Genomic DNA, 54,807 nt, shown 5'->3' on the forward strand with positions numbered 1-54,807 from the left:
ACCGGCGGCCGGGTGTTTCTGTTCCTCGAAACGGACGACTTTGCGCGCGACCACCAGGCGATGCTTGGCCGCGGCGTCGAGTTCCGCGAAGCGCCGCGCTTTGAGCCCTACGGAACGGTGGCGGTGTTTGCCGATCTCTACGGCAATCTCTGGGACCTGATTGAGCCGAAACGCCAGGGTTAACCAAAGGCATTCCGCAAAGTCTGCGGACAGTCCGAAACCCCAGTTGCTTTTTCGCGGCCTTCATCCTATGTAGCCGGTTCTTGAGCGCGCCCATCGTCTAGCGGTCAGGACACCGCCCTCTCACGGCGGTAACAGGGGTTCGATTCCCCTTGGGCGTACCATCCCTTTACAGGATCCGTAGGCTGCCGGCGCTAAACCTAAGCGTCCAAGCTTATGTGCCGGCTTCGGTCCTTTCACGGGACGCTTGCTCCAACAACCGGGATAGGTGTTGGAGGTGCATCGATTGGGCGTCTTCGAGCAATTGCAGAAAGTTGGCCGCCTTCCCTCGCGGCAACCGACAGCGTTTTAGCGCGGCGATGCGCGCGCGCTGGCGCTTGATGTGCCGCTCGGCTTGCAGAACGTGCCGTTCCGCCATTTGGATGTCGTCGGCCAGTGCCATGAGCCGTAAACGGTCGGACGGGCAGGGGTTCCGTTGGGGAAGGCGCCATCTGAAAAACGCGGTCCCATGACTGGAGCCGATCGAGGCTAAAGCTGCCGGCGGCGGATCGTTTCGGCGAGCTCAGCGAACGCGTCGACAATTCCCGTGCCGCTCTTGGCGCTCACGAATTTGACGCTCGACCGCGCGATCTGACCGATCTGTTCGGCGCTTCCGGGGGCTTCGGCGAGATCGATCTTGTTGACGAGGGCCCGATATGGCCTGCCCGGAAACCTCGTCTCGAAATTGCGGGCCAGTTCGACCATGCGCGTCACGGTTTGCGGGCGCGTCACGTCCGACACGACAATCGCAGCCGAGGCGCCGGTAACGTAGACGGTGTCGAAAATACGCATGCCGAAATCGCCGTCCGTGTCCCAGAGCACGAGGCGCGTCGCTTCGTCCCCGCGAACCGGATCGGCGGGAACGTCGTAGCTTAGAACCTCGACGCCGAGCGTGGATTTGTATTCACCGTCGAAGCGGTCGTGCACGAGGCGGTACATGATCGACGTCTTGCCCACCCCCATGTCGCCAAGCAGCATGACCTTCGCGCTAAACATCACTGGAGGCGCTCGGCTCGAAAGACGGTTTCGAAGGTGACCCGGCGGTTTCCTTCGCTCGGCACGTCGGAGATGGGCAACGAGGACGATCGCGAAACCACAAACAGTCGCGAAGGCTCGATGCCGAGCGAAACCAGCTTCCGCACCACCTGGTCGGCCCTTTTGCGACCAACAACCCGATTGAAGGAATCCGTTCCTGTATCGTCGGCGTGGCCGACGACACGGATTCTCAGATCGTTGCCCGCAAGAAGCGCGGCCAGATCGCGGATCTGTCGGTCTGCTTCTTTGTCGTCGGCAAAAGCGTCCGCATCGCCAAAGAAGACTGCCGTCGAGGCCATGAAGCGGCCGAGCCGCTCGGCGGGGCTGTCGGCTATCGATTGCAGGGCGTCGTATTGCTGGTTCCTGGACTTGGCTTCCTCGGCGATCGCTGCGCGGATATCGTCGACGCGCGCTTGCAGCCCGGCAAGGGATTGCAGCTCTTGCGCGCTCGGCCCGCGCGTCTCATCGATGCGAGCCTGCAGGTCGGCGAGAGACTGTTGCTGCCCGGTGATCGCCTTGCCCGTTTCGCCGGCGGACTTCTGCAAGCCGGCAAGGGATTGCTGCAACTCAGCGACTGCCTTCCGGTTCTCATCGATGCTCGCCTGGACGCCAGCCAGGGATTGCCGCACGGCGTCGATATCGGCGCGCAATGCGGCCGACTGTTCCATTCCCGGCACGACGCCGATCCGTTCGACGACCCGGTATGGGGCGGCGGCCTTGGTCAAGGCGTCGACCAGCGGCGCCACCTGCACCTGACTTGGCTCTATGCCGGAGACCGACACGCTGCGATTGCCATGGTCGAAGTCCAGCCGCAGCGGGAAAGATTTGAGCAGCGGTTCTTGGCCGACAAGTTCCTGCAGCGCATCATTCGTCCGCCGCTCCAGCATCGTGCGGGTCAGGTAGACGCTCGCCAGCCATGCCAGCCCGGCGGCGGCGAGAGCCGCGAGCACGAGCAGGACGACCTTTCCGCCTCGGCGCGGCTTCCTGTCTGAGGCAGGATCGGCTTCGATGGAGGAGGCCAGCGACGCCAGCATGGCAGCGTCGCAGTCGCCATCCATGCTGTCGATCGTGTCGAAGAAAAGCGAATTGATCCTGGCGTCGTCGGCCGGGCGCAGGGGACCGATGCACTCCGCCGCCAGGATGAACCGGGGCGAGGCGCGAAGCACGATCTCCCGTCCGCCGAAATCGAGCTTCTCAAGGTTGCCCTCGCCCGCGAGCGCCTGAACGGAAAATTCCAGGATCGCCGCGACCATGGCGCTCAGCAGGTCGGCCCGCTCGTCGGAAATCTCTTCGCGCTTCCAGTCCGCGACGAGGCGTCCGTTGCCGCGCTCGATCATCAGCAGCCGGTTGACGCGCGGCGGGCTGGCGTTCGCCAGAACGAACTCGCTGATCGGGCGGCCGGTCGCCAGCGACTTGATGCGCCCGATCCACAGCTCCGTCGATGTCAGGGCGTTGAGGCGCTGCTCCAGCCGCGCGACAAGTTCCTTGAAGGCGTTTGCCACGGCCGCGCTGACCAGCCGGCCGGTGATCGGGTAGAGCGCATCGACCATGAGGTCGCGTGAATTCTTGATCTCGCTCCGGATCGCGGAGACCACCGATGGCGCGATGACGTTCGCCAGTTCGCGCGGCCGGCTGACTTCCGCGCGTTCGAGCGCGGCGACCAGTATGTCGGCGGTTGCCGCTTCGAGCCGATCCGGTGCGCCTATATATTGCTGGAGGAGAGCGACATCCGCTCCCAGCGCCTCGAGACGCGCCGCCTCCGGTTGAAAGAGCAAGGTCTTGAGCTGCTCGATCTCGCGGTTCTGGCCGCCGGCGGACGTCATCTTCCCGTGGCGGATCCCAGCCTGGTTATGGTTGCGCCAAGCTCCGAAATCGCGGCGCCGATATCCCTGTGCGATGCCAGCCGTTTCTGCTCGGTGTCCTGCTCAAGCTCCTGCAGCCGGGTTTGCAGCGCTGCGACCTCCTTGGCGAAGTCCGCTTGCAGCTCCTTGAGCGAGGCCTGCATCTCCTCCCGCAGACCGGCAAGGTTGCTCTCGATCGATCGCTGCGCGCCCCCGAACAGGAGGTTGCGGACCTGATCGATGGTCGCCTCGGGATGGATTGTCGCTTCCGATCCGTTGGCGGAAGCGGCTCCGCCCGTGGCTTTTCCAGCTTGCTCGGCGCCTTTCATGGTCATTCCCCGGTTAGTCTTGCACTACTGACACTGTCACGACCGTTATATCAAATCCTAATTCACATGACAGACAATTGACTTGGTGCTGATCGCAGGGCTGTCACAGATCGAGTGTGGCATTCGCGTCGAGCCATATCCATCGTCACGTACCGCAATGACGGGACTCATGCCAGCCGCATCTCCATTCCAGACCGATCAGGCTGGCTGCCTGCTCCGCAGCGGCTGGAAAGGCGTGCCAAGAACGATGCCTCGTTAAGTAGGTGCGATCCGGCCGGCAGCGAACATGACTTTCGTCATCTTCGGTCCTGACCTTCGTCAGATGTCGCAACCTCACGAAACCTCCTAGACCGGCACTGGCTGAAACGTTGCGCAACGGCGAGCGTGATTTTCGACGGGAGGTTTTCTCGATGGGATTTCTGGACAGTCTGCAAAGCGCATTGCAGGGCGGGCAGCAGAGCGGCGGCTCGAACCTCCTGGCCGATGCGCTGGCCAGCGTCGGCGGATACCAGGGCGTGCTCGCCATGCTGCAGAAGTCAGGTCTCGGCGACCGCGTCGAATCCTGGCTGAGCACCAACTCCGCAAACCTCCCGATCGCACCCGACGAGATCAAGGCGGCGCTTGGCGATCCGCATCTTCAGCAACTGGCGACCCAGTTCGGGATTCCGCTCGATCAGGTGGCCAGCGTGCTGGCGCAGCACCTTCCGGCGGCCGTCGATCAGGCCAGCCCAGATGGCGTGCTTGCGACGCGCGCTAGCTGACGCCTGAGGGCAGCGAGACAGATCGAGACGAAACTTCGCGGCAACCGTGCCGCGCGGCTCGACAGCAACGTCGCCGTCGAGCCGGGAGCGAGAAAGGCAAGAGCGTGAGCAAGCAAGACGAACTGATCAGCAAATATGCGGCGGACCTGAGAGTGAAGTGCGGCCTTACGGCGGATATGGATCTTCTGACGAAGGTCACGAAGGGCTGCGGTCCGGCGATCTACGACAAGGATGCGTCCACCGTTTCGGCCTCGGACAAGGAGGAGATGGAACGGGTCAAGAAGAACTTTCTCATCCATAGGCTGGGACTGACGGCCGACGCCGGTCTGGACGCGGGACTCGCCAAGGTCATCGACCAGTACGGCCGGGCCAATCGCAACAAACATCGCGCGGTCTTCTACTATCTGCTGGTCAAGCATTTCAGGCGTGAGAGCGCATTTGCCTGACTGCGGAAACGGGCGAATGGGTTAAAGGACACGGGGATGCTGAAAGAGCTCTGCCCGCGGCTTCCCCCACCCCGAAGCCGCGGGCTCATTTTTGGTTTGGATGTCGATTCGCATCGCGCCGACGCGGGACGAGCTGCGAAGACGCGCAACACGCGCCCATTCTGGAAAGTTTGTTCAAGTTATCGTTTTTATGGCCAGCTCGGTCCGATTCCTGGCGCCGCACTTCTCCAGGATCGTGCTCACGTAATTCTTGATCGTACCCTCGGCCAAATGCAGTTGCGCGCCGATTTCGCCGTTGCTCTTGCCTTCGATGATCAGCTTGAGAATTTCATTTTCACGCGCGGTCAGATCGTCGCGAACCGACGCGCTCATCGGCGCGTGCCGCGGACGCAACCGCTTGAACTCTTCGAGAATTCGCGCGGCAACGCCCGGTGAGAGCGCGGATTGGCCTTTCGCCACCGTGCGGATCGTCGTTGCGATCTCATCGATCCTGGCGTCCTTCAAAAGATATGCCCTGGCGCCCGCGCTGACGGCTTCGAAAATCAGGTCGTTGGTTTCGAAAGTGGTCAGGACGACGATCGAGGTCGCTGGAAACTCGCGCAGGATCCGCTGGGTTGCCGTGACACCGTCAACACGCGGCATTTGCAGATCCATCAAAATGACGTCCGGCCGATAGCGGCGCGCAAACTCGATCGCCTGCTCGCCGTCGGCGGCACCGCCGACGATTTCGAAGTCATCATTCTGCTGGCCAAGAAGCGTGGCAAGACCTTCCCGGATCAAGGTCTGATCCTCGGCGATCAGCACGCGTATCCTTTCGGGTTGACGGTGCGGATCGGTCATCTTTTCGAGGTCCCTACGGCTCCATGCCCGGTCTCCATCGCCTGCGCGGTCAAGGGAAGCGATACCCGAACCAGCGTGCCCGCACCGGGCGAGCTCTCCACCGTGCATTCTCCTGCCGCGAGCTCGGCAAATTCGGCCATGCCGATCAGCCCGAAATGCCCCGGCCTGGAAGTCGCCCGGTCAAAGCCGCGTCCGTCGTCCCGGATATCGACGAGGAGCCTCTCACCGGCTTCAGTTCCCTCCACTGTCGCATCAAACCGGACCTGCCGCGCCTTCGCGTGCGCCTCGATGTTGCGCAGGGCCTCGCCGACGATGCGCTGAAGCGTCGTGGCGTGGTCCTGCAACGCGATGCGGGCTTCATCGTCGATGCGCACGGAGAGTTCGGCGCCGGTCTGCCGCGCGAAGTCCGAAAGCATCCCCTCGACATCCGAACCCAGCTCCAGCTCGTCGGGCATCCTCAGCCGGGCGATGGCGTCGCGTGCCCGTGCCAGGCCGTTGATCGCCGCTTCCTCGGCAATCGCGAGCCCGTCCGAAACGCGGGCAGGGTCGGTCGCCAGAAAATGCCGCGTCAACCGGATCTGCGTCAGCAGCGCGATGATCGAATGCACGAGCGTGTCGTGGAGGTCGCGCGCCAGGCGAAGCCGCGTCCGGGCAAGCGAGGCGAAGCGCACTTCGGAGCTGGCCGCCTCGAGCTGCTGCTCCATCAGGCGGCGGGCGCGCCGCTCGCTTTCGAACATGATCTCGGCCTGGCGCGCCGTGAAGTCGGGCATCGCGATCACGACGTAGCGCGATTGATCGCTGTTCCACAGGACAACCGCCGTCACCGGACGATCGAGCCCGGGCAGTTCCGCCCGCACGCCCGACAAGGCGATGAGATCGCGGCGTCCCTCGGACAGCGCGGCCATTTCGGCCTCCATCCCCACCAGCAGCGGGCACAGACAGCAGTCCGCTCCGACGGCCGGAAGCCAATCGACCAGGTGTCCTACCTTCTGCTGAACCGTCCTGTCGGCCCGCAAAACGGCAAGCCCTATGACATCGGCTTGCGCGGCCGGCAATAATTCTGTGCCGAGATCGATCATTCGCTACCACAGCCAGCCACGGGACACGGCCCTTCCACTTTGACGTAAGCCCGAACCGGCCGCAAACGAATATGACTTTCGTCATCATCGCCGGTGACTTTCGCCAGATGTCTTTCCCCAACCAACGGAACTAGATCGGAAGCCATCAACATCGGCAACCTGTTGGTGCGCTTTCGAAATGACTCATCCGGCCCGCTGCCGCAACGAGTCTGATCGAGGGAAGGTCGGTTGCCGCGATTTGAGCATTGGGAAAAGGAACCGTGGACGTGGAAACGGTTTCGGCGGCTGCCGGTCAGCTTTCAGATATTAGCGGTTCTGGCCGTATCGGCACTGTTGTCGATACTGCTTCTGATCTTGGTGCTTTTGGCTTTCAAGCATTCCGAATTCGCACCCTGAACCGCGGCGCCGACCAAGCTGGTGGTCGACAGGCATGAAACTCAACGTGCAATTCATCAGGCATCCAGGCTCCCGGGAGCGCATGGTCGTTTTGCCGGAATCCCAGTTCCGCATGCTGAAGCGAACGGCGCTGGCGAGCTTGACCGACCTCGGCGACCTGGCCCACAACGGCACTTTGCCAAGGCGCGTCCTGGACAAGATCGCCGATGGCGAGAATCCGGTTCGCGCCATCAGGATTCTGCGCGGCCTGAGCGGAAGGCAACTCGCGGCCCAGGCGGGGATAACGCCCAGCATGCTGTCGCAGATAGAGCGCAGCGGAAAGACAGCCTCCACCAAGACCCTCAAGGTCATCGCACGCATTCTGGATGTGCCTCTGGACGTCATTTCGCCGGATCTGTCCGCCGGAGCCCGGGACATGCTGGGAGATACCAGCAGGCCGGTAGCCTGGATCTTGACCTGAAAAGACCCCTGCGCGGAGCCCTCGAAGCACCAAAGCGCGTCGCGTTGAAACGGATTCAGGCGACGCGCTTTAAAGTCTTTGTTTTGATGCATGTCGTTGCCCCGGAACCGCTGCACACTTCTTGGCGACATGCATTAGCGCTTCTGGCGCAACGCCTCGGATTGAATTAGCATCCGTGCATCGAAGCTCCGGCCGCATTCCTGCAGGATGCGGAATGCGGAGCGCAGGGGAGCGAAGCCGGGGCGGCGATCACGTGCCGAGCGCTGATCAAAATGCGACTGGGCATCTGAAACGCCTCCGGCGGCACGGCGCGGCGTGTCCGGGAGGAGCCAGATGCAAAAACTACAATCGCAAGGCGTCCATCACATCACGCTGGTTGGCGCCGATCGCCAGACCTCGATCGATTTCTGGGAAGGCGTGCTTGGCATGCCCTTCATCTTCGAGCAGCCCAATCTCGACAAGGCGAGCGAAAGCCACCTCTATTTCGACCCCGGCGACGGCCGGCTGATCACGGTCTTCACCGATGAGAGCCGCGAGGCGGTCAAGCGGCGCACGCCGACCGATATTGGCTGCGTCCATCACATCGCGTTCTCGGTGTCGCGGGTGACCTTCCTGCAGGCGGTCGCCCGGCTCGACGAGCGCGCCATCAAGCACAGCGGCGTCAAGGATCGCGGCTTCATGGATTCGATCTATTTCGAGGATCCGCTCGGCCTTTTGATCGAGCTCGCCTCCTACCGCTTCGAGCCGCCGGCCGGTTTCACCCATGCCGACGTGCTGATGGCGGCGCACAAGATCCGCGTCGCGCGCGGCGACTACAACATCGCCGAGGTGCACCTTGCCGACGCCATCCAGGCGCTGGTCGAGCGATCGCGCGAAACATTGTCCGAGGACCGGGCGGCGAAGAATCCATACTGAACAGGTCAGAGGGAGGACCAAGATGGCAAAGGCAGCCACAAAAGGAACCAAGAAGGTAACGGCCAAACCAGCAGCGAGGCCGGCGGCGAAAGCCGCGGCAAAGGCCATGCCCAAAGCGACGGCGAGGGCCGCGCCTAAAGCGACGGCAAAAGCCAAGGCGAAGCCGGCCAAGAAACCTGGCGTGAAACTCAGCATGCTGAGGCCGAGCGTCAACAACATGACGGTCAGGGTGTTCACGCGCGCGGCCGGGCTCGACCATTCCGAGACCGACGCCTGGGGCCTGACGCGCACGCCCGAGTTTTTGGCGCGCAACCCGGCGCATCTGACGCCGATGATCGAGGACAAAGGTCTTCCCAGGGGCGTGCTTTGGGAAAGCTGCGCCATCATGCAGTATCTCGCCAACAAGCACGGACTCGACAAGTTCTATCCGAAGGCGCCGGCCAAGCGGGCAATGGTCGACAGCGCCATGTTCTACCTGGTCGGCACGCTCTATCCCTATGTGGCTAGAGCCACCTATCCGGCGCTCGGCTTTCCGCAATATGCCGGCGAGGTCGGCCACAGCGACGCCCATCCCGACAAGAAATCGGAGGCACAGAAGGCGGCTGCCGCAGCAATCGCCGAGCCGCTGGAGGTGTTTCACTCCTTCTTCAGGGACGGCAAGCCCTTCATCGGCGGGGCCAACCCGTCGATCGCCGATATCCGCCTGGCGGCGACGCTCGAGTTCCTGGCCGTCATCGACTACACGCTGCCCAAATGGGCGAAGGACTACATGGCCGCGATCGAGAAGAAGCTCGGCAAGGCCTATGCGGAGCCGGCCGGCGACGTGCGCGGCTACATCGCTCACGTGAAGGCGCAGGCCGCGGCTTAGACCATATGGGATTAGGGATTCGTTAACCAAAGCCCTGTCTAGTATACAGGTCCTCGCTGCGACCACGGATGTACTGGCGCGATGCAGAGGCTAGGGAAAGGTCGGCTCAATGCCGGCCTTTTGCTTTTACGGCGACGGCCGTGCCGGCATCACGACAACCCGGGTTGAAATCCTATTGTCATCCTCCTCGTTGATCGTACCATGCCGTCAGGCGGACGGGCGAAAGCGAGGAGGACCAGCGATGAGAGGCACGGCAAGATATCCGGCGATTGTCGGCGCGCTGCTGGCGCTGCCCCTTCCGGCGAATGCCGCGTCGCTCAACACCATGAATGAGGTCGGCACCGCCCTGCAGGCCTGCTGGACTCCGCCTGCCGATTCCGGAACTGCCTCGGTCACTTTGAGCTTCAGCTTCAAGCGCGACGGCACGCTGATCGGCCCGCCGAAGCCGACAGCCATCAAGGTCAGCGGCGATGACAAGGCGCGTCAGGCCTATGTCGACGCGGCGACCGCCGCCCTGCGAAACTGCCTGCCGCTCAGCTTTTCGCCGGCACTCGCCAAGGGAATTCCGGGAACGGTCTTTACGCTTCAGTTCAATTCGCCGAGGCAATAGCAAGCGCCGAAGCTTATCTCGACGCACAAGCTTCGTGGCGGAGCGGAACGTTGTGTAAGGATTTAGAGCAATTCCAGGAAAAGTGTGAAACGGTTTTCCGCCCGGAATTGCGTCAAAACAAGGAGATAGAGCGGTTCGCCGTTTCCGTGAAACGGTGAAACGCTCTAGGACACAGGACCGGACGACGAAGTGCCTGCCATCGCCGACAGCCGTCCCCGCTTTTCAAGCGTCGGTCTTTCGTAAATCTTCTTCATGAGACTTCCCTGCAAGTCGTGGGCGGACAAAAAGCTACCGCTCACAAGACTAGAATCGAATGCTAGGGGAAGAGTTACCCCAGGCAAATCAACAATCCGTGCATATGCGGCAAGATTCAGCGTGCGCCCCGCCTTGCGGTGGCGTGCTTTCCCAACTCCGGCATCTCGAAGACATAGTCGTTCCAGGCCGATTCCGGGATCTGACCGGCCAGATAACATTCCAGCAGCAGATTTTGCTCCGGTGTCAGATGCTTCGGCGCCCGCTCGTGATCCAGTCCAAGCGAATGGATCAGGTTCCTGGTCAGGTCGGTGAAGTGAATGGACATCTTCGGTTTCCCTCGTGCTGCAGAGATAACGTCAGCTGCCGGCCAAAGGTTTCATCGGCAGTGCGTGATCAGGGGCGCCGGACGTCGATTGCCAGGCGTCGGCCGGTGCGGATGGTTTTTTCGGCTGCCTGTCTCAATCTTGAAATGAAAGTGTAATATTCATTTTACAAGATTGAGCATAACGATCAAAATGTAAGGATGTGCGAGACGGTTTACCTTACGAATATGACAATAATCTCATTTAGTTGAAGCTTGTATTCGTTTAGAGCTTCGACGTGGTTTGAGCAAGGCGATGGTCAAATGACGTGCTTGCGGTTTCTCACGGTCCCTCTCCTGGTTGTTGCCGCGTTGCTGGTATTCGCAAAGGTCTCCTATGCTGACCCTTGCGGCGCGCTAAGAAACCAGATGCTTGCCGGACGTGGCGCGGCCAGCCCTGAGCTTGCCCAGCTGCGGCGCCAGCTCGCCGCGATCCAGGGCGTCGAAAGGCAGCGCCGCTGCACCGCCAGCAGCGCGACGGGCGGCTTCTTCAACGCCTGCGCCGACCTTGCTAGGAGCAGGGCCGAGGTGCAGCGCCGGATCGCTGGCATCGGCAATCCAGGCCGCGGCGACCTGCAGGCGAGATATGTCGCGCTGGGCTGCCAATCCGCACCGAAGCGGCAGCAGGGGTCGGCGTCGGAGCCCAAGCCGCAATCCTCCGGCACGACGTTCGGCGGCAATGCGATGCTGTTCTGCGTGCGCCTTTCGGACGGCTATTTCTTCCCGGCGCCGAATTCGCAATTCGCACGAGAAAACGACCTCAAGGACACGGCCGATCAGTGCCGCTATATTTGCGACGATCCAGGCGTCGACCTCTATACGCTGAGCGATCCGAACCTGGAGACCGATCAGATGGTCGCGGTCGAGACGCGCAGGCCGTACACCGAGCTTCCGACCGCTTTCCGGTATCGCGACGACGCAAGCTTCAAGGGCTGCGATCTCAAGCGCTACTATCAACGCGTCGCCGAGCTCAGGGCGCGCACCGTGACGCCGGGCAACATGCAAAACGCCATCATCCCGTTGCCGACGGCAAAGCCCGATCTCGGCACGGTTTCGGATATTCCATCGCCCGCGGACGCTGATGCCGAGGCCCATGCGGCCGCAGCCGATGCAGGCGCGGCGGAGGGCCAGACGCCGACCAGGTCGGTCGGATCGCGGCCGGTGCGGGTGGTCGGCTCCGCCTTTTTCCCGGCGGACTGATCCCGGCCGGCAGCTTCGACCGCAATTGCCAGGAACTAAAGCGTCGCCTGAATCCGTTTTAGTCGCACACGACGCGAAAGCGCTTGCCGGGTTCGCTGATATTGCGGCAGGCCAGCGCCTTCTCCGGGCCGGCAGACGCATCCGGCGGCTGCGCATCCGCCGGCGGCTTTGCGGGCGGCTTCCGATATCTGCGCGGCGCCGATCTTGCCGCCTCGGGCGGCGCTGGAAAGACGCCGACGGCGACAGGCGGCGGGCTTGCTTGCGCCTGCTGCGGCGGCTTGTCCCAGACACGCCTGACATCGAGCTGCCGTGGAATGATCACCGTGCCGTCGTCGCTGCGCGCGCAGCCGCTTGCCGCAAGCAGCGCCGGGCACAGAATAAAAGTCAGCATTCGACCAAGCATCAGCAATCTACCCCCACGGACTTTATAGCCCGGTAGCGCCGGGTCCGCCAACGGACGGATTACCGCAGCAGGCATCGGACCAGCGTCTGATTTGATGCGCGTGGCTCCGAAACGGATTCATACGATGCGCTTCAAGTCTTTTGTTTTGATGCATGTCGCCAAAACCGCTACGCACTTTTGGGCGACATGCATTAACGGCATCGGCCGCGTTCGGTTGCGAATCGTTAAGGTTAGCGGATCGTTAATGCTTGTCGGGCACATTCCGCCGACGAACCGGCGAGGGTTCGGCCTGGGGGTAGGAATGGCGGACACGGACGGGACTTTCGGGACGGACTACGCGCGCGATTCCCAAAGGATGGTTGCGGGCGGCGGCGAAACATTCGCCGGAGCACAGCAGGCGGCAGGGACTTCGGAAGCGCTCGCCAACCTTCGCTTGGTGGTCGATTCGATGCCGATCGGCGTCATCGTCCTCGATGCCGATCTCAGGGCGGAGATCATCAACCGCGCCTTCTACGACTTCTGGAAGATCGATCCGCGTCGCGCCACGGTCGGCTGCGGTTTTCGCGAACTGATGGAGGCGAGCCGCGACGCCGACCCCTATGGCGACGACGAGGCGGAATGGCAGCGCCACATTGCCGGGCGCGAGGCGGAAATCCGGGCAGGCGTTGCCGGCTCCAGGCAGTTGCCGCGCAATGACGGCCGCACGCTGATCGCCTCGCTGGCGCCGCTTGCCGGCGGCAAAAGGCTGATCTCCTATGTCGACATCACCGACATGAAGCATCGCGAGACCGAGGCCGAGGACGCGCGCAAGAATCTCGCCACCGTGCTGGAGTCGCTGCCGGCCGGCGTCATCATCTATGACCGCGACGACAAGTTCGTCTTCGCCAACCGCAAGCTGCAGGATACGCTGCCGGCACTGAAGCCGGCCTGGCAGCCAGGCCGCAGCTTCCGCGAGGCATTGGAGCTCGGCCATTCCGTCGGCTATTTCCGGTCGAGCGGCGACAGTGAGATTGACAGCCTCTACGGCGTCGATACCGAGCGCTGGCTCGACGCCGTGCTCAAGCGTTACCGGCTGCCCAATTCTTCCTACGAGCGCCTCAACCCCGACGGGCGCTGGTACCAGGTCTATGATATGCGCACCGATGACGGCACGTTCATCGGCGTTCGTGTCGACATTACCGACCTCAAGGCTCGCGAGAAGGCGCTGCGCGACTCGATGCGCCAGATCGACCTTTACCGCCATGTCATGGACGAATTGCCGGTGGCGGCCTTCATCAAGGCCGAGGATCTCAGCATCGAGTTCGTCAACAAGGCCTGGTGCGCGCTGACGGGCATCGCCAAGGAAGACGTCATCGGCAAGACGGACCGCCAGCTTTTCGGTTCCGAGGACGCCGAGAGCTATAGCCATGACGACTCCGAGGTCGTGGCCACCGGCAATGGGCGCGAGGTCGAGGAACCCGTCACTCATCGCGACGGCACGGTGCGGCAGCTGATGACACGCAAGAGCCGCCTCGTCGCTGTCGACGGATCGGTGCATCTGGTCGGCTCCAGCACCGACATCACCGACGTCAAGGCGCGCGAGCGGGCGCTCAAGGACAGCATGAGCGAGAACGAGGTGTTCCGCAGCCTGATCGACAATGTGCCGGTGTCGATCTACGCCAAGCGCTCGGATCTGAGGCAATTCTACGTCAACAAGGGCTGGTGCGACCTCACGGGCTTCAGCAAGGAAGAGGCGATCGGCAAGACCGATGTCGAGATCTTCGGCGCGGACGGCGAAGCCTTCATCGCGGGCGACCTCGCGGTGCTGCGCACCGGCGAGACGCAGGAGATCGAGGAAAAGGTGACGATGCCCGACGGCAGCGTGCGTCACCAGTTCGCGCGCAAGGGCGCGATGATCGCGTCCGACGGCTCGCTCTATCTGATCGGATCGACCACGGACATAACGGAGCTGAAACAGCGCGAGGCCGAGCTCAGCGAGGCGCGCCAGCGCGCCGTGCTCGCCGACCGCGCCAAGTCGGAGTTCCTCGCCAATATGAGCCATGAAATCCGCACGCCGATGAACGGCGTGCTCGGCATGGCCGAGCTGCTAGCCAAGTCGGACCTCGACCCGAAGCAGAAGACGTTCACCGACATCATCGTCAAATCGGGCAACGCGCTGCTCACCATCATCAACGACATCCTCGACTTCTCCAAGATCGACGCCGGCCAGCTGGTGCTCGACCCGGCGCCCTTCAACCTCGCCGAGGCGATCGAGGATGTGGCGACGCTGGTTTCGACGCGCGCCAAGGAGAAGGACCTCGAGCTCATCGTCCGCGTCCAGCCAGGGCTCGACGGGCAGTTCGTCGGCGATGTCGGCCGCCTCAGGCAGATCGTCACCAATCTGCTCGGCAACGCGGTGAAATTCACCGACGAAGGTCACGTGCTGGTCGATGTGACGGGCGAGCGGGTCCCGGCGGGCACCAGGCTCACCATCTCGATCACCGATACGGGCATCGGCATTCCCGAGGACAAGCTGAAGCTGGTGTTCGAGAAGTTCAGCCAGGTCGACACCTCCTCGACAAGGCGGCACGAAGGCACCGGGCTCGGCCTTGCCATCACCTCGCGGCTGGTCGAGATGATGGGCGGCGAGATCGGCGTCGACAGCGCCGAGGGCAAGGGCTCGACCTTCTGGTTCACCGTCACGCTGCCGCGGGCCGAACAGGGCGGGCAGCGGATCATGCCGGTCGACGTCACCGGCGCGCGCGTGCTGATCGTCGACGACAATGCCGTCAACCGCTCGATCCTCAGCGAGCAGATGGCCTCGTGGACCTTCGATTCCTGCGCGGCGGAAAGCGGCGCCGAGGGACTGAAGGTGCTGATCGCGGCCGCCGCCTACGGCGTGCCTGTCGACTGCGTCGTGCTCGACTACCAGATGCCGGGCATGACCGGCGCCGAAATGGCGCGTATCCTGCGCAACACCGCCGGCCTCGCGCACACGCCGATCATCATGCTGACCTCGGTCGACCAGTCGCTCGCCAGCGCCGCCTATCGCGATCTCGGCATCGATGCGCAGCTGATCAAGCCGGCGCGCTCCTCCATCCTTTTGGAGACGCTGGTCGCGACCATCCAGCGCCATCGCCACAGCACGGCGGCCATCCATCCGCCTTTGGCCGGCAGCATAGGGACAGGGGCCGGCGCGTCGCGGGCGCCGACGGCGCAGGCGACGGCATCGGACCGCGTCCTGCTGCAGCCGCCGCCGGCGCGTGCCCGTCCGCGCCCGGCCGGCGTGGAGCGTGGACTCGATATCCTCGTCGCCGAGGACAATGAGGTGAACCAGCTGGTGTTCACGCAAATCCTCGGCGAGACCGGCTATCATTTCGAGATCGTCGGCAATGGCCGCAAGGCGCTCGACGCCTTCGGCAAGCTCAATCCGCGCATGATCCTGATGGACGTATCGATGCCGGAGATGAGCGGGCTGGAGGCGACCGCGGCCATCCGCCAGCTCGAAGCCGAGATGGGGACGCGTGTGCCGATCGTCGGCGTCACGGCGCACGCGCTGAAAGGGGACCGCGAACGCTGCCTGGAAGCCGGCATGGACGACTACCTGCCGAAGCCGATCAGCCCGAAGGCGCTGCTTGAAAAGCTCGAAAGATGGCTCGGCCCGGATGCGGAGGTCCGACGCAGCGCCGGCTAAAAGCACTTCCAGGAAAAGTGCGGCGCTGCCAGGGCGGTTTTCTCTTAGCCGGCATCCGCTGCTCGTTCGTTACGCGGACGTATGGTGTGATCGCACCATACCAAAGCGATGGTCAAGCCGGAACAATAGCGGCTGTCGATTCCGCCCTTCGGTTACGGGCGGGAGCAGCGACCGCCGGCAAGGAACAGCGTCGACTCTACCCCAACGGACCTGTTTTCGGCGATGGCTAGGCCATGATCCGCTCTGGCTTTCGGGCAACGCGCTCTCGTCCGGATTTTATTTCCCGGCGGCCGAGATCCGGCCGCCGGGATAATTTTTGATTCAAAAGTCGGACAAGTTGCTGATTCCCGCGGCAAACTCCGGCTGGCCCGCAAAAGGCGGCCGCAGGCCTCTCCAGCTATCCCTGTTCAGACGTTACCGGGCTGACACGAAACTGTCATGCGACTGTAATAATCGAAGGCTATTGCGCTCCCCGGGCGCCGATAGACGGGTGCCGAAAGACCATATTCCGAACAGGAGCAGGCCACATGAGACATTTCATCCGCTCGGCGGCCGTTGCGATTGCAATGGCTGCGGCATCCACGCTTTCCATCTCCGCCGCGATGGCGGCCGATATCTCGGGCGCCGGCGCCACCTTCCCCTATCCGATCTACGCCAAGTGGGCTGACGCCTACAAAAAGGAGACCGGCGTCGGTCTCAACTATCAGTCGATCGGCTCCGGCGGCGGCATCAAGCAGATCAAGGCCAAGACCGTGACCTTCGGCGCTTCCGATGCGCCGCTCAAGGGCGAAGAACTTGACGGCACCGGCCTCGCACAGTTCCCGATGGTGATGGGCGGCATCGTTCCGGTCGTCAATCTCGAAGGCGTCAAGCCGGGCGAACTGGTTCTCGACGGCCCGACGCTGGCCGACATTTTCCTCGGCAAGATCACGAGCTGGGATGACGCGGCGATCAAGAAGCTCAATCCCGACGTCAAGTTGCCGTCGCAGGCGATCGCGGTGGTTCACCGTTCCGATGGTTCGGGCACCACGTTCAACTTCACATACTATCTCGGCGACGTCAGCGCTGATTGGAAGTCGAAGGTCGGCGTCGACAAGGCTGTGGAATGGCCAGTCGGCATTGGCGCCAAGGGCAATGAGGGCGTTGCCAACAACGTTTCCCAAACCGGCGGCGCGATCGGCTATGTCGAATATGCCTATGCCAAGCAGAACAAGCTGACCCACACCGACCTGGTGAACAAGGACGGCAAGAAGGTCGAGCCGACGGCGGCGGCGTTCTCGGCTGCCGCGGCCAACGCCGACTGGAGCTCGCAGCCGGGCTACGGCGTCATCCTGGCCAATCAGCCGGGCGCCGAATCCTGGCCGATGACGGCTGCGACGTGGATCCTCGTCTACAAGAAGCCCGACGATGCGGCGGCCACGACCGAAGCGCTCAAGTTCTTCGCCTGGTCCTACGCCAAGGGCGACGACATGGCCGGCGCGCTGGACTATGTTCCGATGCCCGACGCGGTCGTGAAGAGCGTCGAGGGGATGTGGGGCAAGGACATCGTCGACGCGAACGGCAAGCCGCTCTACTCCGGCATGTAATTCCTGCGGAATAAGGAGGGCGCCTCCGGCGCCCTCCTGTCGCTTTCGAAATGCGAGGGGCTAGATGACTGCCGTTTCCGAAGCCGTGACATCGTCCGCCATGCGGACCAGAGAAGCGACGGTGCGCCGCTTCGCCTTCACCGACATGGCCTTCCGGACGGCGACGCGCGCTTCCGCCATCCTCGTGCTGGTCCTGCTTGGTGGCGTCGCGATCTCGCTGATTGCCGGCTCGTGGGAGGCGCTGTCGAAGTTCGGCTTCTCCTTCCTGACCACCGAGGCCTGGAATCCGGTCACCGAGAATTTCGGCGCCCTGGCGCCGATCTACGGCACCATCGTCACCTCTGCCATCGCCATTCTTATCGCCGTGCCGATCGGTATCGGCATCGCCGTCTTCCTGACCGAGCTCTGCCCGCGCCCGCTCCGCCGCCCGATCGGCATCGCGGTCGAGCTGCTCGCCGGCATTCCCTCGATCATCTACGGCATCTGGGGCCTGTTCGTCTTCGCGCCCTTCCTGCAGACGACGGTGCAGCCCTTCATCATCAATCTTTTCCACGGCATACCGGGCCTCTCCAGCCTGTTTGCCGGTCCGCCCTACGGCATCGGCCTGCTGACCTCGTCGCTGATCCTTGCCATCATGGTGCTGCCCTTCATCACCTCGATCACCAAGGACGTGTTCGACACCGTGCCGGCGGTGCTGAAGGAATCGGCCTACGGCATCGGCTGCACGACCTGGGAAGTGACCCGGCGCGTGACCATCCCCTATACCCGCGTCGGCATCATGGGCGGCGTCATGCTCGGCCTCGGCCGCGCGCTCGGCGAGACGATGGCCGTCACCTTCGTCATCGGCAACGCGCATCGCATCAGCGCTTCCCTGTTTGCACCGGGCACGACGATCTCGGCGACCATCGCCAACGAATTCACCGAAGCCGACGGCGAGCTCTACACATCCTCGCTGGTGGCGCTCGGCCTGATCCTGTTCATCATCACTCTCATCATCCTCGCCATCGCGCGCTACATGCTGTTGCGCATCGATAGCCGGACCGGAGCCTGACCGATGTCGACAGCCGCATCGCTCCACCAAAGCCGCAAGCGCAAGAATGCCGTGATGATGGCGCTGTGCGTCATCGCGGCGGGCATCGGCCTTGCCTGGCTGGCGCTTATCCTTGGCGCGCTGATCTACAAAGGGCTCTCCGGCGTTTCCCTGGCCGTCTTTACCGAAATGACGCCGCCGCCCGGCGACGCCGGCGGTCTGCTCAACGCCATCTACGGCAGCATCGTGATGACCATCATCGGCATCATCGTCGGCACGCCGATCGGCGTGCTCGCCGGAACCTACATGGCCGAATACGGGCGCTTCTCGCGTCTGACCACGGTGGTGCGTTTCATCAACGACATCCTGCTGTCGGCGCCCTCGATCATCGTCGGCCTGTTCGTCTATGAGCTGATGGTGCGCCCGATGGGCCACTTCTCGGCGATCGCCGGCGCGGTTGCGCTGTCCATCCTGGTGATCCCCGTCGTGGTGCGCACCACCGAGGACATGCTCAACCTGGTGCCCAACGCGCTGCGCGAAGCCGGCACCGCCATCGGCGCGCCGCGCTGGGTGGTGATCCGCTCGGTCGCCTATCGCGCCGCACTGTCCGGCATCGTCACCGGCATATTGCTGGCGATCGCCCGCATTTCCGGCGAGACGGCGCCGCTGCTCTTCACCGCGCTCAACAACCAGTTCTGGTCGAGCAATCTCAACGCGCCGATGGCCAGCCTGCCGGTGACCATCTTCCAGTTTGCGCTCAGCCCCTATGAGGAATGGCAGCAGCTGGCCTGGACGGGCGCACTCATAATCACCCTGACGGTTCTCGGGCTGAGCGTCTTCGCCCGCAGCCTTACCGGACGCAGAGAGGACAGATGAAACCGATGTTGTCCACCGACCTGAACGTAGCCGACACTGCCGTCGAGAAGGCCAAGATCGAGGTCAAAAACCTCAACTTCTACTATGGCCAGTCGAAGGCGCTGAAGGACATCAACCTGTCGCTGCCCGAACGCAGCGTCACCGCCTTCATCGGGCCGTCGGGCTGCGGGAAGTCGACGCTGCTGCGCGTGCTGAACCGCATCTACGAGCTCTATCCGAAGCAGAGCGCCGAAGGCCAGGTGCTGCTCGACGGCAAGAACATCCTCGACCGCTCGCAGGACCTCAACCTGCTCAGGACCAAGATCGGCATGGTGTTCCAGAAGCCGACGCCGTTCCCGATGTCGATCTACGAGAACATCGCCTTCGGCGTCAGGCTGTATGAGAAGATCAGCAAGGCCGAGATGGACAACCGCGTCGAGCAGGCGCTGAAGCGCGCGGCGCTGTGGAACGAGGTCAAGGACAAGCTCAACGCCAGCGGCCAGAGCCTTTCGGGCGGCCAGCAGCAGCGGCTCTGCATCGCCCGCACCGTGGCGGTGAAGCCGGAGGTCATCCTGCTCGACGAGCCGGCCTCGGCGCTCGATCCGCTGTCGACCGCCAAGATCGAGGAACTGATCGACGAATTGCAGGCCGACTACACGATCGTGATCGTCACCCACAACATGCAGCAGGCGGCGCGCGTGTCGCGGCAGACGGCGTTCATGTATCTCGGCGAGCTGGTCGAGTTCGACCGAACCGAGAAGATCTTCACCTCGCCCCGCGAGAAGCGCACGCAGGACTACATCACCGGCCGCTTCGGCTGAGTTCACACGAGGACATCAATCATGGCCCATACGGTCGCTTCCTTCGACGAGGATCTCGGGCAGATCAGCCGGCTCATCCGTGATATGGGCGATCTCGCCGGCTCGATGGTCGGCGCCTCGACCAAGGCTCTGCTCAATTCCGACAATGCTTTGGCGCAGCGCGTCGTCTCCGACGACGCCATCATGGACGCGCGTCAGCGCGAGCTCGACGACCGCGCCATCACGCTGATCGCCAAGCGCCAGCCGATGGCCGACGACCTGCGCAGCGTGGTCGGCGCCATCCGCATGGCCGGCGACCTCGAGCGCATCGGCGACCTCGCCAAGAACATCGCCAAGCGCGTCGGCTCCGTCGGCGTCAGCGCCGCGCCGCGCGACCTATCGCACTCGATCGACGCGATGGCGCAGCTGGTGCTGATCCAGGTCCAGGGCGTGATCGAGGAGTACACGGCGGGCGACGCCACGGCGCTCGCCAAGCTCAGGAACGACGACGAGCGCGTCGACGTCAAATACACCTCCGTCTTCCGCGAGCTCCTGACTTACATGATGGAGGATCCGCGCAACATCACGGCTTGTACGCACCTCCTGTTCTGCGCCAAGAATCTGGAGCGCATCGGCGACCATGTGACCAACATCGCCGAGAACGCCTATTATGTGCTGACCGGCACCCAATTGCCCGCCAATCGTCCGAAGCAGGACGAGACGGCGATGTCGGCGCCGGCGGCGTGACAGCGAAGGTGCCTGCCAAATGATCGCCCCACGCATCATGGTGGTGGAGGACGAGGAGCCGCTGGGGGTGCTGCTCCGCTACAACCTCGAATCCGAGGGTTATCAGGTCGAGGTGGTGACCCGCGGCGACGAGGCCGAGATCCGCCTGCAGGAGAACGTGCCCGACCTTCTGGTGCTCGATTGGATGGTGCCGGCGGTTTCCGGCATCGAGCTTTGCCGGCGCCTCAGGATGCGGCCCGAGACCGAGCGGCTGCCGATCATCATGCTGACCGCGCGCGGCGAGGAAAGCGATCGCGTGCGCGGCCTCTCGACGGGCGCCGACGACTACCTGGTCAAGCCGTTCTCGACGCCGGAATTCATGGCCAGGGTCAAGGCGCTGTTGCGCCGCGCCAAGCCGGAGGTGCTGTCCAGCGTGCTCAAGGTCGGCGACATCGTGCTCGACCGCGAATCGCACCGCGTCTACCGCAAGAAGAGCGAGATCAGGCTCGGCCCGACCGAGTTCCGGCTGCTCGAATTCATGATGCGGCATCCCGGCCGGGTGTTCTCGCGCAGCCAGCTGCTCGACAATGTCTGGGGCGAGACGATCTATATCGACGAGCGCACGGTGGACGTGCATGTCGGACGCCTGCGCAAGGCGGTCAACAACGGCCGCATGCCGGACGTCATCCGCACGATACGCGGGGCGGGCTACGCGATCAGGGAAGACTGATCAGGCGACGTTCTTTCCGGTGCCGGTCCTCGCCTGCACGCCCGGCGCGAAAATCTCCTGGTCGACGAAGCTCAGCGCGCGCATGGCGCAGCCTTCGCGTATCAGCGGCAATTCGTTCGGCTCAGTGTCGAAGGAGATCGATTTTGAGTGCTGGCCGCCGGCGGTCTGGGCGATGGCTTCCCGCAACGCCGGCTCGATCAGGTCGAAAGCCGCGGCGCTGACGCCGACCATGGCGACCGGCGCCGGGTCGATCAGCGCGAACAGGCTGCCCAGCCCAAAGCCCAGCGCTTCGCCCGCCCGGCGATAGGCCTCGCGCTCCGGGCCGTCTTTTTCGCGCGCCTTCGCGGCAAGAGCCCGCATGTCGGCGTCGCCGACGTCGACCGGCTCGGCATCCTCGCTCATCTTCATGGCGCTGCGCCAGATGGCGTAGTTGCCGGCATAGGCCTCGACGCAGCCGCGGCGTCCGCAGCGGCAGAGCGCGCCGCCGGGACGGTGGATCATGTGGCCGAACTCGCCGCCGGAAGAGTGCGTGCCGGTGAACAGCTCGCCCTTCAGCACCAGCCCCATGCCGATGCCGTGCGAGAGCAGGATGGCGATGAAGTTGTCGCGGTAGCGGTCGGGGTCGCGCCATTGCAGCGCCACCGCCATCATGTTGCAGTCGTTCTCCATGGTGGCGGGAATGCCGAATTCATGCTCCAGGATGTCGGCGAAGGGAATGTCGGTCAGCGGCGTGATCGGCGACCACAGCATGGCGCGGGCGTGGGAATCGGTGATGCCCTGGATGCCCATGGCAATGCGGGCGACGCTGCCGACATCGAGATCCGGGTCCTCCAGCCGGCGCCGGACAATCGCCGTGCATTCGCCGATCAGCTCGTCGCGCGGCATGGTCAGCGTGTCGAGGCGCCGCTGCTCTTCGGCGATGACCTGACCGGCATAGTCGATGACGGCGACGGAGAGGAAATTCAGCGACAGTACCACCGTCACCACCGCGGCCGCTTCGGGGTTGAGGGCGAGGCCGACTTGTGGCCGGCCGCGCTTCAGCGACGTGGTCTCGCTCGGCTTGCTCTCGGCCAGGATGCCTTCCTGGATCAGGTCGGCAGAGATCGCCGAAATCGTCGAGTGGCTGAGCCCGGTGGTCGCGGCGATTTCCGTGCGCGACGGCTGGTCGGCCCGGCGCACGGCCGAGAGCACCATGGCGCGGTTGCGCCGGCGCAGGTCGTCGTGGCGGATTCCGACCGACATCGTTTTCCTTCCTCCCGGGCGTCGCGGCCTTCTCATCATGCCATGGGCCGTCGCCGACGTGCTAGGGATACTGGCAGAAGCTGCCGGGGCTGTCATTATTTATTGCGGAGCTCGAAAAAAAGTTTGCGACACCTCAAAAACCATCAGAATCGCAGTTGACAGCGCTTCGACGTTGCATCAGTGTTTTTTCGAGGCTCGAAAAAAAGCCTCTGTGTGCGGCCTTCGGGCCAGTCTGGGTCGCGCCGCAATGGCGCAGGGAGGAAATCATGAAGAGATTCGCAACCGCCATCCTGGCGGGTGTCGCCATGTCGCTGACGCTGGCGTCGGTCGCAGAGGCAAAGGACAAGGTGATCGGCGTTTCGTGGTCGAATTTCCAGGAAGAACGCTGGAAGACCGACGAGGCGGCGATGAAGAAGGCCATCGAGGCCGCCGGGGACAAGTACATCTCCGCCGACGCGCAGTCCAATCCGGGCAAGCAGCTGACCGACGTCGAGAGCCTGATCTCGCAGGGCGCCAACGCGCTGATCATCCTGGCGCAGGACGCCTCGGCGATTGGGCCGGCAGTTCAGAAGGCGCTGGACGAAGGCATTCCGGTCGTCGGCTACGACCGCCTGATCGAGAACAAGGACGTGTTCTACCTGACCTTCGACAACAAGGAAGTCGGCCGCATGCAGGCCCGCGAGGTGTTCAAGGCCAAGCCCGAAGGCAACTACGTCTTCATCAAGGGCTCGGGCGCCGATCCGAATGCCGATTTCCTGTTCTCGGGCTCGATGGAAGTGCTGAAGGAGGCCATCGACAGCGGCAAGGTCAAGAATGTCGGCGAGGCCTATACCGATGGCTGGCTGCCTGCCAACGCGCAGAAGAACATGGAGCAGTTCCTGACCGCCAACGACAACAAGGTCGATGCGGTCGTAGCGGCCAATGACGGCACCGCCGGCGGCGTCGTCGCGGCGCTGACGGCGCAAGGCCTGGCCGGCACCGTTCCGGTCTCCGGCCAGGACGGCGACCATGCCGCGCTCAACCGCATCGCGCTCGGCACGCAGACGGTGTCGGTGTGGAAGGATGCGCGCGAGCTCGGCAAGAACGCCGCCGAGATCGCCTCGCAGCTCGCCGACGGCAAGAAGATGACCGATATCGCCGGCGTCAAGGACTTCACGACGCCTGGCGGCAACACCGTCAAGTCGCTGTTCCTGACCCCGGTCGCGATCACCAAGGACAATCTCAACCTCGTCATCGATGCCGGCTGGATCAAGAAGGACGAGGTCTGCGCCGGCGTTGCCGCCGGCAGTGTCGCGGTCTGCAATTAAGCCGACCGACGCCTGTCCAAATCCTGACGCCGCGGCCCAAGGGCCGCGGCGTTTCTCAAAAAGGTTTCCCGCTGCGCATAAACCGGGAAAGTCGTTGGAGCAGCTCATCGTCCGGCAGGATCGTCGAACAGCTGCAGCCGCTTGTTTTCACGCAATTCCGGACGGGCTACACACTTTCCCTGGAATTGCTCTAGCATCGTGGTCCGGCATCCGCGCCAGACGGCAAGCCGGTGGGAGGAGATCATGACCGATACGACCTCTGATACGCCGGCCAACCCGGCCGCGGATCGCGCGCGTGCCTCCGAACTCAGCGCCGTCGGGCGCTTCCTCAAGGCGACCGAACTCGACACGCGCATGCTCGGCATGGTCGGCGCGCTTTTGATCATCTGGATCGGCCTGCACGTCATCTCGAGCCTGCGGCTCGGCGTCAATCCGCTCGATTTCGACAGCCGCACGTTCCTTACCCCGCGCAATCTGTGGAACCTCTCGGTGCAGACCTCGGCCGTGGCGATCATGGCCTCCGGCATGGTGCTGGTCATCGTCATGCGCAACATCGACCTCTCCGTCGGCTCGGCCGAGGGGCTGATCGGCATGGTGATGGGTTTCGCCCAGGTGCATTTCCTGGTGCGCATGGTCGGGCTCGAGCTCGGCAATCCGTGGATCTGGGTGCTGGCGCTGGCCATCGGCCTGGCGCTCGGGTTGCTGATCGGCGCCTTCCAGGGCTTCGTCATCGCCTATCTCGAAGTGCCGGCTTTCATCGTAACGCTGGGTGGCTTGCTGGTCTGGCGCGGCGCTGCCTGGTGGGTCACCAGCGGCCAGACGGTGGCGCCGCTCGACGCTACCTTCCAGCTCATGGGCGGCGGACCGGCCGGCTCGATCGGCGCCAGATGGAGCTGGGTCGTCGGCATCGTCGCCTGCGTGGCGGTGGTGTTTGCGCTGTTCAACGGCCGGGTGCAGCGCAAGCGCTTCCGTTTCCCGTTGCGTCCGATCTGGGCCGAGACGCTGCTCGGCGCGGTCACCTGTGCGGTCATCATGGGCGCGGTGTGGCTGGCCAATTCCTATCCCTGGCCGGTCGGCATCGTGAACCGATACGCCACCGCCAACAACATCACCGTTCCCGAAGGCGGCCTGTTCATCGCCCATGGCATCGCCATTCCCGTGCTGATGGCGGTCGCGGTCGGCCTGATCATGACCTTCATCACCAAGCGCACCCGCTTCGGCCGCTATGTCTTTGCCATCGGCGGCAATCCGGAGGCGGCGAACCTTGCCGGCATCAACACGCGCTGGATCACCATGAAGGTGTTCATGATCATGGGCGTGCTGGCGACGATCGCCGCCGCCATCTCGTCGGCGCGGCAGAATTCATCGACCAACGCGCTCGGCACGCTGGACGAGCTCCTGGTGATAGCCGCGGCGGTGATCGGCGGCACTTCGCTTGCCGGCGGTTCGGGAACCGTGCTTGGTGCCATGCTTGGCGCGCTTTTGATGCAGTCGCTGCAGTCCGGCATGGTGCTGCTCGGCGTCGACTCGCCGCTGCAGAGCATCGTTGTCGGCGCGGTGCTGGTCATCGCCGTCTGGCTCGACACCATTTACCGCAAGCGCGTCTGATCAGGCAGGGAGGAGAAGGATCATGGCTGAGAAAACCGCTCCCGCGGACGTCCCGCTGGTCGACATGCGCAACATCTCGATCGCCTTCGGCGGCATCCGCGCCGTCGACGACGCATCCATCGATCTCTTCCCCGGCGAGGTGGTGGCGCTGCTTGGCCACAACGGCGCCGGCAAGTCGACGCTGATCAAGATCCTGTCCGGCGCCTACAAGCGCGATGCCGGGCAGATCTTCGTCACGGGCGAGGAAGCATCGATCGCCAATCCGCGCGACGCCAAGAAATACGGCATCGAGACGATCTACCAGACGCTGGCGCTTGCCGACAATGTCGACGCCGCCGCCAATCTTTTCCTCGGCCGCGAGCTGATGACCGCCTGGGGCACGCTTGACGACGTCGCCATGGAGGCCGAGGCGCGCAAGGTGATGGGCCGGCTCAATCCGCGCTTCCAGCGCTTCAAGGAGCCGGTGATCAAGCTGTCCGGCGGGCAAAGGCAGTCGGTGGCGATCGCCCGCGCGATCCTGTTCAACGCCCGCATCCTGATCATGGACGAACCGACCGCGGCCCTCGGTCCCCAGGAGACGGCCCAGGTCGGCGAGCTGGTGCGGCAGCTCAAGGCCGACGGCATCGGCATCTTCCTGATCAGCCACGACATCCACGACGTGTTCGAGCTGGCCGACCGGGTCTGCGTGATGAAGAATGGCCAAGTGGTGGGCACCGCCCGCACCGGCGACGTGACGCAGGACGAGGTGCTCGGCATGATCATTTTGGGCAAGTGCCCGCCGGGCGCGATTCCGGGCCCGGGAGCGCTGAAGATCGCGGCGTAAGGCAATAAGTTAGTTGGCTAATTTACGATTAGGTGATGTGCCAGTGGCCGTGATGGATTGGCCTCGCCATTGTGTTGGCACGGAGACTTGCCCATAAAGGTGGTCAACCATCGATGGGCCGCCTCCTGCGTTGAAAAAGCTCTTTCCGATCGTCGCATTCATCGCCGTCTCGCTGATCAGCCTGACGATGGCGGGGTTCGCCTATTTCGCGACCCAGGAAGCGGCGCGCATCAAGTTCGAGGGAACGGCCGACGATGCGCTCAACCGCATCGAGAGCCGCATCGACCTGCATCTGTCGCTGTTGCGCTCGACGCAGGCGCTGTTCGATGCCCGCAACGGCGACATCACGCGCGGCGAGTTCAACGCCTTCTTCACCGCGCTCGATATCGACGACAATTTCGCCGGTCTGCGCGGCATCGGCTTCCTGAGGCTGGCCAAGACCGGCGACGAGGCGGCGGTCGAGCGCGACATCCTGCACGATCACGGCTCGGCGCATCCGATCTACCCGGCCACGACCGAGCAGCCGTGGCGCACGCCCATCGTGCTTTTCGAGCCGCTCGATACGTCCAACCAGTCGATCATCGGCTTCGACATGTTCAGCGAGCCGGTACGGCGGACGGCGATCGAGAAGGCCATGGCGGACGACCAGCAGCATGCCAGTGGCCTTGCCCAGCTCGGCCTGGGCGCCGAGGTGACGCAGACCTTCCCCGGATTCCTGGTTTTCGTGCGGCTGAACGTGGAAACGGCCCCGGACGTCATCAATGCCAGCCGCTCCTCGACCGCAGGCTTTCTCTATGCCGCCTTCCGCGCGCGCGATTTGTTCCAGGTAGCGCTCAGCAAGGCACCGCTGCTGCCGGTCAATGTCGAGATCTATGACGGCAAGCCGGGTGCCGACAATCTGCTGTTCCGCTCGGAGGCGCCGCCTGCCGATTCCCTGGGCTCGAAGCTTGTGGCGCGCCGGGATATCGTCGTGGCCGGCCGACCCTGGACTGTTCTGTTTCGGCCGACCAGCGCTTTTTCGCTGCCTTCCTCGCGCGCCATTCCGGTGATGCTCGGGCTGTTCGGCCTGCTGCTTGCCGGGGCGATCGCCCTGGTGGCCCGTTATCAGGAGCGCGCCTATGAGGCGAAGTCGCTGCTGCATGAAGCGACGGAGAAGAGCCTGCTGGAAAAGGACCTGATCCTGCAGGAGATGAAGCACCGCATCAAGAATTCGATCACAAGGGTGCTGGCGATCGCGCGCCAGACGGCCGCCCAGGCCACCGACGTGAAGGAGTTCTCGGCATCTTTCTCGGCGAGGCTGCAGGCGATGGCGGCTTCACAGGACATGCTGACACGCTCGCGCTGGCAGAAGGCGGACCTTGGCGATCTCCTGCGCACCGAACTCGGGCAGGTGTTCGGCAAGGCGCTTCCTGACGGCATATTGTCGGGGCCGGAGGTGCTGCTCGACGAGACGACCACGCAGGCGCTCGGCCTGACCTTCCACGAGCTTGCCACCAATGCGCTGAAATATGGCGAGGCCGGCAGTTCGGCCAATGCTCTCAAGGGAGACTGGGCGCTGAAAGTCGGCTGGATGGTGGAGGGACGCGGCCGTGAGCGGACGCTGGTGCTCACCTGGCGCGAGACAGGGCAGGAAAGACTGGAAGCACCGGAAAAAACCGGCTTCGGCACCAAACTGATCGATCTCAATGTCACACGCGAATTGCGCGGCACGATCAAGCGCGATTTCCAGGCCGACGGCCTGAAGGTGGAAATAAGGATTCCGCTGACAGGGTGAACGGATCGAAGTCGTTTAGGGTGTGTTGATATTCAGGTGATGCCGGCCTGCGAATGGCGGCTCCCTGCGCTTCCGGTGCTCACGTACTTTAAGTACGCTCCGCTCCGGTTCTCGGAACCCACCATTCTCGACTCGGCCTGACCTGAATCTCAACACACCCTAGAGCGGTTCACCGTTTCACGGAAACGCCGAGCTGCTCTAACTATTTGTTTTTACGCAATTCCGGACGGAAGGCTACGGCGAAGGCACCGAGCCTAACCGTTACACACTTTTCCTGGAATTGCTCTAAAGCGCGTCGCGTTGAAACGGATTCAGGCGACGCGCTTTAAGTCTTTGTTTTGATGCATGTCGTTGCCCCAGAACCGCTGCACACTTCTGGGCGACATGCATTAGCGAGCGACCGGCCGTTCAAACACAAGAAATGGAGGCCGGCGGGCCGGCCTCCAGATCGACATTCTCACCAGACTGCGCAATTCCGGACGGAAAAACCGTTACGCACTTTTCCTGGAATTGCTCTGTCGGGGGATTAGTTGCAGCGGGCGGTGTAGATCCGACCGCGATGATCACGATACTGGCAATAGCCATTGCGCAGGTTGCGGACCAGCAGGCCGGATCCGGCGCCGACAGCCGCACCGATCAGCGCGCCCTTGCCGCCGCCGACCAAGCCGCCCACACCGGCGCCGATCAGGCCGCCGCCGACCACATCCTGCTCGGTCGTGGTGCAGCCGCTGACAGCGACCACGGCAACCATGGCAATGATCATCTTCCGCATAAAATTGCTCCTCACTTTTGTCCTCACTTTCGGCAGTGCCGTCCGCCATTTAGCACGAAAAAACGGGCTTTGCCTGCCAGATCTTATTGTTGCTGAAGAGAGTCTTTTTCGGGGCGCGCGCCGTTCGAGGCGACAAGCATACCGGAGACCTCGAGCGAGGCGTCGAGCGAGCCGTCGGGACGGACGTTCCAGACGATCTGGTCGTAATCGTCCTCCAGCGCCGGATCGACGACAAGGCACTCGCCGACGACGTGCCGGGCCTGGCCCCGGAGGTCGCCCAGCGCAAAGGGCCGTTCGGCGGTGCAAGCCTCAAAGGTTTCGAAGACGCTGACCGGCACCGACAGTTCGCGGCATTCGGTCATGGTGTCCGAGCAGCCGATGACGAGGAGCAATGCGGCGATGTGTTCCACGGCGAACCCTCTCGCCGCAAAGAACGATTCTCGCGGCTCAAAAGTTCCTGCCGCCAGTGTCTGCGCGATGCCGCGAGCCCTTGGCGACCATACGCTTGCTCTTGATGAGGATACCCGGCGGGTCAGGTCAACCGCCACGCCGCCGTCAGCATCGGAGCGGTTCAGCTTTTCGTCGAATCGCTGATCCGCTCCAGGCATTTGTTTTTCCGCAATTGCGGGCGGAAAACCGCTTCGCACTTTTTCTGGAATTGCTTCAGGGCAGCCAGGAGCGCAACGGCGCCGAGGCGAAGCGACAGATGGGCGGAGCGAGGCGAAGGCGGCGCCTCGGCATCCTGGAAGCCGCTCATCGAGATGCGCGCGGCCTGCTCCAACCTGTTGATGTCGGCAACCATCATTTCAGTCCTCCCGAATCGCGTGCCAAATCGTGTGACTGGGCGCGGCTGGGCGTTCCGGCGCGCCTTCGCCGGGAACACAGAATCGGACTTTATGGTGAACAGCCGGTTAAGGGCCTTGCCGGCGAATGTCCGTGGCCCGAGGCGTGGCGGTCATTCCATCTCGAAATTGCCGCGCGGGATCGTGAGGCGATATTCGAGACGACCCCCGTCGATCTCGAGGTTGGCGGAGCCGTTCAGCGACGTCGGCACGACGCGTTCCAGAGCGACGCTGCCAAAGCGCTTTTCGTTGCGCCGGCCGGCGCCGATCCTCTCCGTCCAAACCAGCAAAAGGCCGGGCGAGGCCCCGCTGTCGGGTGCGATCCTGGCGCTTACCTCGACATGGCCGTCAGGCCGCGACAGGGCGCCATAACTTACCGAATTCACCGCGAGCTCATGCATGGCCAGGCCGACATGCAGGGCGGCGTTTGGGTTGAGGTAAGGGTTTTCGCCATCGAAACGCAAACTGCGGCGCGGGTCGGCGCTATAGCGGCCGACCTGGCCAGATACGAGCTCTTGAAGCGCTGCGCCCCGCCAGTTGGAGGACGTCACCAGATCCTGGGACGAGGCGAGCGACTGAATGCGGCCGCGAAAGCGCGTCAGGAAGTCGCCAATCGTCTCAGAGTAGCGCCCCGTCTGGGTGGCGATGCTCTGGATGATGGCCAAAAGGTTCTTCGAGCGATGGCTGACCTCCCGCAGCAGCGTCTTCAGCGTCTGTTCGCGGCGTTTCTGCTCCGTCGTCTCGACCATGGTGGTGACGACGCCCTGGACCTCACCGGTATCGCTATGATCGGCATCGACCCAAATCTGGAACCAGCGCACGCCGTCACTCCCGGGAATGCCGAGCTCGAGACGGTCCGCGTTACCGGTTTCAACCGCCCTGCGTTTGGCTGCGCTTATGCGCTCGGCTTGCGCGGGGGAGAGCAAATCCTTGCCGTCGGCCGTCTCGGCTGCCCAGGGCACGCGCATGTTGCGGGCCCAGACGGTTTTCATTTCCCGATCCTGATAGAGAACCGAAATTCCGGCATTGTGAAGCGCATGGAGCAAAGCGCGTCCAAGCTGCATCCCGCTCTCCGCCGGATGCATAGCGATCACCTCGTCGCCGCGCTTGTCCGTATCGTCCTTCTCTGATGCCTTGGAACGCATCCAATACTTCCCCGCATCCAGGCTGACCGGCTTACGACAGACGGCTGCTTCGGCCTTGACGTGCCGAGGCTGCACGCAGCCTCAAAAACGGTCCGCCGGACGACGTCCTTAGGGGGACACCGCCCGGCGGTGGCTGGAAACCGTTTGAGGGGTGCGGCTTCCAGTGTTCGGTGCGCCCCGTCCGTCAGGTTCTCCTGACGAGGCCGGCGATGAGCGAAATCACCAGGAAGGCAAGGAAGATGAAGAACAATATCTGCGCGATGCCAGCCGATGTGCCGGCAATGCCGCCGAACCCAAGCGCGCCGGCGATGATCGCAACCACAAGAAAAACGAGCGCCCAGTACAGCATGATACGTCTCCTTCTAACGTCCTGAAAAACGTGGCTGGATGCCGTTTGTTCCACCATTTGCGGAAAAAGACGATCCCCCTGAAGCGCTTTCACGGATCGAGCTCGGCACGGCTCCATGCCGGGCGGAGCCTCGCATGAAACCTCGGTCGTCGGACATTGGTGCGGTCAGGCCGCGGCCTTTGCCTGGCGGTCGAAGAAGAGCGCCTGGCTGATCAGAGCCTTGACCATATCGGGATTGAACGGCTTGGTCACCAGAAACGCCGGTTCCGGGCGCTCGCCGGTCAGCAGGCGTTCGGGGAAGGCGGTGATGAAGATCACCGGCACCGGCGTCGAGGACAGGATCTCGTTCACGGCCTCGATGCCCGAGCTGCCGTCGGCGAGCTGGATGTCGGCCAGGACCATTTTCGGACGTGTCTTGCCGAACATGGCCACCGCTTCGGCGTGGGTGCGCGCGGTGCCGACAACGCGGTGGCCAAGGCTTTCGACCATCTCTTCGATGTCCATGGCAATCAGCGGCTCGTCCTCGATGATCAGCACATCGGTCGCGACCTGACGGGAAATCTCGCTGCTTGCCTGGGCAAGCAATTCGGAGAATTCCTGTTCGTCGGCATCGAGGATTTCCGCCGCCTCGTCCTCGCTGAAGCCTTCCACGGCGACCAGCAGGAACGCCTGCCGCGGCCGCGGCGCGATCGCATTCAGATTGGCGGCTGCCCGCTGTTCCCAAGCGGTCTGCGCATTCTCTTGCGGCACGCGGATGGCAATCGAGGTGAAGAGTCTGGCAAAAACCTTGTACAATGCGATCCGGTCGCTCGATGCCTTGGGGAAGACTTCGGTGTCGGCGATGATGGCCTCCAGCATGGCGGCGACCAACGCGTCACCGCTTTCCTGCGATCCCGAGACGGCGCGCGAGAAACGGCGAAGGAACGGCAGGTGAGGAGCGATGGTTGCGGATAGACTCATATCTGACGTCTCCCTCAGATGACGTTGTTTCATTCCACAGGCCAAACGGGTTGCAAACCCCGATAAACCAACGTCGGCTTTCTGAAAAAGTTCCGCCGCGCATGGAACTAAATTAGGAAATGGGCGTTTCGCGACTTCGGGATGGGCAACCAGACGAGGGGCCGCTTGGGTTGTGATCTGTGGTTTAGAGCGGTTCGAGTGCTGGAACTAGGGCAAGTATGAAAGAAATGTCAAAGAATTCAACGACTGGCGCCGCGGCCAGGCACCGGAATGGGGGTGGCAATCCGCTCGGACCGAACTCCGAAATCGCCCGCAAACTCAAACAATATTACGACGAGCTGGTCTCCGATCAGGTGCCGGATCGATTCGCTCAGTTGCTCAGCCAACTGGAAAAGGCCGAACCCGCCGAGAAAAAGGATTGAGGCATGGCGGCGGTCTCCCAGAGCTTCAAGACCGAGCTGCTCGGTGCGATACCGAGCCTGCGCGCCTTTGCGGTGTCGCTGACGCAGAATGCCGACAAGGCCGATGACCTCGTCCAGGAAACCCTGGTCAAGGCGTGGGACAAGCATGAGAGCTTCCAGCCGGGCACCAATCTCAAGGCCTGGCTGTTCACCATCCTGCGCAACGAATTCTATTCGCAGATGCGCAAGCGCGGCCGCGAGGTGCAGGACAGCGACGGCATCATGACCGCCAGGCTCGCCGTTCACCCGGCCCAGCATGGCCAGCTCGACCTCAAGGATTTTCGCGGCGCGCTGGAGCAGCTGCCCGAGGATCAGCGCGAAGCCATCATCCTGATCGGCGCGTCCGGCTTCTCCTACGAAGAGGCGGCCGAGATTTGCGGCTGCGCGGTCGGCACGATCAAGAGCCGGGTCAGCCGGGCGCGCGCCAGGCTGCAGGATATCCTCAAGATTTCCGGCGAGGACGAATACGGCCCTGATGCGATTTCGGCGCAGGTGACCGGCTCAAACGCGGCCTGACTCCGCCATTCGGGATCTTGGAGCAGTTCGGCGTTTGAACTGCACCCGACTATTTGTCTTTACGCAATTCCGGACAGAAAACGGTTAGGCACTTTTCCTGAAAATTGCTCTAGAGCAATTCACCGTCTCACGGAAACGGCGAACCGCTCTACTTCTTTGTTTTGACGCAATTCCGGACGGAAAACCGTTTCACACTTTTCCTGGAATTGCTCTAGCTGCGACGTCGTCAAGCCGCTTTCGCGCGCCCGCAGGCGAGCGCCACGGCCTCGATCAGATCGTCTCCCGAGTACGGTTTTGCGACCAGCCGGATTTCCGGAAAGGAGCCCTCGATCTCTTCCGAGTCGGAATAACCGGAGGCAAAGACGAACGGAACGCCGGCGTTGCGCAATCGTGCGGCGAAGTCGAGCGTCGAGATGCCGCCAAGCATCAGGTCGACGATGGCGGCGTCAAACCGTGACAGCTCATCCCGCCGGTCGATTTCGGCCAGATCGCGGACGATCGCGACGTCGGCCGCGCCGTGGTCGCGGCACAGCTGCTCGACATCCATTGCGATCAGGGATTCGTCTTCCAGGACCAGGATACGCAGTCCCTCTAGCAATGGGCCGTCTGGCAATGGGGGCACGTGGCGGCGACTCCTACAATCGCCAGCACTCATGCGCGGTATTTGCCGGTATGTCATTTAAAAAAGACATGACCGGGAGTGCAGATTCGTGATCGCGGAACCTCGATGCGCGTGGAGCGTTTCTATCCGCCCGATCGGGGCAGGGATTTCGAAGAGGGGTCGAAATGTCCAGCCAGAGCGCATGCTCTAACACCCGCCAACACTCCCTGCGACAAGTGTCCGTTTCGGCCTTTGCCGACCTTTCGCGCGTTCGAAAAGCAGGAGCTTTTGTTCGTCAGCAGCGCCAAGAACGAGAGCTCGCCGTTAACAAGGGCGGGACCTCACGCCGGGAAGGCCTGAGTGAGGAACGCAGGCCGCTGATCTGAAGGAAGTTGAGCCCGGAGGATCGGAACCTTGGCACCGATCGGGCGTTGAAACCGAAGCAAACGCAAGGAGTTAGACGATGGCGACCGCCGCAGGCAAATCCGCGACAGATGCACCCACCACGGCCGATCTCGAGGCCGACATCCAGCAGTTGAAGGCCGATATCGAGAAACTCACCAAGCACCTCGCCAAAACCGGCGAGCATGGTTACGGAGCGGCGCGCCGCGCGGCCAGCGAAGGCGTCGAGCAGTTGCGCGCCCAGGGCGAGGCCGCGTTCGAAAGCGTGCGCGGCGGTGCTCAGGATATCGAAGCACAGCTCATAGCCAGCGTTCGCGAAAGGCCGGTGACGTCGCTGGCGATCGCGGCGGGCGTCGGCTTCCTGTTCGCGCTTCTTTCGCGCCGCTAGCCCGCAGATGGGGACGCTGGTTTCGCTGATTTCGGCCCTTGCTTCCGGCGAGGCAATGGCCGCGTTGCAAAGAACGCGGACGACGGCAATCCTCTATGGGCTTGCCGGTATTTTCGCCCTGTCCGGCGTCGGCTTCCTCGTCGGTGCGGCCTATATCTGGCTGGCGGCGCGCTACGGGCCATTGGCGACCAGCCTCGGCTTTGGCATCGGCTTCCTGGTGATCGCCGGGCTCATCCTCGTGATCCACAAGCTGACCACCGGCAGGCGCGCGCGGCGCCGGGCGCGCCGGCGCAAGGCCGACATGACGGCGGTCGGCGTCACCGCGGCGCTTGCGCTGCTTCCGGCGCTAGCGAAGAGCAAGGGGGGCCTGGGTGCCGTTCTGGCGCCCGTGGCTGCGCTCGTCGCTTACGCCATCTACCGCGAGAATGTGAAGCCTGGGCCCGAGGATCCGGATTCCGACGAAAAGCCGTAGGCAGGCCGGTCCGCATCCTCGACGAAGCTGCTGACATCGGCCGTCAACTTGGCTGCCTTGCTACCCACCTATCCCCCATGCGCAACGCCCCGCGACAAGCCTGATCGTTGCGAACCTCGCCGTCGCATTCGCCTTCGCGGAAAGGGCCCGTTACCCGACCATGCCGTGACCGAAGCGCCCGCCGCCACGCAACACGGAGGCCAATATGACCAAGATCGTTCCTGAAGACAAAGCCCGCCAGGGCATTGGGGCTGGCACGCGCTCAGGATCCTCATTGCCGGGCTGTTGCTGGCCTTCATTGCCTGGGCCGCCGTCGAGATCTATGGCGAGATGATCAAGAGCCAGACGACCAGTGAACAGACGGTGCCTCAGGCGCCGACGACTGAGCCGGCAACTGGGCAGAGACCCGCGCAAGGCGGCTGAGCGCTGCATCACGCCGCCTTTGCCTGCGCCTGGCTTGCCGGAACCAATACATTCAACGCGCGGGGATGAATCTCGATCACCGTCTCACGGTCCAGCCTGACCAGCTCGCCATCCATGACCGCGCTGAACTTCTTCGTCGGCGAATGGATCTTCAGGACGGCCTTGTCGGCTTGATGGATTTCGACATGTTCGCTATCGCGCAGCCGGCCGCGCAACATCGCGAGGAGCAGTTTCACCAGATGGTGACGTCGACGGGCGACGCTGACATAGATGCCAAGCACACCCCCGGCCGGATTGTCCGCGTAGGGCAGATGGCCCTCGCCGAACAGGTTGTTGCTGATACCGATGCCGGTGGTGCGAGTGACGATCTCGGCCTTGCCGATGGTCAAGGTCACCTTGAGGGTGTGCGGGCTCTTGATCGTTGCCCATCCGGCGCGAACGGAAGCCTGCATCTTTCCCAGCCGTGACCCAAAATTCATGCTCTCTCGAAGCTGAACCATGCTGACATGCATGCCGATCGAAAACTGATGCACGAAAGGTTGGCCGTTGGCGCTTGCCATGTCGACGGTCGTCACCTCACCCTCGGCGAAGGATTTCAGCGCCGCATCCAGCGTCTGCGGGATGCCAAGGCCGCGCGCGAAGAGATTCATCGTGCCGGCCGGCAGTATGGCCAAGGCCTTTTTCTTGTTCATGAGAAGAGATGCCGCCGTAGAAATCGTGCCGTCGCCGCCTCCGGCGATCACGACGTCGACGCTCCGCTTCGCTACGGCCCTTTCCAAGGCAGCGGCGATTTCGTAGCCGGCAACGATGTCGACCTCAACCGAATGGCCTGCCGCTTCCAGCGTTTGGCGCAGGCGGTCGGCAAAGGCTGAAACATCGGTCGTGCGCAGCGTGCCGCCGTCCTTGTTCAGCACCGCAGCAAACCGCATGTCCCGCTCCGTCTCTTCCATTCTTGGGCTGGAAACGAGCCCCAGCCGCAGGCTGAAACGGAAGGGCCGCGGAAAGGTTCCGCGCGCGGCGGCAATCGCTGGTTGAGCACCGTCCACGCGGTTGGAACATCCCCCCGCTCACGACGTTGTGAAGCTGTGGAATAGGGCCGCGCCCGACCTGCTCTCGAAGAGGCCGGTCGCGGATGCGGCGTGCACGAAATCTGGCAGGAGGAGAAACGATCATGATCCGCACTCTTTTTGCGACGACCGCGCTTGCAACGCTGGTTGCAACCGGGGCCTTCGCCCAGACGGCAACGCCGGCACAGCCGCCTGCCGCCGAAAACCCCGCGCCAGTGATCCGCTCGGATGGCGCCCTGATGACCAACATCATCGGCGAATCCGTCTATAACGGCACCGCAAATGACGCCCAGGATATCGGCAAGATCGACGACATCGTCTTCGACGCAAGCGGCAAGGCCAAGTCGGCAATCATCGGCGTCGGCGGGTTCCTTGGCGTCGGCACGAAGGACGTTGCCTTCGACTACGGCAAGATGGAATGGGCCGAGAAGAACGGCGACCGCTGGCTGGTGGCCAAGACGACCAAGGACGAGCTGAATGCGCAGCCTGCGTTCGATCGCAAACCATACGATCCAGCTCCGGCGCTACCGGCGGATGCTACTCAGCCTGCAACCACTGGAACGGCGCAGGCGCCCGCTCAGCCGGCTGAACTTGTGAAGAAGGCGGAAGGCAATCTCGCCACCAACATCATGGGCGAGTCTGTCTACAATGGCACCGCCGACGATGCCCAGAGGATCGGCGACGTGAACGACATCGTGCTTGCCAAGGACGGCAAGGCAGAGTCGCTCGTCATTGGCGTCGGCGGTTTCCTTGGCATCGGTGAAAAGAGCGTCACCTATGACTTCGCCAAGGCAAAGTGGGCGGAAAAGAACGGCGATCGCTGGCTGGTGGCCGAGACCACCAAGGAGGAGCTGCAGGCTCAACCGGACTTTAACCGCAAGGCTTACGATCCGGCGCCGGCCTCGACAAGCACTGCTGCGTCGAACGAGACGCCACCTACCACAATGCCCGCTGTGGCGTCGTCCGACACCGCGGCCGGCAAGGAGGCTAAGCCAGCCCAAACTGCGCAGGCGACCACCGAGACCAAGCCTGCGGACTCCGGCACGTCCGCCACCGACACGACGCAGACAGCTTCGATCGACAAATCGACGCTGACCGAAATGCCGATGGACAATATCCGGGGCGACGATCTGAAGGGCGCCACCGTCTATGGCGCCAACGACGCCAAGATCGGCACAATCGGCGATGTCGTGCTGAAGGACAACAAGCCGGACGCCGTGATCGTCGACGTTGGCGGCTTCCTCGGCATCGGCGCCAAGGAAGTGGCGGTTGGCATGGACAAGCTAAAGTTCATGACCGACAAGGACGGCAAGAAGTATCTCTACACCAACTTCACCAAGGAACAGCTGCAGGCGCAGGCGGCCTATGACAAAGGCACCTATGCCGAGAAGCGCGACCAGCAGCGGATGATTCTGAAGTAAGGGAATAGGGGAGTAGGGCAGTAAGGGAGTATGGATTGACGAGTGCCGCCGCGGCGCTTCATCCCCTACTCCTCTACTCGCCTGGCCACGTGGCCGACCACGCCATCCTCCGTCAGCTCCGCCAACGCCAGTGACTGGTCGAGATGCCTGGCGCGCCAGGCGAGCATCTTTTCGGCGAATTCCAGTCGCACCGGCACATAGGCAAGGTCGTGCGCGACGTTTCTCAGCTCACCAGGATCCTTCGTGAGATCGAACAGCAGCGGCGGCAGGCCGCCGCCGAAATGGACATATTTGAAGTCCTCCGTGCGGAGGACGGCCAGGTTGCAATCGCGCGAGCCGATGCCGAAATGCCGCTCGGCTTCGCCTTCGGCGACCGAGCGGAAATCGAACTCCCAATGCGCGGCGTCGCGCCAGTCGCCTGGCTGGTCACCGTCGAGCCAGGGCGCCAGCGATCTGCCGTCGAGATGTGGTGCCGGTGCGGCGCCGATCAGGTCGATCAAGGTTGGAAAGATATCGACGGCTTCGGTAAAGCGGTCAACCGATGCGCCGGCTGCCGCGCTCCTGCGCGGATCGCGAATGATCAGCGGAATGTGGTAGCTGGCGTCGAAGAAGCCGCCTTTGCCAAGCATGAAATGGTCGCCCATCATCTCGGCATGGTCGGAGGTGAGCACGATCGCGGTGTCGTCCCAGGCGCCCGCCGCCTTCAGCGCCTGCCAGATGCGGCCGAGCTGGGCGTCGAGCTCGGCGATCATGCCGTAATAGATCGCGCGGATGCGACGGAAGTTTTCCTCGCTCCAGTCCGGCACCTTGCCCTCGATGCCCGGAACGAATTTTGTCCGCTTCTGCAGGCCGAGATCGTAAGCGAGATAGGGATGGCTTTCGGCCTCGGCCTGCCAGTTTGCTGCGCGCCGGAAAGCGGGGCCGTCGGCCGGATCGGTGTTGTAGGGCTCCGGCACGATGAAAGGCGGGTGCGGGCTGATGAAGGAGATGTGCGCGAACCACGGCGCGGCTTGCTCCTGCTCGCCAAGCCAGCGGATGAACTCGCCAGCGAGAAACGCGGTCGGCGTCTGGTCTTTCGAATAGACGGGCGGCGCGGTGGTCACATCGACCTTGCCTTGCCCGTTTGCCGGACGATGGATGTCAGGGCTGCCCACGCTGGCGTCGATGCCTTGCGCTTGCAGCCAGGACAGCCACTGCTTCTGATGCTCGGGCAGCGCCTGCCGCACGGTGAAGCCGGGCAGCACGCCTTCATAGCTCCGCAGCCGCGGATCGCCGGCCGAGAGCTGGCGCGGATCGGGCGCGACATCGGTGTAGCCGAACAGCGTCGGGTCGTAGCCCGCCGCGCGCGCCGAAAGCGCGATGTTGCCATGGCGGGCATCGAGCGGCGAGCCGTTGCGGCAGACGCGGTTGTTCATCTGGTAGAGGCCGGTATAGAGGCAGGCCCGCGCCGGAGAGCAGGGTGCGGCCCCGCCAAAGTGGCGCCGGAACAGCACACCCTCGGCGGCCAGCGCGTCGGCGTTCGGCGTTTTCACCACCGGATGGCCGGCCGCCGACAGGCAATCGCCACGCCATTGGTCGCAAGTGATGAGGAGAATGTTCGGGCGGCCGGTTCGATTGCTCAAGATCTTCTCCTCAAGAAGGCGCGCCGCTCATGGAGCCGAAATTCCCATGCGTTGCAAGCCGAGACAGTTCGTCAATTCGTGAACATAAACCATATGTCGTTCACTTTTATGATACAGTCCATTCTATGTTTGGCCGCTTTGCCATCGTCGGGGCTATCCTCATATTGGCGTGGACAGCGGCGAGGGCCGCAACAAGGATAGGGAAGGAGCAACATCATGCTCAATCAGATCAACGGCCTGCATCACGTCACCTCGATGGCGAGCGATGCGCGCCGCAACAATGAATTCTTCACCAAGAAGCTCGGCCTGCGCCGGGTCAAGAAGACCGTCAATTTCGACGCGCCTGACGTCTATCACCTCTACTACGCCGATGAGTTCGGCACGCCCGGCTCGGTGATGACCTATTTCCCGTTCCCCGACATCGGCAAGGGCCGGCATGGCGTCGGCGAGGTCGGCACCACGGTCTTTTCCGTGCCCGAGGGCACGCTTGGCTATTGGGAGAAGCGCTTCGCCGATGAGGGCGTGGGCGGTGTTGCCCGCTCGACAAGTTTTGGCGAGAAGCGGCTTACCTTCACTGGTCCCGACGGCGATAGTTTTGCTCTTGTCGAAGACAAGGCCGACAAACGCGCGCCGTGGGTGAAGGGCGGGGTTCCAGGCGATGAAGCGATCCGTGGCTTTCATTCGGTCGCGCTCAGGCTGAAGGACGGCGGCGCCACCGAGGAGCTGTTGAAGTTCATGGGCTATGAGGAGGTCGACAAATCCGGCAATGTCCGCCGGCTGGCGATCAAGAACGGCAATGGCGCAGATGTCGTCGATATCGAGTCGCTGCCCACCGCCGGCTTTGCCAATCTCGGCGCCGGCTCGGTTCACCACGTCGCCTTCGCGGTCGAGGATCGCGCCAAACAGCTCGAGGTGCGCAAGGCGCTGGTCGACACAGGCTACGGCGTGACGCCGGTGATCGATCGCGATTACTTCTGGGCGATCTATTTCCGCACGCCGGGCGGTGTGCTGTTCGAGGTGTCCACCAACGAGCCGGGCTTTAACCGCGACGAAGACACAGCGCATCTCGGTGAGGCGCTGAAGCTGCCGACGCAGCATCAGCATCTGAGACCCTATCTCGAACAGCATTTGCAGAAACTGGAAGACTGAAGCCATGAGCAAGGAAGCTTACATCCACAAAGTGTTGCCCGGTTCGCCGGGCAGCAGCCCGCTGCTCTTCGTCTTCCACGGAACCGGAGCGGACGAGAACCAGCTCCTGTCCTTCGGTCGCGAGCTTCTGCCTTCAGCGACGATCATCTCGCCGCGCGGCGACGTGTCTGAACATGGCGCTGCCCGCTTCTTCCGCCGCACCGGCGAGGGCGTCTACGACATGGGCGATCTCGCGCGCGCGACCGCCAAGATGGCCGGCTTCGTCAAGGCGCATGTCGAAACGGCAAAGCCCTCGGCGGTGTTCGGGTTCGGCTATTCCAACGGCGCCAATATCCTGGCCTCGGTGGTATTTGCGGAGCCGACCCTCTTCAATGCCACGGCGCTCATGCATCCGCTCATCCCGTTCGAGCCGGAAGTGCAGGGCAGCCTTGCCGGCCGCCGCATCCTGATCACGGCCGGCAGGCGCGATCCGATCTGCCCGCCGAACCTGACGTCGCGGCTGGAAGCCTATTTGCGCGCCCACGGCGCCGATGTCACTGTGGAATGGCACGACGGCGGGCACGAGGTGCGGCCGAATGAAATCGAAGCGGCGCGGCGGCTTTTTGCGCTGGCATCTGCCGGCGAAGGAGACAAGAACAATGGCTGACCAACTGCCCGAGATCGAACTGGAAGACCACGGCTCCAAGGGGCGCTACGTGCTGCGCGGTCCCGGCGGCGCCGAGGCCGAGATGACCTTCACCAAGATCGGCGAGCACCAGCTCATCATCGATCACACCGAGGTGCCGGACGTCTTCCGCGGCCAGGGCGTCGGGCTTCGGCTCGTCACCCGCGCGGTCGAGGACGCGCGCGCGGCCGGCAAGACGATCATCCCGCTCTGCCCCTTCGCCAATGCCCAGTTCCGCCGCCACCCGGAATGGGCGGACGTGCTGAAGCGGTAGCATCTACCTTCTCCCCCTGTGGGAGAAGGTGGCCGCGAAGCGGCCGGATGAGGGGTGTTCCAGGGAAAGCCGACATCTCACTCCGCTGGAGCACCCCTCAACCGTCTCGGCGCTGCGCGCCGATCCACCTTCTCCCACAGGGGGAGAAGGGGTGCCCAACGACCCAGCCACAAGCGCGAACACGCGTCTGGCATTTGCGCAGGTCGGCCATCTTGCCTAAGTAGACAGATCAGCCGCGGATTCTCCCGCCCCCCGATCTGCCACCTCAAAAGCGAATGGCCTGATGACCGAACCCGACCTGATCCCCGTTTTCGACGGCCACAACGACACGCTGCTTCGGCTTTACCAGTCGAAGGAAGCGGACGTCGAAAAGCTGTTCATCGAGGGTACGCCGGGCGGCCATATCGACCTGCCGCGCGCCAAGAAGGGCGGTTTTGCCGGCGGCATGTTCGCGATCTTCCCGCCGCCGATCGAGAAGACCAAACGCAGCGCCGTGCCGCCGGCACCGAGCGACAACGAACCCTTGCCGCCGGAACTGCCGCGCGCCGAGGCGATCACGTCGACCATCGGCATGGCCTCGATCCTGTTCAGGCTGGAGCGCGCCGGCGCGCTGACCGTCTGCCGCAGCGCCGGCGATGTGCGCGAGGCGATGGCGAAAGGTTCGATCGCGGCGGTCTTCCACATCGAAGGCGTCGAGGCGATCGACCCCGAGCTTGCCATGCTCGACGTGCTCCATGCCGCCGGCCTGCGTTCGCTGGGCATCGTCTGGAGCCGGCCCAACGCCTTCGGCAATGGCGTGCCGTTCCGCTTTCCCTCGTCGCCGGACACCGGGCCCGGCCTCACCGACGCCGGCAAGGCGCTGGTCAAGGCCTGCAATCAGCTCAGGATCATGATCGACCTCTCGCATCTCAACGAGAAGGGATTTCGCGATGTCGCCGCGCTCAGCGATGCGCCGCTGGTCGCGACCCATTCCAACGTCCACGCGATCTGCGGCCATTCGCGCAACCTGACCGACTGGCAGCTCGGCGCGATCCGCGAGTCGGGCGGCATGGTGGGCTTGAACTTCGCCACCGGCTTCCTGCGCGAGGACGGCCGCATGAATGCCGACACCGGCCTCGACATCATGGTGCGCCACATCGATTCGCTCTTGCAGGCGTTGGGCGAGGACGGCGTCGGACTGGGCTCCGATTTCGACGGCGCCATGATCCCGGCCGTCATCGGTGACGTCGCCGGCCTGCCCAAGCTCGTCGATGCGCTCGCCGCGCGCGGGTTCGGGCGCGCGCTGATCGAGAAGATCGCTTACAGGAACTGGTTGAGCGTACTGGAGCGCACCATAGGCTAGACCGCTTGGATGAAGGACAATCCCGGGCGTTCGGGATTGGGTGCCAGAACGCTCCCCAACGTCGTCATCCTAGGGCGAAGCAGGAGCGCAGCTCCGTCGCGGAGACCCTAGGATCCATTCCGTGACCTTGGTCGAAGGATGCGGCAGAGCAGAATTCTGGACCGCGGCAACGCCTTGAAGTCACGGCATGGATTCTAGGGTCTGCGCCGCGTCGCTTCGCTCCTTGCTCCGCCCTAGAATGACGAGGCGCGGGCCTAGACACCGATGCGCTTCAGCCATTCCTTGCCGATGCCGCGGTCGCGGATGATCGGCAAGGGATTTTCCGCGTCGAGCCGCGCGCAGATGCGGTAGACCTCGAGCGTCTCGGCGTTCATCTCGCCGCGCTTGAAGAAATACATCGCCGCCGCGTAGCGGGTGCGGCCCGACCACATCTCGCCGAGCGGCGTGTTGATCAGCTGCCACTGCTCGGCGGCTTCGGCCTTCGCGTCCAGGTCCTCGGCTTCGCTTGCCATCTCAAAAATCCGCCGGCGGGTTGGCGGTGCGGCGGTCGAGCTTGATGAAGGGTCGCGGCACCACCTTCGCCCGCTTCATCAGCTTCTGGTACTGCAACTCCCGCATGGCGTAGATCTCGACCCAGAGGCCGTCGACGATCGTATCGCCATAGGGCCGCTGCAACGAGGCGATGGCGATGTTGCGCTTGGCCATGGGCGACCACATCGCCGCGCTGACCAGCCCGACCTCCTGGCTTTTGCGATAGTAGACGATGGCGTGCTCGGCCGGAATGTTGCCTTCGATCTCCAGCCCGACCAGCACGTGGCGCAGTTTGCGCCTGGCGCGTGCCTCGAGGATGGCGCGGCGGCCGTTGAAGTGCCCCTTGTCCGGATCGACCATGAAGCCGAGGCCGATCTCGTCCGGCATGCGCAGGCGGTCGGCTCGGATGGCTTGCTCGGATGTGGTGAAGTCGGCATTGGCGACGATCAGGCCGGCTTCCAGCCGGGCTCGGTTCAGCGCTGTGTAGCCGATGGCGCGGATGCCGCGCAGCTCGCCCGCAGCCATCAGCCGATCCCACAGGCTCAGCGCCTTGTCCGCCGTCACGAACAGCTCGTAGCCGAGATCGCCGGTGAAGCCGGTGCGCGAGATGGTGACGGTTCCGCCGTCATGCGCGAATTCGGCGAGGTCGAAGATCTTCAGCCGCTCGACGTTGGCAAAGCCCGCATCGCGCAGGATGGCGAAGGAGGTCGGGCCTTGCAGCGCCAGCCCGGCGACGGCCTCGGTCTCTTCCTCGACGCTGACCTCGTAGCCAATGGCGCTGTCGAGCAGCCAGGGCAGATGCCGCTCCTGCGAGCATAGCCGAAAGCGCGTCGGCGACAGCCGGAACAGCGTGCCGTCATCGAGGACGAAACCTTCGTCGTCGCACCAGGCGGTGTAGTGGACGCGGCCGGGCTTCAGCTTGGTCACGTCGCGCAAAGTGACGCGGTCGAGACAGGCCTCGGCGTCGGGACCTTCGATCCGGTATTTCGTCATCGGCGAGATGTCGAACAGCGCCGCCTGGCTGCGGATGGCGAAATATTCCAGCTCCTCGTCCCACAGCGAATGCGGCGCGCGGTAGCCGGCCCAGTTGTACCAGTCGTTTGTCAGCGCCAGCGCGTCGATGCGCGGCTGGAAGGGCGTGCCTGGCCGAAGCGTGCGGAAGTGGGCTTGGGCGAGGGCGCGGTTGGTTGACGGTTTGATGGTGGGATGATGGTTCATGACGGCGTTCCTTCGCGCCCCCCTCTGTCCTGCCGGACATCTCCCCCACTTGGGGGGAGATTGGCGGTGATCGACGATTTCGCCAATCTCCGACGCCGCAAGAAGGGAGCCGACAAGGCAAACCGCTGATCTCCCCCCTTGTGGGGGAGATGCCCGGCAGGGCAGAGGGGGGCGCCGTAGAGCGCGGCGTTGGCGATTTGAAGGATCATCCTCACGCCCTCATCGCGATGATGCGGCGCGCGGCGTTGAGGCCGGGCGCGCCGGAGATGCCGCCGCCCGGATGCGAGCCGGCGCCGGCAAGGAACAGCCCTTCGAGCGGCGTGTCGTAGCCCGACCAGCCGGAGATCGGCCGCGACATCAGCATCTGGTCGGCCTGCAGCTCGCCATGGTGCCAATGGCCGCCGGGCATGCGGTAGCGCGTTTCGATGTCGGCCGGAGTCAAAAGCTCGGCGTGGCGGGCTGTCGCGCCGATGCCGGGCGCGTAGGTCTCAAGCTGCGCCATGATCGCCTTGAGGAATTGCGGCTTGCCGGCGGTCCAGCCCTCTCTCAGCGCATAGGGCGCGTATTGCACCACGGCCGACAGCACGCAGGCGCCGGACGGCGCGAACGAGGCGTCGACGAGGCTGGGCAGCGTGATCTCCATCACCGGCTCGGACGAGAACTCGCCATATTTCGACGGGTTGAAGGCGCGCTCGACATGGTCGGGCGAAGGGGCGATGACGAGCCTTCCCTTGTGGCCGGGGGCATCGACGCCCGCGAATTGCGGCGGCCGGTCGAGCGCCAGATGGAGCTTTGCCGCATCGCCCTTCATGCGGATGTTCTTCACCTTGCGCACGAAGCCGGTATCGACCTCGCGCGGCCCGACGAGATCGAGGATCGTGGTCGCCGGATTGATGGCGGAGACGACGGTTTTTGCCCGCAATGTTTCGCCGCCCTGCGTGACGACGCCGACGGCGCGACCTCTCTCGACGATGACCTTGGCGACCGGCGATGCCGGACGGATTGAGACGCCTGCCTTCTCGGCCGCGGCGCGGATGGCCGCGACAACGGCGCCCATGCCGCCTTTGGGCTGCATCTGCGCGCCGGCGAGGCCGCCGATCTCGCCGGCCAGCCGGTAGTAGAGACCGAGCAGCGAGGTCGGCGAGCGCGGACCGAGATGCGAGCCGAGCGTCGCGTCGAAGGCGAGCAGGCCCTTCAGCCGGTCGTCGGAAAGCTGCTCGTCGAGCAGGTCGTAGACATTCATCAGGAGCACGCGCAGGAAGTCGCGCATGTCTTCCTTGCCGAGCTTCTTCAGCCCCAGCGCGGTCTGGCCGAGCCCGGTCATCTCGGCCAGCGACATGCCGGCAAGGTCCGGCGGCCGGCGCGACAGGAAAGGATTCAACACGCCCGCATAGCGCAGCAGCTGCGCGCGCAGCGCCTTCCAGGCGGACTGTTCCGAAGGACTGGCGCCGGTCAGCGCCTCGCCATAGGCGCCGTGCAGCACCAGCGGACCGTCCTTCGACAGCGCGACCGAGGGCACGAAATCGCCGCGCTCGATGTTCAGCCCGTGGCGCTCCAGCTCCAGCGTCCTCACCACATCGGGATGCAAGCGGTTGAGCAGATGGGCGACCGCGGAGACGCGAAAGCCCGGCGCGAATTCCTCGGTGCGCGCCGCGCCGCCGACATCGTTGCCGGCCTCGAGCAGCAGCACCTTGCGGCCCGACTTCGCCAGCGTGGCGGCGGCGACAAGGCCGTTGTGGCCGCCGCCGATGACGATGGCATCCCAGTGCAGATCAGATGACGTCATGGGCCGGGCTCATATGCAGGGTTGGCTTGGCGAGATCGCGCAGGATCTCGGCAGCGGCGTTGCGTCCGGGCGCGCCCATGACGCCGCCGCCCGGATGGGCGGAGGAGCCGCACATATAGAGGCCGCCGACCGGCGAGCGGTATTGCGCGTAGCCCGGCACCGGACGGTTGAAGAGCAGCTGGTCGAAGGTCAGCTCGCCCTGAAAGATGTTGCCTTCGGTGAGGCCGACCTCGGCCTCGATCTCGCGCGGCGTGCGCACCTCCATATGGACGATGCGGTCGCGGAAGCCGGGCGAGTAGTCGGCGATCTGCGCAATCACGCTTTCGGCGAAGCCGTCGCGGTCGGCGTCCGTCCAGTCGCGGCCATCTATCTTGGGCGGCGCGTATTGCACGAAGCAGCTCATGAAGTGTTTGCCGGGCGGCGCCATGGTCGGGTCGAGCGTGGTCGGGATCACCATGTCGAGGAAAGGGTCGGCCGACCAGCGTCCGGCCTTCCAGTCGTCGTAGGCGCGCTCCATGCGCTCGATGGAATCGGTGAAATGCATGTCGGCGCGATAGACCGGCGAATCCTTGGGCAAGGCCGGGAATTCGGGCAGCGCATCGAGCGCGATGTTGACCTTGCCGGACGAGCCGCGGATCTTGAAATTGCGGACTCGGCGCAGGAAGATGTCTGGCAGTTCCTTTCCCTCGACCAGTTTCAGGAAGGTGCGCTTGACGTCGGCGTTGGAGACGACGAGCTTGCCGTAGACCTCTTCGCCGCCGGCCAGCACCACGCCTTTGGCCTTACCGTTTTTGATCAGCACATGGTCGACCTCGGCGCCGGTGCGGATCGCGCCGCCGGAGGCCTTGAAGGATGCGGCCAGCGCCTTGGTGACGGCGCCCATGCCGCCGCGCGCATAACCCCAGGCGCCGACCGAGCCGTCGACCTCACCCATATAGTGGTGGAGCAGGACATAGGCGGTGCCTGGCGACATCGGGCCGAGTGCCGTGCCGATGATGCCGGAGAGCGCGAAGTTCGCCTTGATGACGTCGGTCTCGAAATATTCGTCGAGGAAGTCGGAGATCGACATCGTCCAGAAGCGCAAGGTCAGCGCCATCTCGTCGGCTGTGAGGCCGGCGAACTTCTTGCCGAGATAGAGCAGCTCGCCAAGGTCGCGCGGCTTGAGGCTGGTCGGGTCGGGCGCGGTGCGCATCAAAAGCGGCTGGATGAAGCGGCATTGCCTGGTGACGTCGCGCGAATAGCGGTCGTAGGCTTCGGCGTCGCGCTTGGAAAAGCGGGCGAACTCGCGGCGATGCGCGTCGTGGTCGCGGTAGTTGGCGAGATAGTCGCCGTCGCGTGTGAACACCGCGCCCCCCTCGTAGGAGATCACCTGCAGGCCGAAGCGCGGCAGCTCCAAATCGCGCATGATCTCGGGCCGGAACAGCGAGCAGACATAAGAGCAGTTGGAGTAGAGGAAGCCCGGCGTCATCTCGCGGCTGGTGGCGGCGCCGCCAACCCAGTCGTTCTTCTCCACCACCAGTACGTCGAGCCCGGCGCGTTGCAGGTAGCAGGCGTTGACCAGCCCGTTGTGGCCACCGCCGATGACGATCGCGTCCCATGTCTTCATGCGCGCTCATCCTCCGTTCGCCGACCTTCTTTTTGCGTGGTCTTGGCCCTGGTTGCCCGAATTTGGCACGGCCAACAGTTTTTTGTCCAGCCATTTTGAATGAATGTTCAACAAATGGTGTTGCGTTTTCCCGTTGATGCGCTAGGCTTTTCAAGCATTCTGGATTGGCCACTTCGGCTTTTGGGGCTAAAGATCCGATGATCGAAACGGCTGACGCCGAGCCGGAATATGACGATACCGCCATCCGCTTTCTCGCGGCGCTCTGGGGCGATGGCTACCTGTCGCCGGGCGGTCCGGCAGAAGTCGACCGCGTGGTCGAAGGCCTGTCGCTCAAGGGCAAGACAATTCTCGATATCGGCTGCGGCGCCGGCGGCATCACGCTCTATCTGGTCGCGCGGCATGGTGCTGCTCGAGCCACCGGTTTCGATGTCGAAAGGCCGGTGATCGAGGCGGCAAGACGAAGAGCGGCGGCGCAAGATCTCGAAGACCGCGTCCGCTTCGTCCAGGCGCCGCCGGGACCACTGCCGTTCGCGGACGCCTCGTTCGATGTCGTCTTCTCCAAGGACGCGCTGCTGCATGTGTCGGACAAGGATGCGCTGTTCGCCGAGATATTCCGCGTGCTGAGGTCCGGCGGCGCCTTCGCCGCGTCGAACTGGATGATCGCGCATGATGGCGAGCCGTCCCCGGACATGAAGGCCTATGTCGCGGCGGAAGGCTTGTCCTTCGCCATGGCTTCGCCGGCGCGCTATGCCGAGGCCATGCGTCGGGCCGGCTTCTTGGACATTGCCGTTCGCGACCGCAATCCGTGGTACCGCGAGGTCGCGCGGGAGGAACTCGCGCGGCTCAAAGGACCGCTCTATGAGCCCGTCACCGCCGCGGTCGGCGCGGCCTATGTCGACAAGAACATCCGGACCTGGGAGGCGATGCAGAAGGTGCTTGACAGTGGGGAGCACCGCCCCACTCATCTGCGCGGTTGGAAGCCGGTGGGATAGCCGGCAATGCTGGAGACCGTCACGCCCATGAAGACTGTAGAGGCCAGGGACATCGCCCCTGAACCGGCGCGAAAAGCAGACGCCGAGAAGCGCGGGCGCAAGGCGTCGAAAGAGGTCAGGCAGCTCCAGCTGATCGAGGCGACGATCGATTCGCTGGCCAAGCGCGGCTATGCGGAGACGACGATGGCCGATGTCGCCGACGGCGCCGGGCTGTCGCGCGGCATCGTCAACTTCCATTTCGAGAGCAAGGAAAAGCTGCTCGTCGCCACGCTGCAGTATATGTATGACGAGTATTCGGCGCATTGGCGCGCCGCCTTGCAGAAGGCCGGCGACGATCCTGCCCGGCAGCTGCAAGCGCTGGTATGGGCCGACTTCGACCGCTCGATCTGCAACAAGCGCAAGCTCGCCGCCTGGTGCGCGTTCTGGGGCGAGGCTAAATCGCGGCCGACCTACCAAGCGCTGAGCAGCTCGCGCGACGCTTACTATCAGCAGGTCTTCATCGACCTCTGCGCGACGCTCAAGCAAAGCGGCGGCTACGCCTATGAACCTCAGGCCATGGCCCTGGCGCTCAGCGCCATGCTCGAGGGCCTGTGGCTACGGCTGATGATGGGGACGGAAGACACCACGCGCGAAACGGCGCTGCAGGCGGCCAACGCGTTTTTGGCCGCCGCCTTTCCGAAACATTACGGATAGCAACAGCCGGCCGCCAAGACCGGCAAGACCAAAAGAGGATGGAACAAGCATGAAGAAACTCAGCCGACGCCTCACAATGACATTGGCGCTCACGGGCGCGCTGGCGGCTTCGGCGGCGGCATTCGCCGTTGCCGCCGACAAGGACCTGATCGTATTCGACTGGTCCGGCTATGAGGATCCGAGCTTCCATGGCAAATATGTCGAGAAGGACGGCGACTCGCCGACCTTCGCCTTCTTCGGCGATGAGGACGAGGCATTCGAGAAGATCCGCTCCGGCTTCAAGGCCGACCTCGGCCATCCCTGCTCGCAGAGCGTGGTGAAGTGGCGCGAAGCGGGCCTGCTGCAGCCGCTTGACACCTCGAAGATCGCCGGCTGGAAGGACCTCAATCCGGGCATCATGGCGATGAAGGATCTTGCCACGACTCCCGACGGCAAGGCCTGGTTCATGCCTTGGGACTGGGGCGACACGCAGCTCACCTACAACTCCGACAAGATTGCCGAGAAGGATGTGCAGTCGCTGAAGGCCTTCGCCGATCCGAAGTACAAGGGCAGGGTCTCGATCGGCGACAATGTCGACGACGCCTATGCGCTGGCCAGCCTTGCCATCGGGCTGAAGGACTGGACCAAGATGACGGACGAACAGTTCAGCCAAGCGTCTGACTTCCTGCGCCAGGTGCACAAGAACGTGCGCTCCTACTGGACCGACACCACCGACATCGTCCAGCTCTTGAGCGGCGGCGAGGTCGACCTCGCCTGGGCCTGGAACGACGCCACGGTGCAGTCGATCGCGGCCGGCGTGCCGATCAAGTCCAAGAAGGACACCGACGAGGGCATGTCGACCTGGGTGTGCGGCTATGTGCTGTTCAAGGACGCGCCAGGCAACGTCGACAAGGCCTATGATTATCTCAACGCCGTCAACGATCCGGAAGTCGCCAAGGTGCTGGTCAAGGACTGGGGCTACGGCCAGGCCAACGCCAAGGGCATGGCCGGCGTCGACCAGGCGGTGCTGAAGGAAAAGGGCTACGACAATGTGGAAAAGTGGGTCGACAAGACGCTGTTCCAGCAGCCGCTGCCTTCCGAGCTCAAGCTGAAGATGATCGCCGAGTTCGAGAAGATCAAAGCCGGCTACTGAGTTCTGTTTCGGGGCTGTCTTGTTCGCTCGGAAACGGAACTGGGGCAATCGCATACGTTTCGAGCTCGCCCCATTGCCTTTCGAGCGCTGGCGCCGCCCCTCACCTGCCTGCCGGCATCCTCTCCCCGTATAGTGACGGGGAGAGGGGCGCTGTCACCGCCGGTTTCGCCAATCACCAGCGTCGCAAGAAGAGTGCTGAGACGGCGGCCAGCCCCTTCTCCCCGTCACTATACGGGGAGAAGTGCCCGGTAGGGCGATGAGGGGCGGCGCTGACTTCCACAATTGGTGGTCTCCGCAACAAGTTGGAACAGTCGAAACGATCACCCCGGAACCGGAATCTGGCGGGCTCGCCAAAACCAGGGAATTCTCCTAACTTCCGGCGATGCGTTCGCGATGGGGGAGTTCTCGCGCCATGAAATCCATGCTTCGCCGCCTTGCCTTGGCCGCCGTCGTCACCGTCGGCGCGGGCGCCGCCTATGCGTTTGCCGAAGGCGGCGGCGACCTCGTCGTTTTCGACTGGTCGGGCTACGAGGACCCGTTGCTGCATCCCGCCTACACCGCCAAATATGGCGCCGAGCCGAGCTTCTCCTTCTTCGGCGACGAGGACGAAGCCTTCGAGAAGATGCGCGCCGGCTTCAAGGCCGACATCGCGCATCCCTGCTCGCAGAGCGTGGTGAAATGGCGCGAGGCGGGGTTGCTGCAGCCGCTCGATACCTCCAGGATCGCCGGTTGGAAGGATCTCAATCCCGGCATCATGGCGATGAAGGATCTCGCCATGACCGCCGACGGCAAGGCCTGGTTCATGCCCTTCGACTGGGGCAACACCTCGCTGCTCTACCGCACCGACAAGGTGACGGCCGAAGAGGCACAGTCGCTGAAAATCTTCGCCGATCCCAAGTTCAAGGGCCGCGTCACCATCGGCGACAATGTCGACGATGCCTATGCGCTGGCCAGTCTGGTCATCGGGCTGAAGGACTGGACCAAGATGACGGATGAGCAGTTCAGCCAAGCTTCCGCCTTCCTGCGCGACGTGCACAAGAACGTCCGCTTCTATTGGACCGACGACACCGACCTCAACCAGGCCTTCACCGGCAACGAGGTCGATCTGGTCTGGGGCTGGAACGAGACCTATGTGACGCTGAAAGGACAAGGACTGCCGATCGAGATGAACCGCAACACCAAGGAGGGCTTGTCGACCTGGGTGTGCGGCTACGTGCTGATGAAGGACGCGCCGGGCAAGCTCGACCAGGCCTATGATTTCCTCAACGCCGTCAACGCGCCCGATGTTTCGGAGTATATGGTGAAGACCTTCGGCTACGGCCACGGCAACAGCGCCGGCATGGCGGCGATGGATCAGAAGCTGCTCACCGAGCGCGGCTTCGACAATCTCGACAAGTTCCTCGACAAGACGCTGTTCCAGCAGCCGGTGGCGCCAGAGCTCAAGCAGCGGATGGTCGCCGAGTTCGAGAAGATCAAGGCCGGCTATTGAGCATCAGAACCGAAAGGACCGACGTTGCCATCGTCGGCGCCGGCTTCACCGGCCTGTCCGCCGCGCTCGAACTGAAGCGCGCCGGGATCGATTTCCTTGTCCTGGAAGCACGTGACCGTGTCGGCGGGCGGGTGGAGGCCGTGCGAAACGGACTGGGCGAGCTGGTCGACAGCGGCGGCCAGTTCTTGTGCGAGGACATGCCGGAGCTGATGGCGCTGGCCGAGACGCGCGGCAAGACCTTCGTCGAGACCTATGTCGGGGGCGAGTTCATCACCCACCCGCGCATGTCGGCATCGAGGACCGAGCTCATGTATCACGCCTCGATGGCGATCCGCGACCGCATGAACAGGATCGAACCGGACGATCCGGCGATCGCCGGCTTGAGCGTCGCCGATTGGCTCGAGCGCCAGCAGGACTCGGCCGACGCCAAGGCGGGCTTTCGTTCGATGATCGAAGGCCTGTGGTGCCTGCCGCTGGACAAGGTGCCGCTCTGGCACCTGATCGACAACGACCGCCGCATCACCAACGAGGTGCCGGAGCTGCAATATTCCCTGCGCGAGACCATGCCGTCGCTCGCCGACGATCTGGCGGGCGATCTCGGCGACCGGCTCCGGCTTAGTCAGCCGGCGACGCGCGTCGAGCATGGACCGGAAGGCGTTCGCGTGACCTTAGCAGGCGGCGTCGTTGAAGCGCGCGTGGTGCTGATCGCGCTGCCACCGGCGACTGCTGCCAAGCTCGAATTCATGCCCGCCTTGCCAGATGTCCTGGCGAAGGCGCTCAGCGTCTGGGAAAGCGGCGCAGTGATCAAGATCCTGGTGCGCTATACGAAGCCGTTCTGGCGCGAGCGGGGTTTGAGCGGCATGGTTATGTGGCGCGATCTGCCCGGACTGTTTGCCTGCGACGCCAGCAAGGATGCCGGGCACGCCGCGCTCACCGTCTTCGTCGGCGGGCCGCGTGCATTGCGCTGGCGCGACTTGGGCGAGGCGGCATTGCGCGCGGAAGTGACGGCGAGGCTTGTCGACGCGCTCGGCCCGGATGCGGCCGACATGCTCGATTTCAGCCAGCGCGACTGGACGGATGACCGCTGGAGCGGCGGCGCCTACAGCGATCTCATCGTCGATATGACGGCAAGGGATGCCGAGCGCACCATCCTTGCCGGCACGCCGCCGGTTTATTTCTCGGCTTCGGAAGTCTCGCCGTCATTTCCGGGCTATGTCGAAGGCGCGATCGTGGCCGGCCGCATCGCTGCCCGGAAGATTCAATCGGCCATAGCCACCAGGGCCTCGGGATCGTAGGCAAGGCGGATCTGCGCGCCGACCGGAATGTCGTCGGCGCCGAAATCATTGGTCTCGGTCACCGACAGCGGCTTCTCCAGTCCTGGGATATCGACGATCAGATGCGTGATCTCGCCGAAATAGTGGCGCTCGACAACCTTGCCGGCGACCTCGAACTTCGCCGTCGCATTGTCCCAAAGAACGCGCAGCCGCTCCGGACGGATGCCGAGCGTGGCTACGCCGCCATTGCGCGCGAAGGCTTTTGGCTTGTCGGTCCTGACGCGGCCGAAGCCGAGCGTGTCGAGCACCAGCGACGCGCCGCTCTCCTCGACGATCTCGGCCTTGACGAAGTTCATGCCGCCGAGGAAGTCGGCGACCTGGCGGTTGACGGGGCGCTGGTAGATCTCCTTCGGCGAGGCGACCTGCGCGATGCGGCCGCCGAACATCACGGCGATGCGGTCCGACATGGCCAGGGCCTCGTACTGGTCGTGCGTGACCAGCACGAAGGTGATGCCGACCGCCTGCTGCAGCCGGCGCAGCTCGACCTGCATCTGCTCGCGCAGCTTCTTGTCGAGCGCCGAGAGCGGCTCGTCGAGCAGCAGCACCTTGGGCCGCATGACCAGCGCGCGGGCGAGCGCCACGCGCTGGCGCTGGCCGCCGGAGAGCTCGGTGGCGCGGCGCTTGCCGAGGCCGGTCAGCGACACCTGCGCCAGCGCCTCCTCGACCCGGCGTTTTTCCTCGCCGCCCTGCAGCTTCAGGCGCTTCAGGCCGTATGCGACATTCTGCTCCACATTCAGGTGTGGGAAGATTGCATAGCTCTGGAACACCATGTTGGTCGGCCGCCGGTTGGCGGGAATGCCGTCCATAGGTTGGCCATCCACGGCGATCGAGCCGCTGGTCGGCGAGTCGAAGCCGGCGATCATGCGCAGCAGCGTGGTTTTGCCGCAGCCGGAAGGACCAAGCAGCGAAAAGAACTCGCCCTCGCGGATGCTGAGCGACGCATCGTCCAGCGCCTTGAAGGCGCCGTAGCTGCGGGTGACCTCG

The 54,807-nt window shown here is 63.8% G+C and carries 57 protein-coding genes and 1 tRNA gene (2 of these 58 running past the window's edge); 35 read left to right on the top strand and 23 right to left on the bottom strand.

All coding sequences use genetic code 11. From position 1 onward, the window contains the following. Positions 1 to 183 carry the end of a VOC family protein gene (locus AC4FWB_RS22685; RefSeq protein ID WP_491028470.1) on the top strand. The gene continues 231 nt to the left of window position 1, outside the view, so 183 of the gene's 414 nt are visible here — the last part of the coding sequence; its start codon lies off the left edge, out of view; the stop codon is at positions 181 to 183. Between the two features lie 86 nt (positions 184 to 269). Beyond that, a tRNA-Glu gene (locus tag AC4FWB_RS22690) sits at positions 270 to 344 on the top strand. Between the two features lie 50 nt (positions 345 to 394). Here the strand turns inward: AC4FWB_RS22690 and AC4FWB_RS22695 are convergent. The 4 genes from AC4FWB_RS22695 to AC4FWB_RS22710 all read right to left on the bottom strand — a co-directional run bounded on the left by AC4FWB_RS22695 (position 395) and on the right by AC4FWB_RS22710 (position 3,424). Continuing rightward, complete coding sequence (locus AC4FWB_RS22695; RefSeq protein WP_491028471.1) at positions 395 to 622, bottom strand: hypothetical protein; 228 nt, start codon at positions 620 to 622, stop codon at positions 395 to 397. Between the two features lie 86 nt (positions 623 to 708). Continuing rightward, on the bottom strand, positions 709 to 1,197 hold the full coding sequence (locus tag AC4FWB_RS22700) for a P-loop NTPase family protein (RefSeq protein WP_491028472.1): 489 nt from the start codon (positions 1,195 to 1,197) through the stop codon (positions 709 to 711). Between the two features lie 17 nt (positions 1,198 to 1,214). Then, positions 1,215 to 3,077 carry an OmpA family protein gene (locus AC4FWB_RS22705; protein ID WP_491028473.1) on the bottom strand — a complete coding sequence of 621 codons (1,863 nt, stop codon included), beginning with the start codon at positions 3,075 to 3,077 and terminating at the stop codon, positions 1,215 to 1,217. Continuing rightward, positions 3,074 to 3,424: a hypothetical protein gene (locus AC4FWB_RS22710; protein WP_491028474.1), complete on the bottom strand. Its 351-nt coding sequence runs from the start codon at positions 3,422 to 3,424 to the stop codon at positions 3,074 to 3,076. The genes AC4FWB_RS22705 and AC4FWB_RS22710 overlap by 4 nt, the downstream gene beginning before the upstream one ends. Before the next feature lie 410 nt (positions 3,425 to 3,834). Between AC4FWB_RS22710 and AC4FWB_RS22715 the strand changes: the two genes are divergently transcribed. Both AC4FWB_RS22715 and AC4FWB_RS22720 read left to right on the top strand, forming a co-directional pair. Next, on the top strand, positions 3,835 to 4,185 hold the full coding sequence (locus AC4FWB_RS22715; RefSeq protein ID WP_491028475.1) for a YidB family protein: 351 nt from the start codon (positions 3,835 to 3,837) through the stop codon (positions 4,183 to 4,185). Positions 4,186 to 4,289: 104 nt separating this feature from the next. Beyond that, the gene (locus tag AC4FWB_RS22720) at positions 4,290 to 4,631 is read left to right on the top strand and encodes a DUF2853 family protein (RefSeq protein ID WP_491028476.1); all 342 of its coding nucleotides are present in this window, start codon (positions 4,290 to 4,292) and stop codon (positions 4,629 to 4,631) included. 174 nt (positions 4,632 to 4,805) lie between these two features. Here the strand turns inward: AC4FWB_RS22720 and AC4FWB_RS22725 are convergent, their stop codons facing one another. Continuing rightward, positions 4,806 to 5,471 carry a response regulator transcription factor gene (locus AC4FWB_RS22725; RefSeq protein ID WP_491028477.1) on the bottom strand — a complete coding sequence of 222 codons (666 nt, stop codon included), beginning with the start codon at positions 5,469 to 5,471 and terminating at the stop codon, positions 4,806 to 4,808. Then, entirely contained in the window at positions 5,468 to 6,550 is a 1,083-nt protein-coding gene (locus AC4FWB_RS22730; protein ID WP_491028478.1) for a sensor histidine kinase, read from the bottom strand. Before AC4FWB_RS22730 ends, AC4FWB_RS22725 begins: the two co-directional genes overlap by 4 nt. Before the next feature lie 260 nt (positions 6,551 to 6,810). Between AC4FWB_RS22730 and AC4FWB_RS22735 the strand changes: the two genes are divergently transcribed. From AC4FWB_RS22735 to tolA, 5 genes are all read left to right on the top strand, one after another. After that, positions 6,811 to 6,984 carry a hypothetical protein gene (locus AC4FWB_RS22735; RefSeq protein ID WP_491028479.1) on the top strand — a complete coding sequence of 58 codons (174 nt, stop codon included), beginning with the start codon at positions 6,811 to 6,813 and terminating at the stop codon, positions 6,982 to 6,984. Then, positions 6,981 to 7,406: a helix-turn-helix domain-containing protein gene (locus AC4FWB_RS22740; RefSeq protein ID WP_491028480.1), complete on the top strand. Its 426-nt coding sequence runs from the start codon at positions 6,981 to 6,983 to the stop codon at positions 7,404 to 7,406. Before AC4FWB_RS22735 ends, AC4FWB_RS22740 begins: the two co-directional genes overlap by 4 nt. Positions 7,407 to 7,739: 333 nt before the next feature. Then, entirely contained in the window at positions 7,740 to 8,321 is a 582-nt protein-coding gene (locus AC4FWB_RS22745) for a VOC family protein (protein WP_491028481.1), read from the top strand. Positions 8,322 to 8,343: 22 nt separating this feature from the next. After that, positions 8,344 to 9,189, top strand: a complete 846-nt coding sequence (locus tag AC4FWB_RS22750; RefSeq protein ID WP_491028482.1) for a glutathione S-transferase family protein — start codon at positions 8,344 to 8,346, stop codon at positions 9,187 to 9,189. 241 nt (positions 9,190 to 9,430) lie between these two features. Next, positions 9,431 to 9,799, top strand: a complete 369-nt coding sequence (gene tolA, locus AC4FWB_RS22755; RefSeq protein ID WP_491028483.1) for a cell envelope integrity protein TolA — start codon at positions 9,431 to 9,433, stop codon at positions 9,797 to 9,799. 370 nt (positions 9,800 to 10,169) lie between these two features. Here tolA and AC4FWB_RS22760 read toward each other — a convergent pair whose 3' ends face one another. Beyond that, positions 10,170 to 10,379, bottom strand: coding sequence for a hypothetical protein (locus AC4FWB_RS22760; protein WP_491028484.1), 210 nt, complete (start codon positions 10,377 to 10,379; stop codon positions 10,170 to 10,172). A gap of 405 nt (positions 10,380 to 10,784) precedes the next feature. Here AC4FWB_RS22760 and AC4FWB_RS22765 point away from each other — a divergent pair, with 405 nt between their 5' ends. Further along, positions 10,785 to 11,615, top strand: coding sequence for a DUF2865 domain-containing protein (locus AC4FWB_RS22765; RefSeq protein WP_491028485.1), 831 nt, complete (start codon positions 10,785 to 10,787; stop codon positions 11,613 to 11,615). A gap of 58 nt (positions 11,616 to 11,673) precedes the next feature. On the opposite strand, the gene AC4FWB_RS22770 is transcribed toward AC4FWB_RS22765, so the two are convergent. Next, positions 11,674 to 12,006 (bottom strand): hypothetical protein, encoded by a 333-nt coding sequence (locus tag AC4FWB_RS22770; protein ID WP_491028486.1) that lies wholly within the window; start codon positions 12,004 to 12,006, stop codon positions 11,674 to 11,676. A 313-nt stretch (positions 12,007 to 12,319) separates the two neighbouring features. Between AC4FWB_RS22770 and AC4FWB_RS22775 the strand changes: the two genes are divergently transcribed. The 7 genes from AC4FWB_RS22775 (at position 12,320) to phoB (ending at position 21,418) form a co-directional block, all read left to right on the top strand. Beyond that, positions 12,320 to 15,691, top strand: a complete 3,372-nt coding sequence (locus AC4FWB_RS22775; RefSeq protein WP_491028487.1) for a response regulator — start codon at positions 12,320 to 12,322, stop codon at positions 15,689 to 15,691. Positions 15,692 to 16,218: 527 nt separating this feature from the next. Continuing rightward, a complete protein-coding gene (gene pstS / locus AC4FWB_RS22780) occupies positions 16,219 to 17,277 on the top strand; it encodes a phosphate ABC transporter substrate-binding protein PstS (protein ID WP_491028488.1) in 1,059 nt (352 codons plus the stop codon). Positions 17,278 to 17,341: 64 nt separating this feature from the next. Continuing rightward, complete coding sequence (pstC, locus tag AC4FWB_RS22785) at positions 17,342 to 18,328, top strand: phosphate ABC transporter permease subunit PstC (RefSeq protein ID WP_491028489.1); 987 nt, start codon at positions 17,342 to 17,344, stop codon at positions 18,326 to 18,328. Positions 18,329 to 18,331: 3 nt separating this feature from the next. Further along, positions 18,332 to 19,183 (top strand): phosphate ABC transporter permease PstA, encoded by an 852-nt coding sequence (pstA, locus tag AC4FWB_RS22790; RefSeq protein WP_491028490.1) that lies wholly within the window; start codon positions 18,332 to 18,334, stop codon positions 19,181 to 19,183. Further along, the gene (pstB, locus tag AC4FWB_RS22795; protein WP_126097554.1) at positions 19,180 to 19,983 is read left to right on the top strand and encodes a phosphate ABC transporter ATP-binding protein PstB; all 804 of its coding nucleotides are present in this window, start codon (positions 19,180 to 19,182) and stop codon (positions 19,981 to 19,983) included. Before pstA ends, pstB begins: the two co-directional genes overlap by 4 nt. 18 nt (positions 19,984 to 20,001) lie before the next feature. Continuing rightward, entirely contained in the window at positions 20,002 to 20,709 is a 708-nt protein-coding gene (phoU, locus tag AC4FWB_RS22800; RefSeq protein WP_320221084.1) for a phosphate signaling complex protein PhoU, read from the top strand. A gap of 19 nt (positions 20,710 to 20,728) precedes the next feature. Beyond that, a complete protein-coding gene (gene phoB / locus AC4FWB_RS22805) occupies positions 20,729 to 21,418 on the top strand; it encodes a phosphate regulon transcriptional regulator PhoB (RefSeq protein ID WP_010911896.1) in 690 nt (229 codons plus the stop codon). On the opposite strand, the gene AC4FWB_RS22810 is transcribed toward phoB, so the two are convergent. After that, the gene (locus AC4FWB_RS22810; RefSeq protein ID WP_491028491.1) at positions 21,419 to 22,660 is read right to left on the bottom strand and encodes an ROK family transcriptional regulator; all 1,242 of its coding nucleotides are present in this window, start codon (positions 22,658 to 22,660) and stop codon (positions 21,419 to 21,421) included. It abuts the gene before it with no gap. A 266-nt stretch (positions 22,661 to 22,926) separates the two neighbouring features. Here AC4FWB_RS22810 and xylF point away from each other — a divergent pair, with 266 nt between their 5' ends. From xylF to AC4FWB_RS22830, 4 genes are all read left to right on the top strand, one after another. Further along, positions 22,927 to 23,967: a D-xylose ABC transporter substrate-binding protein gene (xylF, locus tag AC4FWB_RS22815; RefSeq protein WP_491028492.1), complete on the top strand. Its 1,041-nt coding sequence runs from the start codon at positions 22,927 to 22,929 to the stop codon at positions 23,965 to 23,967. Between the two features lie 243 nt (positions 23,968 to 24,210). Further along, positions 24,211 to 25,575 carry a sugar ABC transporter permease gene (locus tag AC4FWB_RS22820; RefSeq protein ID WP_491028493.1) on the top strand — a complete coding sequence of 455 codons (1,365 nt, stop codon included), beginning with the start codon at positions 24,211 to 24,213 and terminating at the stop codon, positions 25,573 to 25,575. A gap of 22 nt (positions 25,576 to 25,597) precedes the next feature. Further along, positions 25,598 to 26,398, top strand: coding sequence for an ATP-binding cassette domain-containing protein (locus AC4FWB_RS22825; RefSeq protein WP_491028494.1), 801 nt, complete (start codon positions 25,598 to 25,600; stop codon positions 26,396 to 26,398). A gap of 130 nt (positions 26,399 to 26,528) precedes the next feature. Continuing rightward, entirely contained in the window at positions 26,529 to 28,172 is a 1,644-nt protein-coding gene (locus tag AC4FWB_RS22830; RefSeq protein WP_491028495.1) for a CHASE domain-containing protein, read from the top strand. A gap of 526 nt (positions 28,173 to 28,698) precedes the next feature. Here the strand turns inward: AC4FWB_RS22830 and AC4FWB_RS22835 are convergent. From AC4FWB_RS22835 to AC4FWB_RS22860, 6 genes are all read right to left on the bottom strand, one after another. Then, entirely contained in the window at positions 28,699 to 28,944 is a 246-nt protein-coding gene (locus tag AC4FWB_RS22835) for a YMGG-like glycine zipper-containing protein (protein WP_027166589.1), read from the bottom strand. Between the two features lie 83 nt (positions 28,945 to 29,027). Further along, positions 29,028 to 29,354 (bottom strand): hypothetical protein, encoded by a 327-nt coding sequence (locus tag AC4FWB_RS22840; protein WP_491028534.1) that lies wholly within the window; start codon positions 29,352 to 29,354, stop codon positions 29,028 to 29,030. A 161-nt stretch (positions 29,355 to 29,515) separates the two neighbouring features. Further along, complete coding sequence (locus tag AC4FWB_RS22845; protein WP_491028496.1) at positions 29,516 to 29,749, bottom strand: hypothetical protein; 234 nt, start codon at positions 29,747 to 29,749, stop codon at positions 29,516 to 29,518. 150 nt (positions 29,750 to 29,899) lie between these two features. Beyond that, the gene (locus tag AC4FWB_RS22850) at positions 29,900 to 30,931 is read right to left on the bottom strand and encodes a sensor histidine kinase (RefSeq protein WP_491028497.1); all 1,032 of its coding nucleotides are present in this window, start codon (positions 30,929 to 30,931) and stop codon (positions 29,900 to 29,902) included. A 184-nt stretch (positions 30,932 to 31,115) separates the two neighbouring features. Continuing rightward, complete coding sequence (locus AC4FWB_RS22855) at positions 31,116 to 31,280, bottom strand: DUF1328 domain-containing protein (protein ID WP_126091568.1); 165 nt, start codon at positions 31,278 to 31,280, stop codon at positions 31,116 to 31,118. Positions 31,281 to 31,445: 165 nt separating this feature from the next. After that, positions 31,446 to 32,240 carry a response regulator gene (locus AC4FWB_RS22860; RefSeq protein ID WP_059188045.1) on the bottom strand — a complete coding sequence of 265 codons (795 nt, stop codon included), beginning with the start codon at positions 32,238 to 32,240 and terminating at the stop codon, positions 31,446 to 31,448. Positions 32,241 to 32,458: 218 nt separating this feature from the next. Between AC4FWB_RS22860 and AC4FWB_RS22865 the strand changes: the two genes are divergently transcribed. Together AC4FWB_RS22865 and AC4FWB_RS22870 are read left to right on the top strand one after the other, a co-directional pair. Further along, complete coding sequence (locus AC4FWB_RS22865) at positions 32,459 to 32,662, top strand: NepR family anti-sigma factor (protein WP_491028498.1); 204 nt, start codon at positions 32,459 to 32,461, stop codon at positions 32,660 to 32,662. Between the two features lie 3 nt (positions 32,663 to 32,665). Beyond that, positions 32,666 to 33,217 carry an RNA polymerase sigma factor gene (locus AC4FWB_RS22870; protein WP_040973662.1) on the top strand — a complete coding sequence of 184 codons (552 nt, stop codon included), beginning with the start codon at positions 32,666 to 32,668 and terminating at the stop codon, positions 33,215 to 33,217. A gap of 226 nt (positions 33,218 to 33,443) precedes the next feature. Here AC4FWB_RS22870 and AC4FWB_RS22875 read toward each other — a convergent pair whose 3' ends face one another. Further along, positions 33,444 to 33,872, bottom strand: a complete 429-nt coding sequence (locus AC4FWB_RS22875; RefSeq protein ID WP_491028499.1) for a response regulator — start codon at positions 33,870 to 33,872, stop codon at positions 33,444 to 33,446. 409 nt (positions 33,873 to 34,281) lie between these two features. Between AC4FWB_RS22875 and AC4FWB_RS22880 the strand changes: the two genes are divergently transcribed. Beyond that, the gene (locus AC4FWB_RS22880) at positions 34,282 to 34,608 is read left to right on the top strand and encodes an ElaB/YgaM/YqjD family protein (protein ID WP_320303389.1); all 327 of its coding nucleotides are present in this window, start codon (positions 34,282 to 34,284) and stop codon (positions 34,606 to 34,608) included. Positions 34,609 to 34,615: 7 nt separating this feature from the next. Then, positions 34,616 to 35,080: a phage holin family protein gene (locus AC4FWB_RS22885; protein WP_491028500.1), complete on the top strand. Its 465-nt coding sequence runs from the start codon at positions 34,616 to 34,618 to the stop codon at positions 35,078 to 35,080. Between the two features lie 431 nt (positions 35,081 to 35,511). Here AC4FWB_RS22885 and AC4FWB_RS22890 read toward each other — a convergent pair whose 3' ends face one another. Continuing rightward, a complete protein-coding gene (locus AC4FWB_RS22890) occupies positions 35,512 to 36,432 on the bottom strand; it encodes a diacylglycerol/lipid kinase family protein (RefSeq protein ID WP_491028501.1) in 921 nt (306 codons plus the stop codon). 242 nt (positions 36,433 to 36,674) lie between these two features. On the opposite strand from AC4FWB_RS22890, the gene AC4FWB_RS22895 reads away from it, so the two are divergent. Continuing rightward, the gene (locus AC4FWB_RS22895; RefSeq protein ID WP_491028502.1) at positions 36,675 to 37,991 is read left to right on the top strand and encodes a PRC-barrel domain-containing protein; all 1,317 of its coding nucleotides are present in this window, start codon (positions 36,675 to 36,677) and stop codon (positions 37,989 to 37,991) included. A gap of 65 nt (positions 37,992 to 38,056) precedes the next feature. Here the strand turns inward: AC4FWB_RS22895 and AC4FWB_RS22900 are convergent, their stop codons facing one another. After that, positions 38,057 to 39,613, bottom strand: a complete 1,557-nt coding sequence (locus AC4FWB_RS22900; protein WP_491028503.1) for an alkaline phosphatase family protein — start codon at positions 39,611 to 39,613, stop codon at positions 38,057 to 38,059. A 216-nt stretch (positions 39,614 to 39,829) separates the two neighbouring features. Between AC4FWB_RS22900 and AC4FWB_RS22905 the strand changes: the two genes are divergently transcribed. From AC4FWB_RS22905 to AC4FWB_RS22920, 4 genes are all read left to right on the top strand, one after another. Beyond that, the gene (locus AC4FWB_RS22905; protein WP_491028504.1) at positions 39,830 to 40,762 is read left to right on the top strand and encodes a VOC family protein; all 933 of its coding nucleotides are present in this window, start codon (positions 39,830 to 39,832) and stop codon (positions 40,760 to 40,762) included. Between the two features lie 4 nt (positions 40,763 to 40,766). Beyond that, positions 40,767 to 41,408: an alpha/beta hydrolase gene (locus AC4FWB_RS22910; RefSeq protein WP_491028505.1), complete on the top strand. Its 642-nt coding sequence runs from the start codon at positions 40,767 to 40,769 to the stop codon at positions 41,406 to 41,408. Next, positions 41,401 to 41,700: a GNAT family N-acetyltransferase gene (locus AC4FWB_RS22915; RefSeq protein WP_491028506.1), complete on the top strand. Its 300-nt coding sequence runs from the start codon at positions 41,401 to 41,403 to the stop codon at positions 41,698 to 41,700. The genes AC4FWB_RS22910 and AC4FWB_RS22915 overlap by 8 nt, the downstream gene beginning before the upstream one ends. A 283-nt stretch (positions 41,701 to 41,983) precedes the next feature. Next, a complete protein-coding gene (locus tag AC4FWB_RS22920; RefSeq protein ID WP_491028507.1) occupies positions 41,984 to 43,042 on the top strand; it encodes a dipeptidase in 1,059 nt (352 codons plus the stop codon). Between the two features lie 254 nt (positions 43,043 to 43,296). On the opposite strand, the gene AC4FWB_RS22925 is transcribed toward AC4FWB_RS22920, so the two are convergent. From AC4FWB_RS22925 to AC4FWB_RS22940, 4 genes are all read right to left on the bottom strand, one after another. Further along, complete coding sequence (locus AC4FWB_RS22925) at positions 43,297 to 43,554, bottom strand: hypothetical protein (protein ID WP_491028508.1); 258 nt, start codon at positions 43,552 to 43,554, stop codon at positions 43,297 to 43,299. Position 43,555: 1 nt separating this feature from the next. Further along, on the bottom strand, positions 43,556 to 44,791 hold the full coding sequence (locus AC4FWB_RS22930; RefSeq protein ID WP_491028509.1) for an aminomethyl transferase family protein: 1,236 nt from the start codon (positions 44,789 to 44,791) through the stop codon (positions 43,556 to 43,558). A gap of 211 nt (positions 44,792 to 45,002) precedes the next feature. Next, on the bottom strand, positions 45,003 to 46,577 hold the full coding sequence (locus AC4FWB_RS22935; protein ID WP_491028510.1) for a phytoene desaturase family protein: 1,575 nt from the start codon (positions 46,575 to 46,577) through the stop codon (positions 45,003 to 45,005). Continuing rightward, a complete protein-coding gene (locus tag AC4FWB_RS22940; RefSeq protein ID WP_491028511.1) occupies positions 46,564 to 48,183 on the bottom strand; it encodes a phytoene desaturase family protein in 1,620 nt (539 codons plus the stop codon). The genes AC4FWB_RS22935 and AC4FWB_RS22940 overlap by 14 nt, the downstream gene beginning before the upstream one ends. A 197-nt stretch (positions 48,184 to 48,380) precedes the next feature. On the opposite strand from AC4FWB_RS22940, the gene AC4FWB_RS22945 reads away from it, so the two are divergent. From AC4FWB_RS22945 to AC4FWB_RS22965, 5 genes are all read left to right on the top strand, one after another. Beyond that, positions 48,381 to 49,175 (top strand): class I SAM-dependent methyltransferase, encoded by a 795-nt coding sequence (locus AC4FWB_RS22945; RefSeq protein WP_491028512.1) that lies wholly within the window; start codon positions 48,381 to 48,383, stop codon positions 49,173 to 49,175. Positions 49,176 to 49,181: 6 nt separating this feature from the next. Continuing rightward, complete coding sequence (gene betI, locus AC4FWB_RS22950) at positions 49,182 to 49,868, top strand: transcriptional regulator BetI (RefSeq protein ID WP_491028513.1); 687 nt, start codon at positions 49,182 to 49,184, stop codon at positions 49,866 to 49,868. Between the two features lie 49 nt (positions 49,869 to 49,917). After that, positions 49,918 to 51,000, top strand: a complete 1,083-nt coding sequence (locus AC4FWB_RS22955) for an ABC transporter substrate-binding protein (RefSeq protein WP_491028514.1) — start codon at positions 49,918 to 49,920, stop codon at positions 50,998 to 51,000. Positions 51,001 to 51,412: 412 nt separating this feature from the next. Beyond that, the gene (locus tag AC4FWB_RS22960) at positions 51,413 to 52,489 is read left to right on the top strand and encodes an extracellular solute-binding protein (RefSeq protein ID WP_491028515.1); all 1,077 of its coding nucleotides are present in this window, start codon (positions 51,413 to 51,415) and stop codon (positions 52,487 to 52,489) included. Then, a complete protein-coding gene (locus AC4FWB_RS22965) occupies positions 52,486 to 53,784 on the top strand; it encodes a flavin monoamine oxidase family protein (protein WP_491028516.1) in 1,299 nt (432 codons plus the stop codon). The genes AC4FWB_RS22960 and AC4FWB_RS22965 overlap by 4 nt, the downstream gene beginning before the upstream one ends. Here AC4FWB_RS22965 and AC4FWB_RS22970 read toward each other — a convergent pair. Then, positions 53,748 to 54,807: the 3' portion of an ABC transporter ATP-binding protein gene (locus AC4FWB_RS22970; protein ID WP_491028535.1), read on the bottom strand. It continues 14 nt past the right edge of the window; 1,060 of the gene's 1,074 nt are visible here — the last part of the coding sequence; the start codon falls outside the window, past its right edge; the stop codon is at positions 53,748 to 53,750. The genes AC4FWB_RS22965 and AC4FWB_RS22970 overlap by 37 nt on opposite strands.

This window comes from Mesorhizobium sp. LEGMi-168a (assembly GCF_058312955.1).

What these genes read in the sequence shown, in the direction of transcription:
- AC4FWB_RS22945 (WP_491028512.1), top strand. Translation starts at nt 48,381, where the DNA reads ATGATCGAAACGGCTGACGCCGAGCCGGAATATGACGATACCGCCATC.
- betI (WP_491028513.1), top strand. Translation starts at nt 49,182, where the DNA reads ATGCTGGAGACCGTCACGCCCATGAAGACTGTAGAGGCCAGGGACATC.
- AC4FWB_RS22810 (WP_491028491.1), bottom strand. Translation starts at nt 22,660, where the DNA reads ATGTCGGTCGGAATCCGCCACGACGACCTGCGCCGGCGCAACCGCGCC.
- AC4FWB_RS22775 (WP_491028487.1), top strand. Translation starts at nt 12,320, where the DNA reads ATGGCGGACACGGACGGGACTTTCGGGACGGACTACGCGCGCGATTCC.
- phoB (WP_010911896.1), top strand. Translation starts at nt 20,729, where the DNA reads ATGATCGCCCCACGCATCATGGTGGTGGAGGACGAGGAGCCGCTGGGG.
- pstB (WP_126097554.1), top strand. Translation starts at nt 19,180, where the DNA reads ATGAAACCGATGTTGTCCACCGACCTGAACGTAGCCGACACTGCCGTC.
- AC4FWB_RS22700 (WP_491028472.1), bottom strand. Translation starts at nt 1,197, where the DNA reads ATGCTGCTTGGCGACATGGGGGTGGGCAAGACGTCGATCATGTACCGC.
- AC4FWB_RS22705 (WP_491028473.1), bottom strand. Translation starts at nt 3,077, where the DNA reads ATGACGTCCGCCGGCGGCCAGAACCGCGAGATCGAGCAGCTCAAGACC.
- AC4FWB_RS22760 (WP_491028484.1), bottom strand. Translation starts at nt 10,379, where the DNA reads ATGTCCATTCACTTCACCGACCTGACCAGGAACCTGATCCATTCGCTT.
- AC4FWB_RS22920 (WP_491028507.1), top strand. Translation starts at nt 41,984, where the DNA reads ATGACCGAACCCGACCTGATCCCCGTTTTCGACGGCCACAACGACACG.
- AC4FWB_RS22770 (WP_491028486.1), bottom strand. Translation starts at nt 12,006, where the DNA reads ATGCTGACTTTTATTCTGTGCCCGGCGCTGCTTGCGGCAAGCGGCTGC.
- AC4FWB_RS22910 (WP_491028505.1), top strand. Translation starts at nt 40,767, where the DNA reads ATGAGCAAGGAAGCTTACATCCACAAAGTGTTGCCCGGTTCGCCGGGC.
- AC4FWB_RS22905 (WP_491028504.1), top strand. Translation starts at nt 39,830, where the DNA reads ATGCTCAATCAGATCAACGGCCTGCATCACGTCACCTCGATGGCGAGC.
- AC4FWB_RS22740 (WP_491028480.1), top strand. Translation starts at nt 6,981, where the DNA reads ATGAAACTCAACGTGCAATTCATCAGGCATCCAGGCTCCCGGGAGCGC.
- AC4FWB_RS22895 (WP_491028502.1), top strand. Translation starts at nt 36,675, where the DNA reads ATGATCCGCACTCTTTTTGCGACGACCGCGCTTGCAACGCTGGTTGCA.
- AC4FWB_RS22960 (WP_491028515.1), top strand. Translation starts at nt 51,413, where the DNA reads ATGAAATCCATGCTTCGCCGCCTTGCCTTGGCCGCCGTCGTCACCGTC.
- AC4FWB_RS22855 (WP_126091568.1), bottom strand. Translation starts at nt 31,280, where the DNA reads ATGCTGTACTGGGCGCTCGTTTTTCTTGTGGTTGCGATCATCGCCGGC.
- AC4FWB_RS22925 (WP_491028508.1), bottom strand. Translation starts at nt 43,554, where the DNA reads ATGGCAAGCGAAGCCGAGGACCTGGACGCGAAGGCCGAAGCCGCCGAG.
- AC4FWB_RS22825 (WP_491028494.1), top strand. Translation starts at nt 25,598, where the DNA reads ATGGCTGAGAAAACCGCTCCCGCGGACGTCCCGCTGGTCGACATGCGC.
- AC4FWB_RS22710 (WP_491028474.1), bottom strand. Translation starts at nt 3,424, where the DNA reads ATGAAAGGCGCCGAGCAAGCTGGAAAAGCCACGGGCGGAGCCGCTTCC.
- AC4FWB_RS22860 (WP_059188045.1), bottom strand. Translation starts at nt 32,240, where the DNA reads ATGAGTCTATCCGCAACCATCGCTCCTCACCTGCCGTTCCTTCGCCGT.
- AC4FWB_RS22845 (WP_491028496.1), bottom strand. Translation starts at nt 29,749, where the DNA reads ATGATGGTTGCCGACATCAACAGGTTGGAGCAGGCCGCGCGCATCTCG.
- AC4FWB_RS22880 (WP_320303389.1), top strand. Translation starts at nt 34,282, where the DNA reads ATGGCGACCGCCGCAGGCAAATCCGCGACAGATGCACCCACCACGGCC.
- AC4FWB_RS22875 (WP_491028499.1), bottom strand. Translation starts at nt 33,872, where the DNA reads ATGAGTGCTGGCGATTGTAGGAGTCGCCGCCACGTGCCCCCATTGCCA.
- AC4FWB_RS22915 (WP_491028506.1), top strand. Translation starts at nt 41,401, where the DNA reads ATGGCTGACCAACTGCCCGAGATCGAACTGGAAGACCACGGCTCCAAG.
- AC4FWB_RS22955 (WP_491028514.1), top strand. Translation starts at nt 49,918, where the DNA reads ATGAAGAAACTCAGCCGACGCCTCACAATGACATTGGCGCTCACGGGC.
- AC4FWB_RS22865 (WP_491028498.1), top strand. Translation starts at nt 32,459, where the DNA reads ATGAAAGAAATGTCAAAGAATTCAACGACTGGCGCCGCGGCCAGGCAC.
- AC4FWB_RS22885 (WP_491028500.1), top strand. Translation starts at nt 34,616, where the DNA reads ATGGGGACGCTGGTTTCGCTGATTTCGGCCCTTGCTTCCGGCGAGGCA.
- pstS (WP_491028488.1), top strand. Translation starts at nt 16,219, where the DNA reads ATGAGACATTTCATCCGCTCGGCGGCCGTTGCGATTGCAATGGCTGCG.
- AC4FWB_RS22935 (WP_491028510.1), bottom strand. Translation starts at nt 46,577, where the DNA reads ATGACGTCATCTGATCTGCACTGGGATGCCATCGTCATCGGCGGCGGC.
- AC4FWB_RS22835 (WP_027166589.1), bottom strand. Translation starts at nt 28,944, where the DNA reads ATGCGGAAGATGATCATTGCCATGGTTGCCGTGGTCGCTGTCAGCGGC.
- AC4FWB_RS22695 (WP_491028471.1), bottom strand. Translation starts at nt 622, where the DNA reads ATGGCACTGGCCGACGACATCCAAATGGCGGAACGGCACGTTCTGCAA.
- AC4FWB_RS22765 (WP_491028485.1), top strand. Translation starts at nt 10,785, where the DNA reads ATGCTTGCCGGACGTGGCGCGGCCAGCCCTGAGCTTGCCCAGCTGCGG.
- tolA (WP_491028483.1), top strand. Translation starts at nt 9,431, where the DNA reads ATGAGAGGCACGGCAAGATATCCGGCGATTGTCGGCGCGCTGCTGGCG.
- AC4FWB_RS22715 (WP_491028475.1), top strand. Translation starts at nt 3,835, where the DNA reads ATGGGATTTCTGGACAGTCTGCAAAGCGCATTGCAGGGCGGGCAGCAG.
- AC4FWB_RS22940 (WP_491028511.1), bottom strand. Translation starts at nt 48,183, where the DNA reads ATGAAGACATGGGACGCGATCGTCATCGGCGGTGGCCACAACGGGCTG.
- AC4FWB_RS22750 (WP_491028482.1), top strand. Translation starts at nt 8,344, where the DNA reads ATGGCAAAGGCAGCCACAAAAGGAACCAAGAAGGTAACGGCCAAACCA.
- AC4FWB_RS22725 (WP_491028477.1), bottom strand. Translation starts at nt 5,471, where the DNA reads ATGACCGATCCGCACCGTCAACCCGAAAGGATACGCGTGCTGATCGCC.
- AC4FWB_RS22870 (WP_040973662.1), top strand. Translation starts at nt 32,666, where the DNA reads ATGGCGGCGGTCTCCCAGAGCTTCAAGACCGAGCTGCTCGGTGCGATA.
- xylF (WP_491028492.1), top strand. Translation starts at nt 22,927, where the DNA reads ATGAAGAGATTCGCAACCGCCATCCTGGCGGGTGTCGCCATGTCGCTG.
- AC4FWB_RS22745 (WP_491028481.1), top strand. Translation starts at nt 7,740, where the DNA reads ATGCAAAAACTACAATCGCAAGGCGTCCATCACATCACGCTGGTTGGC.
- AC4FWB_RS22730 (WP_491028478.1), bottom strand. Translation starts at nt 6,550, where the DNA reads ATGATCGATCTCGGCACAGAATTATTGCCGGCCGCGCAAGCCGATGTC.
- AC4FWB_RS22890 (WP_491028501.1), bottom strand. Translation starts at nt 36,432, where the DNA reads ATGCGGTTTGCTGCGGTGCTGAACAAGGACGGCGGCACGCTGCGCACG.
- pstC (WP_491028489.1), top strand. Translation starts at nt 17,342, where the DNA reads ATGACTGCCGTTTCCGAAGCCGTGACATCGTCCGCCATGCGGACCAGA.
- AC4FWB_RS22850 (WP_491028497.1), bottom strand. Translation starts at nt 30,931, where the DNA reads ATGCGTTCCAAGGCATCAGAGAAGGACGATACGGACAAGCGCGGCGAC.
- pstA (WP_491028490.1), top strand. Translation starts at nt 18,332, where the DNA reads ATGTCGACAGCCGCATCGCTCCACCAAAGCCGCAAGCGCAAGAATGCC.
- AC4FWB_RS22820 (WP_491028493.1), top strand. Translation starts at nt 24,211, where the DNA reads ATGACCGATACGACCTCTGATACGCCGGCCAACCCGGCCGCGGATCGC.
- AC4FWB_RS22930 (WP_491028509.1), bottom strand. Translation starts at nt 44,791, where the DNA reads ATGAACCATCATCCCACCATCAAACCGTCAACCAACCGCGCCCTCGCC.